Origin of the sequence: Kitasatospora sp. NPDC004799 (genome assembly GCF_040609095.1) — a bacterium.
Lineage (GTDB): Bacteria > Actinomycetota > Actinomycetes > Streptomycetales > Streptomycetaceae > Kitasatospora.
On sequence record NZ_JBEXJK010000021.1, the window covers coordinates 1 to 44,058 of the forward strand.

Genomic DNA, 44,058 nt, shown 5'->3' on the forward strand with positions numbered 1-44,058 from the left:
GCGTCGATTCTGCCCCATGCCCCTCACCCGGAGGTCTCGGTCCGGCCACGAATGGCAGGCGCCCTAGCGGCCCACTACGCGCGTAGATATGCTGGGGCAGCGGCTGTTCGCAGCACGGACGGACGGCGCCGTCCTCGCCGGGCGCGACTACGATCCGGAGGCATGACCGCTTCCCGTTCCTCGAAGGCGTCCCGTATCGCGTCCGGTATCGCGTCCCGTACCGCTTCCCGCTCCTTCCTCCACTCGATCGCCTCCGTCCACTCGGTGCTGTCGATCGGTTCGGTCGGCTCCGTGCTCTCCATCGGGTCGGCGGGCTCGGTGCTCTCCATCGGCTCGGCCGGTTCCGTGCTCTCCATCGGCTCGGCCGGCAGCCTGCTGTCCGTCGGCTCGGCCGGGTCGGTCTGCTCCGTGCTCAGCGCCCTGTCGGCGGGCTCCCGACTGAGCGTCGGCTCGCTGCTGTCGGACCGTTCCCGCTGGTCGGTGCGGTCCCGGCGGCGCGGGCGCGGGCCGTCCGTGGCCGCGCGGTGAAGTCCGGATCACGCACCGCCACCCGATCCGTACCATTTCGATACCGAAGCCTGGATGAGCTGCGAGGATCCTCGCCGCCCGGGCCCGTCCCCGGGTAGGCTCCGCATGTCCTCCGGCCCTCGCGCAGGCGGCCCCGCCGCCGTGCCGCGTTCTCCGGGGGTGCACCCCCGCGGGCCATTCGGTGGGCACCGCGCACTCGACACCGCGCGCCAGGGCAGTCGCGCGAACGGCGAAGGGCATCGCATTGGCGGATCGGCTCACCGGAGGAGACTCCTCGCTGCTGCGGCGGATCAACGCGGCGGTCACGCTCCGGGCGCTGCGCAACGGCCACTCCGTGACCCTCACCCAGCTCGTCGGCGAGACCGGGCTCTCCCGGCCGACGGTCGAGGGCGTGATCGAGGGCCTGGTCGAGACCGGGCTGGTCGCCGAGGTCGAGCAGCCCCGGGAGGACGGCCAGCCGGGCCCCGGCCGCCGCGGCCGCCCGGCCCGCTGGTTCCGCTTCCGCGCCGAGGCCGGGCACATCCTCGGCATCGAGATCGGCGTGCACGACATCCGGGTCATCCTGGCCGACCTCACCGGCGAGGTGGTGGGCAGTCACTTCAAGCCGGTGGACGAGACCCTCGACGCCGAGGACCGGCTCGCCGCCGTCCGCACCGCCGTCGCCGAGGTGCTGCGCAAGGCCGGGATCTCCCGGGACAACCTGTGGGCGGTCGGCATCGGCACGCCCGGCATCGTGGACCGCGAGGGCACCGTCCAGCTGGGCACCGCGATGCCCGGCTGGACCGGGCTCGACCTCGGCGCCCGGCTGCGGCGCTCCTTCCGCTGCCCCGTCCTGATCGAGAACGACGCCAACCTGGCCGCCATCGCCGAGCACTGGCAGGGGTCGGCGGTCGGCGCCGACGACGTGGTCTTCGTGATGGCCGGCCTCAGCCCGGGTGCCGGCTCCCTGATCGGCGGCAAGCTGCACCGCGGCTTCGGCGGCGCGGCCGGCGAGATCGGCGCGCTGCACCTGCTCGGCCAGGAGGTCACCCCCGAGCGCCTGCTGTCCACCACCGGAAAGCCCCTCAACCCGCTGGACGAGGCCGCCGTGGCCCGGGTGCTGCGGCTGGCCCGGGAGGGCGACGAGGTCGCCAAGGTCGCCATGGACCGCTTCCTCACCCGCCTCGTCCAGGGCGTCGCCGCGCTCGTCCTGGCCATCGACCCGCAGCTGGTGGTGATCGGCGGCTGGGCGGCCGGCCTCGACGGCGTCCTGGACCCGCTGCGCGAACGCCTCGCCCAGTTCACCCTGCGCGCGCCCGAGGTCGCCCTGGCGGCGCTCGGCTCGGAGGTGGTGGCGATGGGCGCGCTGCGCGTCGCCCTCGACCACGTCGAGGAGCAGCTCTTCGCGGTGGACCCGCCGCGGGCCTGAGTCCGGGGCGGGGGCGGGGCCAGGCGCGGGCCGGGGGTGGGCCGGGCGCGGGGCCGGGGGTGGGCCCGGGGCGGCTCGCAGCCGTCGCTACCCCCGCAGGCGGCGCTCCGCGAGGTCGAGCGCCCAGCGGACGAAGTCGACCGGCAGCACGTCGACGTCCGGAGGGACGCTCAGCACCGCCTCCTCCCAGGGCCCGCCCTCGGGCACGACGACCGCGAGCACCGTCCCACGGGGGTCGAGGTGACGGTCACGGAACTCCCACACCCAGGTGTCCGGGTCGGACCCCTCCGACTCGATCACCTCGACCGGCCGGCCGCGGAACCGCTCCGCCGTCACGGCGCGTAGTCCGGGTCGGTCAGATCGAGGGTGAGGACGGTGCCCCAGTCGTTGACGAAGTGCGCCGACGGCCAGTCGACGGACACCCGGAGGAACGGGTTGCCCTCCGTCGACGTCAGCACCCAGAGCAGCCGGCGCTCCCGGTCGAGCCGGGCGAAGAAGCCCTCGTCGCCCAGGGCCCCGCTGCCGCAGCAGACGTAGCCCCGCCCGTCCGGCAGTTCGGCGTCGCCGTCCACCGTGATCCCGTGGGCGTACTCGGGCTCCTCGACCTCGAACGGCTCGCCCAGCTCCACGCGCAGCGAGTCGGGTCCGTCGATGAACACCTTCCGCGCCGTTCCGTCCGCCCTGTACAACGCGCCGTAGTCCGGTATCTCCGACTTCGCCCACAGTTCCACGACCAGGCTCATCGGCTTCTCCTCCCCCTCACGCCGTCGGAGCCTCCGATGCTACGCCGCCAACGGCAAAGGCCCGGACGCCAGTTGGCATCCGGGCCTCGGCCTGAGGGTGTTCGGAGAGTGGTTCAGGAGGCGGTACGGACCTCGGCCGTCGCGCCGACCGGGGCGACCGGGGCGACCGGGGTGACCTCGACGAGTCCGGCCTCGCCGAAGGTCAGCTTGCAGGTGTCCGCGCGGTAGGTGGAGACCGCCAGCGCCACCAGCCGCCCGGCCGAGGCGTACTGGGTGGTCATCACCAGCACCGGCGAGCCGGGCGGGCGCTCCAGCAGGGCGGCCTGCTCGGCCTCGGCGACGCCCAGCTCGACCGAGCGGGACTCGCCGTCCACCTCCAGGCGCTCCAGCTGGCGCAGCACCGAACGGGCGCGGTCGCTCTCGGCGCGGAAGCCCGGCAGGTGCGGCAGGGCGGCGGCCGGGACGTGCAGCGACTCGGTGGCCACTGCGCGGCCCTCCAGCAGCCGGACCCGGCGCACGGTGTGCACGGTGGCGCCCTCGGCGATGCCCAGGGCCTTCGCCAGCTGCGCGGGGGCGGGGCCGGTGGCGCAGTCGACCGTCCGCCAGGCCTGGCTGCGCGCGGCGCCGGGCCAGCCCTCCTCCTGCCGGTTGACCGGGACGCCGACCCGCGGGGCGGCGATCAGGGTGCCGATCCCCCGGCGGCGCACCAGGCGGCCCTCCAGCTCCAGCTGGTCGAGCGCCTGCCGCAGCGTGGCCCGGGCGACGCCGAAGCGGGCCGAGAGCTCGCGCTCGTTGGGCAGCACCTGCCCGGTGGAGAACTCCGAGTCGATGGCCCGCAGCAGCACGGTGCGCAGGTGCCAGTACTTCGGCTCCGGCACCGCAGAGAGCTGCCCTGTCGTTCCCACCGTGCCTGTCGTTCCCACCGTGTCCTCCACCCTGCTGTTGTCCGCCCTGCGACAAGGAGGGCGGATCCCGGGCCCGCTGCCCGCTGTTGCGGCAGGTGGGAGAGCGGGCCTTTATCCGTCCTTCTTTATTAAAGGTCCTTGCAGTAAGCGACCCTAGGTGTTCCGTCCGGAGATGGTCAAGACCAATGGCGCGGCTTGATGGGACTGTCGCACATCTTCATGCCGCGTTCACGACAGGTCCTGTCAGCCACTGTCACGATCAGGCGATTCGCGGCCTGTCCCGCCCCGCGCACCCCACTCCCGCGCGTCACGGTCCGGGTCGGGTACGAGCAGTCGGTAGGCTGCCCGAGTGATCGTGGTGACGAGTGTGAACGTGAACGGAATCCGGGCAGCGGCCAAGAAGGGCTTCGTCGAATGGCTGGCCGGCACCGAGGCGGACGTGGTCTGCCTGCAGGAGGTGCGCTCCGAACCCGAGCAACTGCCCGTCGAACTGCGGGACCTGGACGGCTGGCACGCGGTCTGGGCGCCCTCCTCCGCCAAGGGCCGGGCCGGCGTCGCCGTCCTCTCCCGTCAGGAGCCGCAGCGGACGGTGATCGGATTCGGCTCGGAGGAGTTCGACCGTTCCGGCCGGTACGTCGAGATCGACCTGCCCGGCCTGACCGTCGCCAGCCTCTACCTCCCCTCCGGCGAGGTCGGCACCGAACGCCAGGACGAGAAGGAACGCTTCATGGCGGAGTTCCTCGTCCACCTCACCGCCCTGCGCGCCCGCGCCGCCGCCGACGGCCGCGAGGTCGTCGTCTGCGGCGACTGGAACATCGCCCACCGCCCCGAGGACCTCAAGAACTGGAAGGCCAACCAGAAGTCCGCCGGCTTCCTCCCCGAGGAACGCGCCTGGCTCTCCCGCGTCTACGACGAGGCCGGCTACGTCGACGTCGTCCGCGCCCTCCACCCCGACCGCACCGGCCCCTACACCTGGTGGTCCTACCGCGGCCGCGCCTTCGACAACGACTCCGGCTGGCGCATCGACCTCCAGGTCACCACCCCCGGCCTGGCCGCCAAGGCCGTCGAGGCCTACGTCGAGCGCGCCGCCACCCATGCCGAACGGTGGAGCGACCACGCCCCCGTCACCGTCGCGTACGACCATGACTTCTGACAGCACCCCAGGACGACGTCCCCAACTTGCCGACACTTACCACGTCGCATCACTGGTGCTGGATGGCACTCCAGTGCGTGTAGGCAGTGACTGGAAGCTAAGCCTGCTGGCCCTAGCGTGAGAACGTTCTCGGCTGGCGGAGCAGCACTTTGGGCGACGGACTGCCCCGTCACCGTCCTCCGCGGGGTTGCGATCCTCGGGCCGCCCCGGAGGCTACCGCGACGGCTGGCGGTATCGCCTCGGGCCACCTCAAGCTGAAGTTGCGATCCTCGGCCCCCCCGGGGGGCGACCGCCACCACCACGGTGGAGATCACCTGGCCGAGCGCTCCGGAGTTGCGATCCTCGGCCGCCCGAGAGGCGACCGCCACCGGCCGCCACGCGTGGTGGGAAGACTTGAAGTTGGCGTTGCGATCCTCGGCCGTTCCGGGGGGCGACGCCACGCCAGAACAGCGACTCCTCCGCGACGCCGGCACCGGAGTTGCGATCCTCGGCCGCCCGGGGGCGACCGCCACGGCCCGCTCCGCCGGGGCTATCGCCCCGCGCACACCGTTGCGATCCTCGGCCGCCCCGGGGGGGCGACCGCCACCCTGCTTCGACAGGCCCGGCTCGTCGCCATTCAGGTTGCGATCCTCGGCCGCCCCGGGGGCGACCGCCACAAGACGATGCGGTCGATGGCCTCGTCCACCTCCACGTTGCGATCCTCGGCCGCCCCGGGGGGCGACCGCCACTTCCACTTCGCCGGTCTTGACGGCGCCGGCGGTGCTGTTGCGATCCTCGGCCGCCCGGGGGGCGACCGCCACGGTCAGGACGCGGTCCCAGCAGTCGGCAAGTTCGAGGTTGCGATCCTCGGCCACCCCGGGGGGGGCGACCGCCACCAGCGGGGTGATGTCCCGCAGGCCGATGAAGACGAGGTTGCGATCCTCGGCCGCCCCGGGGGGCGACCGCCACGATGTCGGCGATGTCCTGGGGCGGGTCGATGATGCTGTTGCGATCCTCGGCCGCCCCGGGGGGGCGACCGCCACCGGTCAGCATCTGGTCGGCGTTCAGCCCGAGGGACTTGTTGCGATCCTCGGCCGCCCCGGGGGGCGACCGCCACACCGTGCAGCCCAGCGCGAGCGCTAGGCGGAAGTAGTTGCGATCCTCGGCCGCCCCGGGGGGGGCGACCGCCACTCTCACTGCCGGACGCCTCGACCGAGCGCGAGGACTGGTTGCGATCCTCGGCCGCCCCGGGGGGCGACCGCCACGGCCGGCGGCGGCGGTGGATTCGGCGACGTCAACATCGTTGCGATCCTCGGCCGCCCCGGGGGGCGACCGCCACCGGCAAGCCGCTCGGCCTCAGCGCGCAGGAAGCGGAGGTTGCGATCCTCGGTCGCCCCGGGGGCGACCGCCACCTCGGCGGACTGCCGCTGGCCCCGCCACAGATCCACGTTGCGATCCTCGGCCGCCCCGGGGGCGACCGCCACGCGCAGGTTGGCGAGACGGGCGTCACGGTCTATGGCGTTGCGATCCTCGGCCGCCCCCGGCTGGTAGGCGTAGACGGTGGCGGTGGCCAGGGTGTTGCGATCCTCGGCCGCCCCGGGGGGCGACCGCCACGTCGCCGGTCGCCTTGAGGTTCGCCATGGCGTCCAGGTTGCGATCCTCGGCCGCCCCGGGGGGCGACCGCCACGGTGGACGGTGTCCCAGTAGCGGCGCAGCGCGATGTCGTTGCGATCCTCGGCCGCCCCGGGGGGCGACCGCCACGCGTCAAGGCGCGCGGCCTGGACGCCTCCCGGATGGGTTGCGATCCTCGGCCGCCCCGGGGGGCGACCGCCACCGGCGTCGGCGCGCAGGTAGCGGGCCTGGTCGTTGAGGTTGCGATCCTCGGCCGCCCCAGGGGGCGACCGCCACAGCAAGGTGCTCGGCATCCCGCTCAAGTACGACGGGTTGCGATCCTCGGCCGCCCCGGGGGGCGACCGCCACATCGTCGCAGGTGGCGGGACTGATGGTGCCCACCGGGTTGCGATCCTCGGCCGCCCCGGGGGGCGACCGCCACCCGCCCGGCCGGACCCCAACCCCGGAGGTACCCGTGTTGCGATCCTCGGCCGCCCCGGGGGGCGACCGCCACCCCTCAAGGGGAACGTCGCAGGTCAGGCGGGTGGAGGTTGCGATCCTCGGCCGCCCCGGGGGGCGACCGCCACGCCGTTGATCTCATGGTTCCACCCGTCCTACTGCTGTTGCGATCCTCGGCCGCCCCGGGGGGCGACCGCCACGGTACTTGATCAGGGTGAGTACCTGATTTCGTACCGGCTGCTTGATTGTTGTCTACCGACAGATCCGCCCGATTCGGACATGGTGCTTCGGTGCGGTCCGCGTGGCGTGTGTGTGCTTGGGGTTCCGAAGGAGGTCCTGTCCCGCTGTCACAGGACCAGGTCTTCTCGGTGAGGCTGGATCTGGGCGACTCCCAGGGTCTGGACCTCGTTGAAGCCGTTGTGTGGGAGCCGGTAGATCCTGATGCTGTCGGTGTCCATGTCGATGATCTTGTTGATGTCGTCCAAGAGGTGCAGGAGGTCGATGTCGGTGGCGACGATCTCGAAAACCGATTTCTGGACTCGCAGGCCGTGTCCTTCGCAGAGTTTGGCGACCTTTCGGAGTCTGCGGCGTCCTTCCGGTGTGGTGGTGTCCACGTCGTAGGTGAGCAGGAGGTCCATCAGGCGGCCGTCCAGGGCAGGTAGCCGGGGAGGTCGCCTCGGATGTGGCGGGCGAGGATGCGGCACTGCACGACGGGAAGGAGTGCCGCGGGGACCGCTCGTCCTGCGATCGGGTGTTCCCAGGTCTGGGTCTTCCATTCCTGCCAGGCGGAGAGCACGGTCTTGCGGCCGTCCTCGGTGAGGTTGACGGCTCCGCCAGCGAGATTGTCGAAGTCGTGGGCTTTGAGCTCACGACGGTTGAGGAGGGTCAGTGCGAAGCGGTCCGCCAGGACGGGCCGGAACTCCTCCATGAGGTCGAGCGCCAGGGCCGGCTTCGCGGGGCGCAGGCCGTGGAGGAAGCCGACGTACGGGTCGAGTCCGATCTGCTCGATCGCGCCGTGGACGAGGTTGCGCAGAAGTCCGTAGGTGAAGGACAGGAGGGCGTTGACCGGGTCCGTGGGTGGGCGACGGTTTCGGTGTGTGAAGGCGGGGATGCCGTCGGCCGGTCGGTGGACGTCGCGGAGCGCGCCGAAGTAGGTCCGGGCGGCGTTTCCTTCGATGCCCATCAGGGTGTCCAGCGAGTCTGCGTGTTGGGTCTCGGGCAGTCCTTCGGCGAGTTTGGCGGCTGCCTCGCGGATTCGGCGCTGTGCGGCCGGTTGGGCGTCGCGGGCGGCGCGCAGCAGGATCCAGCGGCTGTTGCGGATCTTGCCGGCGACGGTGTTGCGTGCGATGTCGAGGCGTTTGTCGGGGTCGGTGTGGGTGCGGTGCTGTTGGTGGCGCAGGAGGACGTTGCCGCGTACGGGTCCTTCGAGGCGTGCTTGGAAGCGGCCGCCTTGGGTCATCCAGGTGACGGGGCGTCCGTCCTGTGCGCAGCGGGTGAGGAGTTCGGTGGAGAGGTTGATGTGGCCGTAGAGGACGATGGCGTCGAGGCGGCGTAGGGGGAGGGTCTTGCGGCCTGGTGTGTCGGGGAGGTGGATGCGCAGGGAGTCTTGGTCGAGGCGTAGGTCGGTGCCTTGTGTTTGGACGTAGAGGGTGTTGAGGAGTTCGGTGGTCATGGGTGTGTGGGTTCTTCGTCGGGGGTGGTGTAGAGGGCGGTGAGGGCGGCCTGGTAGCGGTGGGTGTTGGCGAGGATGGTGGGCATGCAGTTGGTGGCCATGGAGCAGCGTCGGCATCGGTTGTCGGTTGTGGGGGGCGGTAGTTGGCCGGTCGTGAGGAGGGTGCGGATGGCGTGGGTGGTGGTGATGACGCGTTGGTGGAGTTCCGGGGTGATGGCGATGGTGTGGCGTCGGCGGTCGGTGGCGGAGTAGATGGCGGCGTGGGGTACGGGTCGTTCGAACATCTGTTGGAGGCAGATGGCTTGGGCTGCTGCTTGGACGTCTGCGGGGCCGTCGGGGTGGTAGCGGCCTGATTTGTGTTCGATGGGCAGGATGGTGCCGTCGCTGTGGAGTTCGACGGTGTCGCAGGTTCCGGTGAGGCCGTGTTCGTCGTGCCAGACGGGTAGCGCGTGGATGGTGCGGATGGTGCCGCGTCCTCGGTTGCCTGGGGTGTCGACGCGTTGGTGGAGGAGGGTTCCTCGGGTAGTGGCGGCGTCGTCGGTGAAGGCGTCTTCGAGGACGATGAGGGCGCATTGGCGGGGGCAGTAGGTGTAGTGCTCGAGCCAGGAGAGGGCGACTTGGGGTTGGTCGCCGTCTCCTGGCTGGGGTTGGGGGTGGTTCATCCGATGAGGCGGGTGAGGGTGATGCCGGCGTCGGTGAGGCCGGTGTCGTCGATGTCGATGGGGCCGTAGTCGGTGATGTTGCGGGCGGTGGCGTCGTGGAGTTGCTTGATGCGGATGCGGTCGAAGAGGGTGTGGGAGGGCTGGCGGCCGAAGGCGTCGTCGTGGGTGAAGACGTAGAGGCCGCGCAGGGCGAGGCTTCCGCGTGCGGCGGCGCGGTCGTGTTCGAACATGATCTGGAAGGCGCGCCAGAACATGTCGAGGTCGTTGCTGGTGACGCCGGTGCGGGCGGCGAGCGGGGCGCTGAAGTGGCCGCTTCCTCGGTAGAGGGCGTAGGGGACGATGTGCTTGGTGCCCATCTCGGTCTCCTTGCCCTTCTTGTCGTCGGTGGGGTTGTTGAAGGCGTCGACGTCTTCCTGCTTCGTGGGGGTGACGCGGGTGATGCCGATCTCCAGGGGGGTGATCGGGTCGATGGAGCGGGAGAAGGTGAGTTGCAGGGGGCCTTGGACGCGGCCGGCGGGCTTCTTGCCGGTGCTCATGACGGCGCCGAACATGCGGACGTCGTAGAAGGTCTGGCACATCCAGGTGCGTGCGTCGGCTTGCTGGGTTTTGGCGCCGAGGGCGGTGTAGGCGCGTTCGTGCTGGCTGTTGAGGGCGACGCCGGCTTCGACGTAGATGTCGTAGCCGGGCTTGGGGTTGTGCTGGTTGAGCAGGGCGACGGTGTTGCGGATCTTGCGCTTGATGGCGACGTCGGTGATGAGGCCCTGGCCGGAGACGGGGTCGGTGCGGGGGCTTCCGCCGGCGTCGGGGTCGCCGTTGGGGTTGCTGTCGGTGGCCTCGATCAGGAACACGAAGTCGTGCTTGCGGGCGGGGTCGAGGTGGGCGTCGGCCATCGCGGGGTACTCCTGGGGGTGTCGGCGGGGTGTCGGGTTCGGGGGTGTTGTCACGGCGTCTGGTCGACGCCGCCGCCGGTCGTCTGAGCGGCTTTCGCGGCCTTGGCTGCCGCGCGGGCGTGGTTGTCGGCCGTGCGCTGCTGTTCGTAGCCGATGACGAAGCGGGCCTGCTCGCGGGGTGACAGGTGGGTGGGCAGGTCATCGGTGAACGCGGCGAATGCCTGCGACAGCCGTGCGTCCAGCGCGAGGTATGCGGCCTTCTTGTCACGGCGAAGCCGCTTGAGGTGGGCGTTGGCGCCTCGGCGCAGGTTTGCCAGGACCGCGGACGGGGCCGTCATCGCGGTGCCGAAGAACTTGTCGCCGATGGTGGCCTTCACGTCCGGCAGGGCTGCCTGCTGGATGGCTTCGAGGACGGCGAACGCGCGCCCGCACAGGTAGGCGGGGTCGGTGCTGTCGGGGTCGAGGCGTGGCATCGGGCGGTCCGTTCGGTCGTGGGAGCGGGCGAGGGCCAGGCGCAGCAGGGCGGTGCGCGGGGCGTCGAGGTGGTGGTCGGCGCGGATGCGTTGGAGGAGGTGTGGGAGGAGGCGTGCGGGGGGTGGGGTGCGGCGCAGGGCGGCATGGAGGAGTTCGCGTTCGATGCCGTGGGGTGCGGTGCCCTTGACGTACTGGGTGCCGTTGTGGCGGCCGGCGGCGAGTGCGAGGTGCCACAGGGGGAGGTAGCGGGTGGTGGCACGCCAGCCGTCGAAGACGCCGTGGTCTTCGAACCAGGCTCCGAGGTTGGCTTTGACGGTGTCGAGGGGGACGTCGAGCCATTCCCGTACGACGGTGCGGGCGTTGTTGAGGCCCAGGGTGAGGGCGTAGAAGTCGTTGGTGTCGAGGCGGGTGGCGGTGGCGGGGTCGGGGTTGCGGTGGAGGGTGTCGATGAGGTGGGCGATGGCGGCGGGGTCGGGGCTGCTGTCGTCGATGAGTTCGATGAGGGGCTGCTCCAGGGGTTCGCGTGTCCACCACAGGAGGACGCCGTCGGGGAGTGATCGGCGGTGGCTGTCGGTGGTCAGCAGGCGGTTGAGCGTGGCCATGGCGCGGCTTCCGCACCGGTCGCACACGGGGGTGTTGACGAGCTTGGTGATGCCGCCGCGGCCCTGTGCCGGTGAGTTGATGCTGACCAGCTGGGCCTCGTTGGTGCCGCCGGTCGAGGGGACGGCGCCCTTCTTCACCGGTTCGGGGATCGTCGACAGCAGGTCACCCGGCTGACCGCAGACCAGGCACAGTTCCTGCTCGGCGTCCCCGGATCCCTTGCGCTCGCGGACGATGCGCGCCCACAACTCGCGCACCGAGGCCCGTTCGTGCAGCCACTGGCCGTCCACCACGACGGCGACCGTGTGCCGGGCGTCCAGTTCCGGCGGAATGTCGATCGCGGCGATGCTGTGGGTGAGGACGTCGAGCAGTCGGCGTGCCGCGGCGTCGTCGGGTGCTTCGGCGGCCCAGCGGCGCAGCAGGCCGAGGTACTCGGCGTGCCGGCGCGCGGCCTCGGCCACGTCCTTGTCGCTGGGGCCGTCCGGTTCGGTGGTGCCCCGCGCGCGTGCGAGGACGAACTCCGCGGTGTCCACCAGGAGGAACGGCGGCACCTTCGTGCCGGAGCGCTGCACGTAGGGCACCGGCTCGATCACCGCCCGGCCGCGCGACTTGGCCGGTGGCCGCCGGGCGGACAGTGACGGGCCGGCGCCGTCCGAGGTGATCACCAGCGCCCAGTCGATCTGTCGGCGCCGGTAGAACTCGGGTGGCAGGTCCGCCATCCGCGCGGCTTGTTCGGTCAAACGCTGCAACAGCACCGGCTCACTCCTCGCCGTCGGCGCGCCAGGGCGCAGACGGCATCGCGACCGACCCGGCGGACAGCGGCTTGTCCGGCACGTCCATCACTCCGCGCTCCAGCCTCGCCCGGAACCACCGGTAGCGCTCGCCCTTCGGCGTGTAGGCGATCGAGTGCAACATCACACCGAGTTCCTCGCTCCGCTCGACCAGTACCGGCGCCTGCGAGGCCGGGCCGAAGGACGCGCTGAACTCCCTGCACCCCAGGAACGGCTGGGAGAAGCAGGCACCACGGTCCACCCGGCGGCGCAGCTGCTCCCGGAACTTCTGCTCCGGCGCGCCGGCGTGTCCGGCCACGACGATCTGCGCGCGGATCCGGTACGCCACATCCGTCAGCGCCATCGTGTTCCGCTGGTCCCGGTCCTCCTCGACGTCATAGCGGGCCCCGGGGGTCGTCTGAAGTTCCTGCACCTTCTTCGCGGTGACAATCGACTTCACCTCGTTGCGGCGCACCTGCATCCACCGGATCGGCTTCAACACCTCGATCGCCCGGACCACGTAGCGAAACTCGGGTTTCCAGTAGATCGCCTCCAGAACACCCGCTGCGGCGGACGGCGTCATCACCGGATAGCTGACACGTTCCGACTTCAACTCCGGCCTGGTGAAACACGCAAGAGGCCCCCACACCTCCACCACCAGGTCCGGAAACACCCATCCCTGGTTTCCGCGTCGCCGCGCAAGGCTTCGTCCCTCGTCCATCACGCTCCCCGTCCGAGCCACCTCGATCATCCCTTCAAGCACCAGATGTGATGCAACGTCAGTGCCCGCAGCATCACGGCGACCATAGACGGCACCTCCGACATTCATCGGGATCACTCATCGGCCAACAGGATTGCGACTGAACGAACTTGCGCAACTTCGGCCACACAATCGCCAACACGATGACGCGACACACGGCCAGCCCCAGGGCAAAGTCAAGAAAAGATCGAACTTGACCGAAACACTGCGCGAATTGATCATTCCGCATCGGCGGGCGCCACCTGACAGCCCCAGGTGGACCACTACCCCAGGGTGCCTTTCACGTGAACGGTGGCACCGCTTTCCCTGCCGCCTCTGATTGTGCTCCTCCACCCTCGCCGGACAGCACCTTTCACCACCGCCGCAAAGGACTGTCTTGTGAACAGAACGGTTACGGCCCTGCCACCCCGAAGAACAACCGTCACTGGCACGAGAAGCAGAATCGCCGCGCTCGGCCGGAGCGTTGTAGTCCTCGGCCGCCCTGGGGCGACCGCCACCTCGCCGGGGTCCAGTCGATGCCCGGGCCTTCGGTGTTGCGATCCTCGGCCGCCCCGGGGGGCGACCGCCACGCCGACGTCGAGCACCACGTCGCCGTCGCAGACCTGTTGCGATCCTCGGCCGCCCCGGGGGGCGACCGCCACCGCCACCCCTTGGCGCTCACGTGGTACAGGTTGCTGTTGCGATCCTCGGCTGCCCAAGGGGGCGACCGCCACATCGAGACCGAGGGCCAGCTGCCCCCGCTCGGCCAGTTGCGATCCTCGGCCGCCCCGGGGGGCGACCGCCACGCGTCGGTGGGGTCGAGGTCGGCGACCGCGGCGGCGTTGCGATCCTCGGCCGCCCCGGGGGGCGACCGCCACCACGAAATCGGGCACAGGGCAGCGGTGTTGGAGCCGGTTGCGATCCTCGGCCGCCCCGGAGGGCGACCGCCACGCCGAGACCGCCCGGGCCGACGAGGAGGCCTTCACGTTGCGATCCTCGGCCGCCCCGGAGGGCGACCGCCACCACCTCGCGCTGGATGGAGCACCTCGTCACCCGGGTGTTGCGATCCTCGGCCGCCCCGAAGGGCGACCGCCACACGGGCGCCGGCTGTCCGCCGCGCTGTCTGCGATCGTTGCGATCCTCGGCCGCCCCGGAGGGCGACCGCCACTACCGCATCAAGCCGAGCACGATTCAGGGTCTGATGTTGCGATCCTCGGCCGCCCCGGAGGGCGACCGCCACGGCCGTTGTAGGCCGACCATATCCAGCGGCTGACACGTTGCGATCCTCGGCCGCCCCGGAGGGCGACCGCCACGCTGGCTGACCAGCCAAACTAGCGGACCAATGGTGAATCACCATGCATTCCAAAGACACACATACACCTAAACCAGACATTTCACTTCGGAGTGAAACGCGCGTCGCCTGCACACTTCAGGTTCCGAACCACCCACCGTCCGGCTGCCGACGGCAGTAGGGTCCGGTCATGGGAGATCTGATCGGTATGGAGGACTCAAGCAGCGATGTGACGCCGCTGTGGGCGCACAGCCGGAACCTATCAGGCCGGCGCCACACCCTTGAGGATCACCTACGCGGATCCGCTCTCCTGGCACGACAGTTCGGATCCGCATTCAACGCGGGCGAGCTCGCCGGGTACCTGGCGTTGGTACACGACGTCGGCAAAGGCTCCTGCGCCTGGCAGCACGGCTTGCACGCCGCCGAAGCCGGTGGCCGGAGGGTGGGTGTTCCACACAAGGAGGCAGGCGCGTGGCTGGCGGCGTCACACGCCGGGCGTCCGTTCGCCGCTGTCGTGCAAGGACATCACGGTGGGCTCCCCGGGTACCAGGACCTGCAGACCCTCCTCACCGCTGTGAAGTCTCGAACTCACAAGGATCAGAGGCTGATTGAGGAAGCGATCGCCGCCGTGGCCGCCGTCCTTCCGGAGATCACCCCTACCGGTAGGGTACCGCTGCCCCAGTGGCTCACGGGCCCGTCGACCCCGGACGCCGCGCTCGCACGGGACCTCCTGCTGCGGATGCTGTTCAGCTGCGTGGTCGACGCCGACTTCCTCGATACCGCCGCGCACTTCGCCGACCTACCTCCTCAACTCCGCCCGGACACCGACATGGCCGCCCTGGCCGATCTGTTCGAGGAACGCCGTAGGCAGACCCTCGCCGCACGCCCTCCGTCGCCGGTCGACGACATCCGCCAGCACATCTACCAACAAGCGGTGACCTCCGCCACCGGCACGCCCGGCATGTACGTGCTGCACGTACCGACCGGTGGCGGAAAGACCCTCGCCTCGGCCGGATTCGCTCTGCGCCATGCAGCCGCGCACGGCCTTCGGCGGGTCGTGGTCGCCGTTCCCTACGTGAGCATCACCCAGCAGAACGCCCAGATCTACCGGGACCTCCTCGACCCCGACGACCCCGCTCTCCCCCCGGCCGTGCTGGAGCACCACAGCTCCGTGGACCTGGACGCCCCGGACACCGGCCGAGCGCGCACAGCCGCCGAGAACTGGGACGCCCCCTTCATCGTGACCACCACCGTCCAGCTCTTCGAATCGCTCTTCTCCCACAAGCCCGCCGCCATGCGCAAGCTCCACCGCCTGGCGAAATCGGTCATCGTCCTGGACGAGGTCCAGGCCCTCCCGGACCACCTCCTGGTCCCGATCCTCAGTGCCCTGCGCGGACTCGTCGAGCGCTTCGGCGCCACCGTCGTCCTCGTCTCCGCGACCCAGCCGGACTTCTGGTCCCTCAGCCAGCTCCACGGCCTCCCCCGCCACCAACTCGTCGACGACCCCGCCGACCTGTTCACCGCACTGCGCCGCGTCACCTACGACTGGCGCCACGGCCCGCACGTCACCTGGGAATCAATGGCTGAGGAAATCGCCCACGACAGCGGCCACCAGACACTCACCGTGGTGAACACCACCAAGGACGCGGCACGCCTTCACAGCCTCCTGGCGGAGCAGGCTCCCACCCCGGTGCTCCACCTCTCGACGCGGATGACCGCCGGACACCGGCGCTCGACCATCGAGCGAATCCGGGACATGCTCAAGGACGGCGGCGACGTCCACGTGGTGTCGACCCAGCTCATCGAGGCCGGCGTCGACCTCGACTTCCCCCGCGTCTTCCGCGCCTGGGCCCCCGCTGAATCCCTTCAGCAGGCCGCCGGCCGCTGCAACCGCGACGGCCGGCTACCGGAGGGCACCGTCGTCGTCTTCCAGGTCCACGACGCCGGCCAGCCCCGCGACAACATCTACGAGGCCGCTCTCAAGGCCACCGCCACGCACATCGGCCCCGGCCTCGCGGACCCCGACGACCTCGACGCGCTCAACCGCTACTACCAGCTCCGCTACAGCCTCCACGGCAGCAGCCCCGCCACCATGGGCGGCGACATCGACGACCTGCGCACGCAGCTGGAGTTCCCCGACGTCGACAAGGCCTTTCGGATGATCAACGACGAGTACAGCCAACCCGTCGTCGTCATCCGAGACGAAGCTGACAGGGACGTCATCGAGGCCGATGTCGCCGCCCTGCGGTCCCCCTACCCGACCGGCCCCGAACCCTTGCGCCGGCTGCAACCCCACACCGCCTCGCTCCCCCGCCACGAAGCCAAGGCAGCGCTCGCCGCCGGACTCGCCGAACCGGTGATCGGCGACCTCCTGCTCTGGCACGGCGCCTACCACCCAGACCGAGGACTCGACCCGACCGAGAAGGAGGACCGCGCAACGTTCGTCGTATAGGAACCAGCGAAGCCCCGGGCGCCTGGGAGCGAAGGGTCGACACTCTCTGGGCCGACTGGGACGGCCGATCGCCGCCGGCTTCGGCACTGAGCTGCTCGGCTGGAACATCGCCCCCAACCAGGACTGCCTCGACCTCGGCATCGCGTACACCGAACTGCCCGAACTCCGCTCCTACGCCGACCTGGTGAGCCTGCTCCAGGTGCACCAGGCGGACAGTGCTCATGCCGAGCCAGCTCACGTTCTCCCCGAGCTTCGCGGCTCGCGTCCTGAGCGGAACGGCTTCCTCATGGACGCCCGGAATGGTCGAGGTCGTCTCCCCCATCACCGCGAGCATCCGTGCGAAGTCGCACAGCAGGTCCTCGCGCCGGTTCAAGTACTCCGCCAGGTTCCGGCGCTCGGCCCAGCGCGGCCTCCCGCCGACCCGTCCGATGACGTGCACATCATCGCGGTGCTTCGACGCCACCCAGGAGGGCTGGTACACCGGCGCCTCGACCGCATCCACGTTGTGGCCGGCCGTGATGGCCACCCACTTGCCGTCCCGGATGACGGTCGTTTGCAGGGCGCCCGGCCCAGGACAACCCGGCCGATCAGCAGGACGGACGGGAGAGGTCTCACGCTGGTCTCCGGGCTGACCAAGCCCACCGGGAGGCTCGGACTTCCGGAGGAGCAGGGGGCAGCTGCCGAGGACGACGTCGCGGCACCGGAGGCCGAGGCCGCGACGGGAACCCGACCAGGGCCGCGTCAGCACGAGCCTGCAGCACGGGGGCTCGGTGGTCCAAAGCGTGGCGACGAACCCGATGGCTCAAAACATGCTCCCCGCTGGTATCGGAGCAGCTGCCGGGGCGGGTGTAGCTGTAGACGCCGGAGACGGGGGCGGTCTCCCGTTGCCACGTCTCGTCGGCGGCTTCCAGATCGGCCACGATGGTGTTGTCCAGTGACTGGCGCCCCCACAGCAGGTCGTCGCATACCGCCTCGGAGGTCGCGGTCAGGGCATGGGACAGGCGCTCGGCCATTGCAGTCACGACCTCGATCAGGTACAGAAGGTGGCGCTCCAGGCCCGCTCGCCGACGGGCGAGGCGTACGCGGCGATGGTCCAGCGGGGCCCGGTGGTGGCGTGGTCGAGTTCGATCGCGGCAAGGAAGGACTCGTGCAGGGCGACGGTGATGTCCTGCCCCGGGCTGTAGCGGCCCCAGGTGGGGGCGTTTCGAGGAACTGGGCGAGGACTGCCTCGGCGTCGCCCGGTCCGGCCAAGTGGCCTGCTGTAACCACCACTTCGAGGTCGGAGGCGGGGGTGCCCAGGAGGTCTCCTTCGGGCTGGGGCCGGCCGGGCCGCCCCGGTGGGAGCGGCCCGGCTGCCGGTGATCAGGCTCCGGCCTGTTCCTCGTCCGCGGACTCGGGGTCGGTCGCGCCCTCGGCGATCTGCCGCTCGGTCTCCGCGAGGCGCAGCTCGGCGATGCCGGCGTAGTGCGGGGTGACCTCCACGCCGATGCGGTTTCGGCCCTCCAGCAGGGCGGCGACTCCGGTGCTGCCGCTGCCCGCGCACACGTCGAGCACCGAGCTGGGGGCCCTGTCCAAGCCTGCCGTGCTCATCCCGCTGCCAGCCTCCGTCAGCCGCGGCGACCAGCTCGAGAACGCGAAGGCGTACGCGGGGCGAGCCACCTGCGTCGTCGTCGACGACGAGGAGATGGCCGACGGAACGCCCCTCCTGCGCGCCTGCGAGCAGCTGCTGCCCGCACTCGGCGGCGCCCGCCGCTGTCCCGACCCCGAGGCCGTCCGCCGCACGGCGCGGGACATCGCAACCAGGACGATCGCTCTCGCCCGCCCGCGCGGCCGGCACGCCCGCTGAGCCGCCCGAGCTCAGGCCAGGCCCTCCGGGAGGCTGCCGCGGAAGAGGACGTGCACGTGCAGGTGCTTCGACTCCTGGTACGCGCCTTCGTTCGTCACCACGCACGCCCTGGAACCAGCCGATCACCTTCTCCGCTCTCAGCAGCCGCGCGGCGTCCCGGTGCGGCTCGGCTGTGCGCCGCACCTGGTACCGGCCGACGGGGATACGGCTCAGCGCCGAGCGGATGGTCCCCTCGTCGTAGGCCGGGCCGAGGAAGGCATGCCGAAGCGGGTGCCGGGCCGGGCCGGCCGCTGCGGCCAGCGCCGCGCCGACGGAGGTGCCGGCGTCGCCTGCGGCGGGCTGGATGAAGATCCGGTCGAACCGGCCCGAGGCGATCACGGTGGCGTTGGCGACGCAGTTGAGTGCGACGCCGCCGGCCAGGCAGAGCGATCGTTTCGGTGCGAGGCGCTGGGCGAAGGCGAGGTAGGAGCCGACCAGCTGCTCCAGGAGGTGCTGGAGGGCGCGGGCGATGTCGCGGTGCCGATCGGTGATCTCGTCCTCGGCGCGCCGGGACGGGCCGAGGAGTTCGACCAGGGCCGGGCTGAACAGGCTGCGGCGAGCGCTGGGCCGCCGCCGAGGCGGTGCGCTCGGACCCCGTGCCGTGGGTGTGCCTGCTCGCCCTGGCAGTGCTGGACCGTGCCAAGAGCCGCCCTGAGCACCGGCATCGCTCGTCGGACCCGATGCTGCCGCTCGGCCCGTGGGGGCTGCTCGGCGAGGCGCTCATGCGCGATCCGGGCACCCGGGAGGCTCATCACCGCATGCTCCGCTACTGGCTCCGGGTCTACCGGCCGGCGGCTTCCGACTTCGTTCCCCTCGCCGTGTCGAAGGCTCCGGCCGGCTCGCCGCTTGCCGCTCTGCCGCTGTACTTGTCGGTCGAGCACTACCGCAACGAGCCCAGGCGGAACGCGGTGGTGCTCCGGCAGTGGCTGCGGGAGCCGCACTTCTCCCGTGCTCTGCGCGCCTACGAGAGCTGGTCCGCCTCGGTGCCCGGATCATGGCCGGTCGCCGATCTCAACTACCTCGCCCACGCCCTGTGGGCGTCGGCCCAGATGGACGCTGCCGCTGAGCTCTTCGCCGCGCTCGGACAGTTCGCTTCCAGGGCCCCGTGGAGCCTGGTCGCCGACTCGCCGGACAAGGCGGAGGACCTGCTGCTGACCGCGCGCCAGCAGGCCTTCGCCGGCCGGGCGACCGCCCTGGTCTGACGACCCCGCCCCTGCCCATCATCTCCCCACGGAGGTCGACCTCGATGTCCCCCGTCCACGCCCCTGAGCTGTCCGACGAGGAACGGCTGCGCCAGCTCGGGTACGAGCCCAAACTGAGCAGGCGAATGGGCGAGTTCGGCAATTTCGCCAGCTCGTTCTCCGTCATCAGCATCCTGTCCGGCTGCATGACGATGTTCGCGTTCGGCCTGACCACCGGCGGTCCGGCGGTGATGTTCTGGGGCTGGATCGGCGTCGGGGCGATGGTCCTCTTCGTCGGCCTGGCGCTCGCCGAGGTGACCTCGGCCTACCCGACGAGCGGAGGCCTGTACTTCATGGCGCACCAGCTCGGTGGCCCGCGGTGGGGCTGGCTGGTCGGCTGGCTCAACCTGCTCGGTCTGATCGGCGGCGTCTGCGGAATCGACTACGGCGCCGCGAGCTTCGCCCGGACCTTCTCACCACTCGACCAGCGCGAATCCCGCCGACATACCGCCGCCGAAGCCGGCCAGGAGGATCAGGTCGCCGGGGGTGAAGGCGCCGGCGCGGGCGGCCGCGTCCAGGGTGATCGGGATGGAAGCGGCCCCCGTGTTGGCGTAGTGCGTCAGGGTGCGGTGCATGGTCGCGCGAGGCAGTGCCAGGTCGGCGAAGACGCTGTCCAGCATGGTGCCGTTGGCCTGGTGCGGTACGAAGTGGTCGATGTCGTCGGGCGCGACACCGCATTCGTGCAGGAATCCCTTGACCAGCTGCGGCAGGTGGTCACCGACGAAGTTCCGCACGCCTCGCCCGTCCATCGCGAAGTACTGGAGCCCTGCGTCGAGGACCGTCCGGTCCACCGGCATGCGGCTGCCGCCGGCGGGCACCTCGATGAGCCCCGACAGTTCGCCGAACGAGTGCAGTGAGAGGTGCCGGACACGTGGTCCGTGGTCGACCGGCGCCCCCAGGACCACGGCTCCGGCGCCGTCCCCGAACAGGATCACGGTCCTGCGGTCGGCCCGGTTCAGGATGCGGGAGTACAGGTCCGCACCGATGACCAGCGCATGGCCGCCGGTGCGGGCGAGTACGCCCTCGGCCGCGGAGAGCGCGAACACCGCGCCGGAGCAGACCGCGTTGACGTCGAACGCGGCCGCGCCGCTCGCGCCGAGCCGCTGCTGGACGTAGGCGGCGGTGGGCGGTTGCGGCCGGTCGGGTGTGGACGTGGCGACCACGATCACGGACAGCTCCTCGGCGGAGATGCCGGCCGACCTCAGCGCGGCACGCCCCGCGGCGGTGGCCAGGTCCGAGGTGGCCTGGCCGTCGGCAGCCCATCGCCGTTCCCGGATGCCGGTCCTGTCGGTGATCCACGCGTCGTCGACCCCCGCCGCCGCCGCGGCCTCGTCATTGGACACGATTCGCTCCGGCACATAGGCACCCGTACCGAGAATCCTGACGTCGGTCATGCGGCTGCCCTCCCCTCAAATGGATGGAGAACGGTGTGTGTAGAACTGGCCTGCGGCCGTGGCGGGCGCGTGCGGGAGCAGCCGCGGAGGCTGCCCCCGCACGCATGGGACCGCAGGTGTTCGGGATCGCAGGTGTGCTAGCGCGCCTGGTAGATGCGCTTGTGACCGCTGACGCCGGCCAGCCGGAAGGGCCCGGTGGTCTGCTGCGGGGTGGGGTGGTCCCCTCCGTCGGCCGGGAAGGACCACTCGTGCAGCTCGCGGTAGCGGGCGTGGTCGACCGGCTCGCGCCTGGCCACCGCCGCCAGGTTCGCTGCGGTCCGCAGGTGTTCGCGGTAGCCGGGGACGGCCGTGCCCGCGAAGAACTCCGCGACGCTGCCGGAACCGTAGCTGAGGAAGCCGATGGGCCGGTCGGTCAGGTCGTCCGCCTGGTCGAGCAGCGCGGCGAGAGCGAGGTACACCGAGGCGGTGTAGCTGTTGCCGATGGAGGTGTTGTAGGCCACGGTCCGCCCGATGGCGTGCTCGATGTCGGCCTGGTCGGCGCTGCGGCCCGCGTGGTTGAGCAGGTGGCGGTGCGCCTTGTAGGCCATCTTCGTGAACGGCTGGTGGTAGCAGAACGCGGCGAACTCGTCGAGTGTGCGCCCGCCCTGCTCGCCGTAGTCCTTCCAGCTGCCCGCGACCGCCTGCAGGTACGCTTCGACGGATTCCTGCCCGTCGACGAGGGCGGTGGTGCGGTAGTTCGGCCGCCAGAAGTCCATCACGTCGGCGGTGAACAGGCCCGAGGCGTTCTCGATGCGGACCAGGGCGGGGTCGGCGCTGACCAGCATCGCCACCGCGGCGGCACCCTGGGTCGCCTCGCCGGGGCTGTCCAGTTCGTACTTGGAGACGTCGCTCGCGATCACCAGGACCTGCTGGTCGGGGTCGCGTCGTACGAGTCCGATGGCGAACTGCAGGGCGGCCGTGGCTCCGTAGCAGGCCTGCTTCAGTTCGACGACGCGGCAGGCCGATCGCAGGCCGAGCAGTGAATGCACGTAGATGCCGGCGGACTTCGCCTGGTCGATCGAGGATTCCGTCGCGAAGACCACCGTCCGGATCCGTTCGGAACCGTGCCGGGCGATGATCGGGGCCGCGGCGGCGGCCCCCAGGGTCACGATGTCCTCGTCCGCGGCGCACACGCTCATCGACCGCTGGCCGATGCCTATGTGGTACTTGCCGATCTCCGTGCCGTTGTACTCGGCGAGTGCCGCGTGCGACAGGACGTATTCGGTCGTCGCGAAGGACAGGTCGTGGATTCCGAAGGAAGCGGCGTTGGACATGTTCAGGCACCGACCTTTGCCGTCTTGTCGTCGCGCTCCAGTTCGACGTGTGCGCGCATGAGTTCACCCGGGTTGGTCTGCGCCGCGAGCAGCGAGAGCTCGCCGCAGAGGACCGTCGCCGCCGCGATGACGGCGAGCCGGCGCGCGTTCTCGCCGGGGGCGCGGTCCACGCGGCAGCCGAGGCGGGTCAGGTTCGTCTCCACGAACTCCAGGCCCTTGCCGTTGCCCACGGTGCCGACGATCAGGTTGGGCAGATTGCAGGAGAAGTAGAGGTCACCGTCGCGGTCCTCGGCCAGGGTGACGCCCTGGGAGCCCTCGACGATGTTGGCCGCGTCCTGGCCGGTGGCCAGGTAGAAGCCGAGCAGCATGTTGGCGTAGTGGGCGTTGGCCGAGCGGATGCCGCCGGCCAGCAGGGTCCCGAGCAGGTTCTTGCGGATGTTCAGCTGGACGATCCTGGCGGCAGTGGTGTGCAGGACGCCTTCCACCACGTCGCGCGGGACGAGCAGTTCCGTGACCACGTTCTTCCCGCGGCCGAGGATGCCGTTGATCGCGGTCGCCTTCTTGTCCGTGCAGTAGTTCCCGGAGATCGATCCGTAGGAGATTCCCGGAACGGTCCGCAGCAGGTGCGTCAGCAGGTTGTCGGAGGCGAGCGTGGCCATGTTGTGGCCGGAGGCGTCGCCGGTGCTGAACTCGAACCGGATGAACAGCAGGTTGCCCGCGATCTCGTGCCGGACGGTGAGCAGCTCGGCGAACCGGCTGCAGCCGCGGACCACGGCGCGCAGTTCCTCGATCCGCGCCTCGATGGCGCGGGCGGCCGTGTACGCGGTCTGGGCGTCGGTCGCCTCGACGAGCACCGAGCGGGTCATGCGCTCGTCGACGAGGGTGGCGACGATGCCCTGCTCGGTGAGCATGGACACCTTCGCGCCGCGGCCCACGGAGGGCCACAGCGGTGTCTCGTAGGTGGCGAGGGGAACGTGGGTCTCGGTGGTGGCGACGTTCCCGGAGACTCGAAGGGGTCCGACCCACTTCATGGGGACCCTGGCAATGGCGTGTGTGTCGGTCACTGTGCTTTTCCTGTCGCGTTGTGAAGGGTGTCGGCCGATCGGGAACGCCGGGCGAGTCGCCCCGTGTCGATGCCCCGGTCGGCGCAGAAGGAACGGAGGGTGCCGTGGATGATCAGGTCGTTGCTCGCGAGGTCCGCGGGAGTGCGCGCGCCGAGCATGGTCTGGAGGGCCGCGAGCTGGTCCAGCCAGTTCGTGAGCTGCTCGATCAGCGCCTCGGGACCGCCGTCGAGCAGGGTGCGCAGGAACACTCCGGACGCCCCGACGCCGGAGGCGCCCAGGGCCAGGGCGCGGGCGACGTCGAGGGGATGGCGGACGCCGCCGGAGGCGAGCACGGGAAGACCGGCGCTCTGAGCGTCCAGGAGACAGGCGGCGGTGGACTGGCCCCAGTCGTGGAGGAACGCGTAGTCGCCGAGCGGTCGCCGGCCGTTCTCGATCCGGGCGAAGTCGGTGCCGCCCCGGCCGCCGACGTCCGCCGCGCGGACCCCCAGTCGTCGCAGCAGCAGGACAGTTTCCCGGCTCAGGCCGTTGCCGACCTCCTTGACGACCACGGGTACGTCAACGGCCGCCGCGATCTTCTCGATCTGCGGGACCCAGGACCCGAAGGACCGGTCGCCTTCCGGCATGGCCGTTTCCTGCGCCGTGTTGACGTGGATCTGCAGGGCGTCGGCCTCCAGCAGATCGAGGGCACGCCGGGTGTCGTCGACCGTTGCCGTCGCGTTGACGTTCGCCATGACGAAACCGTGGGGGTTCTCCTGGCGCAGGACGCGGAAGGTGTCGGCGCACGTCGGGTCCTTCAAGTAGGCGTGCACCGAGCCCGACGCGATGGGTACCCCGGTCTCGCGGGCCGCTATCGCCAGGCCTCGGTTGATGGCGCCGGTCCTGGCGGTCCCGCCGGTCATCGCGTTGATGTAGAGCGGCACCTGCCAGGAGATCCCGGCGAAGGTCGTGTCCAGGGACACCTGCGGCCGGTCGATGCCGGCCAGGGCGTGATGGACGAAGGACACCTCGTCGAACTGGTTGATCCCGCTGCGGGTGTCCTGCTGCTCGATGGCGAGCCGGACGTGGTCGTCCTTGCGCTGAGCGCTCATTTCTCGGTCCCTTCCGGGGCGGGCCGGACGGGCAGGGGCAGCACCCCGGCCGCGGCCCACCGCTGCCGTACATGTGAGATGTCGTGCACGGCCTCGGCATCGAGCAGCGCGATGCCGCAGTCGCCGCCGCCAGCGCCCGACGGCTTGGCGGCACCGCCGACGGTTTCGGCGACCGTGCACAGGGCCGTCAGCTCGGGTGTGAAGATGCCGAGCCCGACTTCGTCGTCGAGGCGGGCCAACTCCCGCCGGGCACGGCGGATCTGGTACAGCAGGCTTCGGTCGTCGCCGGCCTCGAGGGCGGTGATCGAGGCGCGTACGAAGTCGGTGGAGGTCTCCACGAACGCGCGGTGCGACGCGGTGCCGCGCCAGATCCGGCGGTGCAGACCGGACACGAGCGAGGCGGTGGAGGCCGGGTTGCCGGTCCAGCCGACTTCGAGGGCGAGGCCGCGCGGGGCCGGAAGCCTCCGGACCGAGTGGCCCGGCCAGGGCGTGCGCAACGCCTCCTCGACGCCGTACCGGCGGGTGAGGTCGAGCACGAAGGCCCGGTCGGGTGCCTGGTACGCGATCCAGCCGCCCCAGGTACTGGCGGCGAGGTCACCGCCGGAGCCCACGGGGTCGATCCCGACCGAGGAGATCACGGCCAGGCGGTACCGGGCGTCGGGTGAGAGGTCCAGTCCGCACAGGGACGTGACGGCGTCGATCGTGGCCACGGTCACCGCGCCGCTCGACCCCAGGCCGTACTTGCGGCCGTTGTCATGCAGCCGGCTGCCGATCGAGAGGTCCAGCCCGGGCATGGGCAGGCCGCGTTCGGCCAGCAGTCGTCCCACGGTCTCGACCGCGGCCACCACGTGCGTCAGTGCGCCCCGCGCGCCGGGTCCGTCGGCTTCCCCGTTCTCCGTGCCGGGAGCGTGGAGCCGGCCGTCGAGCCATCGCCAGTTCACCGCCCGGGGGACGAGATCGGAGGAGATCACGACGTCGGCCGTTTCGGAGAGGGTCACCGTGGCGGTGATCTCCCGGTCCACGGCCACCAGGACGGCCGGGGTACCGGGCTCCACCACCGCGTACTCGCCCGTGACGAACAGCTTGCCGGGCGCACTGCGGACGACCGTTCGCGCGGAGGTCATCGTCCGCCCGCGTCCACCAGGCGGGCGCCCCGTCCGGGCCCGGCGATGTGCACGGTGCCGCCCGCGGCAGCGTCGCGCACGGCCTCGGCGACCCGGTCGGCGTCCGTACGACGGCAGAGCACCTTGACGTTCGGTCCGGCGTCCATGGTCGCGTAGGCCGGTATGCCGTCGCGCCGCAGCCCCAGCACGCCGTCGAGGACGGTGAGCGAGGCGGGCGCGAGGTAGCGCACCGCGGGGCGCGCGCCCAGCATGGTCGCGTGCATGCCGAGCGAGTTGCGCTCAGCGATCTCACCCACCGCGTCGAGGTCGCCGCGCAGGAGCGCCGCCCTCATCTCGGTCAAGTCGTCCCGGCTCGACGCGGCCCACGGCTCGAACAGGGGCGAGGTCTCGACGGTGCGGCGCATCGCCGCGCGGCTGGACACCTCCTTGGGGCCGGCGTTGACCACCGCGATGACCAGTGCGGGGTCGAGGTCGCCCGTCCGTACCGGCTCGGCGTAGGAGCTGAGGTCGGCCTCCGCGGGCGGCGCCGTGGGGTTGCCGGCGTTCCAGACGGCGAAGCCGCCGAAGATCGACCGCGAGGCCGAGCCGGAACCGCGGCGGGCCAGGCGGGAGAGACCGGTTCCGTCGAGGTCCAGTCCGTACGCGGCGGCGGCGGCGACGGCGAGCGCGGCGAAGCCGCTGGCGGAGGACGCCAGGCCCGCCCCGGTGGGTACGGTGTTGCGGGTGTCGACGACGGCCCGGTGCGTGAGCCCGGCCCGCCGGCGCACCAGGTCGAGGAACCCGGCGATGCGCCGCCGCTCCTCGCCCGCCGCGGGTACGCCGTTGAAGGTCACCTCGTCGTCCGAAGCCTCGGCGTCGAGGTGGACCCGGGTGGTCGTGGGGAAGACGTCAAGAGTCATCGACAGACTGCTGGTCCACGGCAGGAAGAGGCGCTCGTCGCGCTTCCCCCAGTACTTGATCAGCGCGATGTTCGGGTGCGCGACGGCGGCGGCCCCGTTCGCGCCCTGCCGGTCCTGCCGGCGGCGCACGGTGATCTGTTGCTCAGACATGCGTGACGAGCCTCCTCAGTGGGACGATCCACGTCTGCACGGCCCCCGCTTCGTGCAGCCGCCGGGTGACCTCTCTCGCCTGCTCGGGCTGGGTCAGAGCGAGGACGCAGCCGCCCAGTCCACCCCCGGTGATCTTGGCGCCGAGGCTTCCTGCGGCGAGCGCGGCACTCACCATCCCCTCGATCCGGTCAGTGCTCAGCCCGGCCTCGCGGAGCATTCCGTGGTACTCCGTCAGCAGGAAGCCGAGCTCCTCCGGCCGGCCGGCGGCGAGGGTGGTCACGGCTTCGCCGGTCAGTTCCGACGCCCGGCGGACGAACCGCTCCTGTGCTCCGGCGTGGAGTCGGAACCTCTCCCGCAGCTTGTCGACCGCTTCCTTGGTGCTGCCGACGGTGCCGCTGTCCGCGATGACGAACAGCGCGTCGCAGCCCACCAGCAGCGTGCGGGCCTCGCCCGCGTGGAACAGCAACGGCGCGCTCGCGCCGACGGTGATGGCGTCGACGCCGCTGGCCTTGCCGTGCACCACGTTCTCGGCGGTCTGCACCAGGTCGAACACCGTCCGCTGCGAGACCTCGCGGCCGCAGAGGTCGGCCAGGGCGAGGACGACGGCACGGGCGCAGGCCGCGCTGGAGCCGAGCCCCCTGCCGAGCGGGATCGAACCGTCGATGATCACATCGAGATGCCGGCCGTCGTCGATGCCCGTGGATGCCCTGAAGTCGGTGGTCAGCCGGCGCAGCCCCTCGGATGCCTGCGTTCCGACCTCCTTCCAGGCGGATCCGGTCATCGTGAAGGACACACCTGCCGGTTCTTCACCGCGGGTGGAGAACCCGACGCTGGCGGTGATCGACAGCTGCGGAACGGGCAGGGCGAGCGCCGGGGCTCCGTAGACGACCGCGTGCTCCCCCAGTAGGATGGCCTTGGCATGGGCGTGGCCGGTGCCGACCGAGCGAGCACGGCGGCTGTCCGCTGTCCCTGCCGCCGAGGCCGGTGGAGTCGACGTGCTCAGCTCCCCTTGTCGAAATTCCATTGAGATCGCGTCATCCAGATTTCTAGGAAGGAATGAAGTAAGCCCGTTCGACCGCGCGCCGCGTCATGCCCGGGCCACCCCGGACCACCGTGGCCGGCGGTCGCGGCCGGCGGCGCGAGCGATGTCATCGCGTAGGACGGGCCAGGGCGCAGGGCGGGCCAGGGCGCAGGGCGGGCCAGGGCGTCGAGCCGCACCCGACGGTGCGTGCTCAGGTGGTCCGGAGCGTCGTGGTGGTGACGAAGGTTTCGAGGGTCTTCCTGACCTCGTCCGGGAACGGGGTCTCGTCCAGGACCCGCCGGGCACGCTGCACACGATCGGTGATCATCTGCTCCACCTTGTCGGCGGCGCCCGTGGCCCGCAGGATCCCGCGAACCGTCTCGGCGCCTGCCTCGTCCAGGTCCGGGTCGCCGACCAGGGACCTCAGCACCCGCGCCTGCTCGGCGCCGGCGGTGTGGAGGGCGTGTGCCATCAGAGCGGTCGCCTTGCCCTCCCGCAGGTCGTCCAGGACCGACTTGCCGGTCTTGGACGGGTCGCCGAAGACGCCGAGGAGGTCGTCGCGCAATTGGAAGGCCTCGCCGATCGGAAGGGCGTAGGCGGTGAAGACGTCCAGCAGGGCCTGGTCCGCTCCGGCAAGGACCGCGCCGATGTGCAGCGGCCGCTCCACGGTGTACTTCGCCGTCTTGTAGCGGATCACGGCCAGCGACCGTTCGACGTCCTCGTCGGGCTTCCCGGTGGCCTGCAGGTCCAGGTACTGACCGATCATCACCTCGGTGCGCATGGCGTCCAGCAGCGGTCGGACGGCGACCAATCGCTCGTGGTCGATGCCGCTGGAGTACAGCAGCTCGTCCGACCACACCATGACCAGGTCGCCGAGCAGGATCGCGCTGTTGGTGCCGAACCGCTCCGCGGTCGTGGCGTCCGCACCCGTCTCCAGCGTCCGGTGGAGGGTCGGACGGCCGCGCCGGGTGTCCGAGGCGTCCATCACGTCGTCGTGGATGAGGGTGAAGGCGTGGAAGAGTTCGAGCGAGGCCGCCGCGCCGATGACGGGCCCCGTGTCGCCGTATCCGCCCGCCGCGTGCCAGCCCACCATGCACAAGAGCGGCCGGATGCGCTTGCCGCCGGCGGTCAGGAAGCCACGCAGGTGCTCGATGAGCGAGACCAGGTGGGGTTGCCTGTCGCAGTTGGCGTCGAGGAAGGCGTTCAATCGCTCGTCGATCAGGCCGCGCAGATGAACCGGGTCCAGGGCGTCGGCTCCCGGCTCGCGAAGGCTGGTGGTCGAATTCATGTCGTTACTCCTGTTCGTCAAGACCATGTGGCCGCGTCCGCGAGGACGTGGCATGGGAGGGAAAGCGCCGAGAGGCAGCACTTTCCGGCCGGGCGAAGGAGGGTCCCGGCAGTCGCCGGGCCGCACCGCAGGTGCGGGTCGCCGAGGGAGGGGCGAGTGGTGGGTGTTCGGGCCGCGCCGGATGGCATGCCCTCCGTACATGCGGGTTCAGTTGGTGGAGGGCATGCCGGGCAGGGGTGGGCCCGGTGCGGCGCCCGCCGGGCCCCTGTCGGTCGAACGGAACGGGTTCAGCTCGCGGCGGACTGCGGCTCGCGTGCCGGCTGCCGACGGGTCGGCACCACCGTGAGCTGGTCGGGACGCAGGCTCATCCGCACGAGGGCGCGCGTGGGGCGGGTGCCCGGGGCGCGGTCCAGCTTCCAGTACTGGGCCACGGTGGCCACGATGACCTGGGCCTCGGTGAGGGCGAACGCGTCACCGATGCACTTGCGGTTCCCGGCCCCGAAGGGCAGGTAGGCGCCCTTGCGCGGAGTGGTCGACATGGTGAGCCACCGGTCCGGCTCGAAGCTGTCGGGGGCGTCGAAGTAGCGGGCGTCCCGGTTCAGCAGGAAGGGGCTGTACGACAGCTCGGTGCCGGCCGGCACGGGCAGCCCGCCGAGCGTGGTGTCGACAGCGGCACGACGGCTGAGCAGCCAGGCCGGCGGGTAGAGGCGCAGACCCTCGGCGACGACGTTGCGGGTGTACGGCAGCTTCTTCAGGTCCTCGGCCGTCACCGGGCGGCCGGCCAGCACCTCGTCGAGCTCCGCGTGCAACGTGGCGGCGACCCGCGGGTTCTCGTGCAGCAGGTGGAAGATCCACGACATCAGGACGGCGGTGGTCTCCGCGCCTCCGAGGAGCAGGGTGATGGACTGGTCGTGCAGCTCCTGGTCGGTGAAGCGGTGCCCCTCCTCGTCGACCTCCGTCATCATCGTGCGCAACAGACCGCCGCCCTCGCCCGAGCGGCGGTAGCGGTCGATGGTCTCGTTCACCACCTGGTGCAGCTGCGCCTCCGCCCGCTTGTAGCGCTGGTTGCCGGGAGTGGGCAGGAAGGACAGCGCCGGCAGCGGGTTGAGCATGCGGAAGAACATGCCGTCGATCACGGTGTTCAGGGCCGTCGGGAGACCGTGGTGACCGCCCCGGCGCACCTCGCCCTCACCGGGCTCGGAGAAGAGGCAGCTCAGCGCCACGTCGGCGCTGAGGTTGCCCATCTGCATCAGGAGGTCGACGTTCTTGCCTTCCGGCCATTCATGAGCCGACGCGGCTGCCTGCTTCTGCATGATGCCGACGTACTCGGCGATGCGCGCAGGGTGGAAGGACGGCTGGATCAGGCGTCGCTGCTTGCGATGGACGAGGCCGTCGACCGTGACCAGCCCGTCTCCGAGGACCGTGCGCACGCGGTCCATCACGGGACCGCCCTTGACGAAGTCCTTGACCTTGTCGGTCAGCATCTCGTGGACCAGATCAGGGTGGCACGCGATGTACATGGGGGTCGGCCCCACCATGATCTTCACGAGATCGCCCTGCTCGGGCAGTGATCGGAGGAAGGTGAGCGGGTCGCTGCGCAGCTGATTCGCGTGCCCGAGCACGGGCCGGGCATTCGGTGCGCTGCCCTTCGTGTAGCTGCGGGTTTCCTGGCCTGTCACGGAACAAACCTCCATGGTGCTATTGGCGAACTTGTGGACCTGTCGGACTGTGCGTCGCCGCTCTCACTCCTCCAACTGGTCCCACCACCAGGCGATCTGTGGAATCGGCAGGGGCGCGGGGTTGGCGTCAGCCGGCTCGTCGGCCCAGACCAGGCCGTAGCCGCCGAAATCCTGTTCTTCGCCGGTCTCCGGGTCGACAGGCGCGCAGTAGCGGGTGGTGAAGTCCGCCCAGATGATGTGCCCGCGAATCCAGTAGCCGATCTCGTGGACGTATCGCCGCAGTTCCGGGCGGGCGGTCGCGGAGACCTGGTCACGCAGATTCAGATAGAGGGACATGATTCGGTCGCGCAGCGCGCGGACCTCGGCGACCGCTTCCTCGGGCGTGCACTGCCGGTCGCGCACCATGATGCTGATGGCGTTCTGGTCGAACAGGCCCTGGAGATTCTCCCGGTGAATGGAGATCAGGTCGTTGTCGAGGCCGACGATGACGGATACGGCTTCGGAGGCGGCGCGCACCCGGGGATCGAGGCGTTCGGCTGCGGTCAGTTCGTAACCGCCGCCGATCGGAGTGAGTGCGGTCAGCCAGGGGCCGGCCACATCGTTGCCCCGCATGATCAGGTAGTCGCCCAGTTCGGGGAGTTCACCGAGGCTCTGGTTCGCACATTTCCACAGCACGCCGTCGAAGTAGCTGCAGAAACCCTGGCGCAGGTGCTCGAGCTGGCCCGGGGTCGACACGGTGGAGATGTGGTTCCAGAAGTCCTGGAAGGAGGAGAGGTACGCGTCTCCGGGCGGCACGACGGACTTGGGCGAGGCGAGGATGTGCTTGAGACGGCTGACGTGGACCGTCAGCGGTGCGGGCTGGTCCAGCCCCGGGATCACGTCGAGGTCGTCGTCCCAGGCGCCGCCCCAGTACATGACACAGGTGATGATCTCGGCGCACCGGTCGAGGACGTACGGCATGCAGTGTGCGGTGTACGAACCCGCGTTCATGCGCGGCAGCCAGTCACCCTCCTTGCGGAACCCTTGCCGGAACATCCAGGCGACGGCGCCGGCATCTATCTCCTCCGGCTTGTCGTACACGGCGTCGGGCAAAGGGCAGAAAAACGGCGGAACGCCGAGTGTGCGGCGCACGGTTGTCATGCCAAGAATCCCTTCGGGCAGGACTGAGCGGCAGGAATGTCGCAGTAATGCTGGGGTGGCCCTCGGAATGAACCCGGAGCATTGGACGGCCTTGGGCGGTGGGGCTGTATGCCCGTCCGCCCACTCGGCGACACCTGATATACGGTCAGGGATGCTGGTAGACAGACGATCAACGACCTCGTCGGCATACGGTCAACGCCCTGGTCGACACGGTCGCGGCACCCCGGGCAGCACCGAGCCCGGCGTCCCGGCAGACAATCGATGGACAACCGGCCGGCAACAAGGTCAAGGACGCCCGACTGCGGGTGCCGCACCCGGCTTCCGCCATCCGTTGCTCAAGGGCGGCCCGACAAAGCGGCCCCCGGGGCGGCGACCGGCCCCCGAGGGGCGCGGCACGGCCCCGGGGGCTGCGTGCGATTCAAGGATGGAGGGACTTCGTGGAGCAGGTGTCACATGGCGACGGCCTTCACCGCGTCGGGGGACTTCTCCCGAACACCGGGACGGTACAGCGCGAAGGTCACGACGAGCCCGACGGCTGCGAGGCCGGCCGCCCACCAGTACGCGGTGGAGTAGCCGTGCAACGCCGCCCCGGCGATCACCTCGGGCGCGGCCTGCCGGCTGCTGAGATAGCTGCCCGCGGCGGTCGCCGCGAGCGTGTTGAGAACGGCGATCCCCAACGAACCACCGATCTGCTGCGAGGTGTTGACCGCCGCGGAGGCCACCCCGGCGTCGTCCTCGTGAACCCGGTAGGTGGCCAGGTCGATCGCCGGCGCGTAGACCAGGCCGAGACCGAGGCCCAGGACGAGCAGCGGCGGCAGAATGCCTCCCGTGTAGGTGCTGTCCAGATCCAGGCGGGTGAACCAGACCATGCCCACGCCCAGCAGCGCCATCCCGAGGGGAATCACGATCTTCGGCCCCACCCGGGGCATCAGGACCCCCACGGCCAGGGCGGAGGCAAGGACCAGTGCGGCGGGGATGGGCAGGAAGGCGAGCCCCGCCTCGACCGGGGTGTACCTGAGCGTCTGCTGCATGTAGTAGGCGAGGAACAACGCGACCGCGTACATGCCTCCGGTGGCGACCAGAATGGCGATCTGGGAGGCGCCTCGATCCCTGTCGAGGAGGATGCGCAGGGGCAGCAGCGGCCCGGCCGTCGTCGACTGCCAGTACGCGAAGAGGGCGATCAGGGCGAGGCCGCCGACCAGCAGACCCCAGCTGGCGGGAGAACTCCACCCGCGCGACTCGGCGTTGGAGAACCCGTAGACCAGGCCGAAGAGCCCCAGGGTGACGAGTACCGCACCGGGGACGTCGAGCTTGGGGCGCTGCTCCACCCGCGACTGACGCTCGATCAGCAGCAGACCGCCCAGGAGCGCCACCGCCGCGAACGCCAGGTTGATGTAGAGGGTCCAACGCCAGTTGAGGTACTCGGTCAGCAGGCCGCCGAGCAGGTTGCCGAGCGCGCCGCCGGCGCCCGCGATGGCACCGAAGATCGCGAAGGCCCGGCCCCGCTCCTTGACGTCGGTGAAGATGGTCGTCAGCAGGGAGAGGGCCGCCGGGGCCAGCAGGGCACCCGAGATGCCCTGGATCGCCCTGGCCAGCACCAGGAGTTCGAAGCTGCCGGCGGCTCCGCCGAGCGCCGAGGCGGCGGCGAATCCGATGACACCCGCGAGAAAGGCCTGCTTGCGGCCGAAGAGGTCGGCGACACGCCCGCCGATCAGCAGCAAGCTGCCGAAGGTGAGTGCGTAGGCGGTGACGACCCACTGCCTGTCGTTGTCGGAGAAGCCCAGGTCGGCCTGGGCGGACGGCAACGCGATGTTCACGATGGTGGCGTCCAGCATGATCATCAACTGGGCCAGGCCGATCACGGCCAGCGCCCACCACCGCAGCGAGGACCGCGGGGACGGGGGTCCTGATTCGGGCGGGATGCCGGTGAGCTCAGTGGTGGATGCCGACATGGCGGTGCCACTCCGTTCGAAATAGATTGACTAACTGGATGGTTAATATTCCGAGGCAAGGCTGCCCGAGATCCGATGGTCCGTCAACACGCCTTCTGGCGAGGAGAGATGGCCGGATGCGACGGAGGTCCGCGAGGGTCACTCCGCGAGTCGGATCCGGATGCCCACCGCGCGGTACCCGGACCCCTTCAGTCGGCTGCCCAGCAGGCCGACCCGCGCGACGAGGCCGTACTTGCGCTTCATCAGGTCGAGGTAGTGGACGGTGTCCCGGTCGGCGGGCAACTCGGCGACACCGGGCACGGATTCCCCCTTCGGGACTCCCCGCCAGTTGCAGGGGGCGACGGTCACCCGGCCGCTGTTGCGGATCCGTTTGACCTTGCCGGCGTCGGCCGCGCTCCACACGGCCAGGCAGTCCCCGTCCCCCATCACCCACACCGGAGTGGGCACGGCCCGCCCATCCCGGCGGAACGTCGTGAGAAGTACGTACCTGGATGCCGCCAGTCGTTCAACCGGACTGCCCGGCAAGGATGCTGAGGCGGATGGTGAGGTGGTCACCGCGATAGGGTAACTGGTTAGTTAACTCACTGTCGCCGCGCACCGACGTGGCGCCCGCCCCCGAGACGAGGAGTGCTGCGTGCTGAACTTCGCCTTGGCCGTGCTCGCCGGATTCGCCCTGGGCACCCCGGCCGTACCCCTCGGCCTCTCCTCCCTCCCCCCGCCCGTCGCGCTCGTCGCCGTACTCCTCGGCGCGGCCGGATGCCTGCTGTCCGCCGTCTTCGCGGCCGGGTGGCTGCGTACCCGCTGGCTGCTCCGGCGCTCGAAGCGGCGGCCCGTCACCGCCGGGCCGCCGCCCGAGAACCGCCGCGACCGCCGCAACCGCCTTGACGGCCCCACCGGCCGACGGGCCCGGCGCCTGGTGAACCGGTACGGCGTGATCGGCTTCGGCATCATCGGGCCCGCGCTCTTCGGCACCTGGGGATCGGCCATGCTCGGCACGGCGCTGGGCCTGCCCCGGTGGCGGCTGATCGGCTGGCTGATGGCCGGTGTCACCCTGTGGTGCACCGTCATGCTGCTCGCCTCCGAGGCAGTGATCGACGCCTTCGGACTGCGGTGACGACACACGCCGCGTACCGGTCCCTGATCGCGAGGACACGTCGCCGCGGCCCCCCGGGCCTGCCTCGTCGTGGGTCTGCGCATCGCGCCGACCGTCGGCCCGGTCATCGTCGGGCGGTGGGAACCCACCGTTCCGGCGCGGCACTTCTCCCCCTCATCGGTTCACCCGGAGCAGGACACCGACGGGACTCCCGAACGAATCGCCTCATGTCTCGAACGAATCCACCGTGGTTCCGGCGGCGAACGCGCTCACCTGGCGAGAGCACCGGGTCCTACGCCCCGGCAAGATCCAGTAGGCGCTGTTAGCATGACTCCCATGTCCCGAGCCGAGGCCACGAAGGCGCGCATCCTCCACGCAGCGACCCAGGAGTTCGCGGCGTACGGGATCGCGGGAGCCCGCGTCGACCGGATCGCCAAGATCGCCTCGGCGAACAAGAACCTCATCTACGTCTACTTCTGCAACAAGGACGGGCTCTTCGACGCCGTCTTCGACGCACACCTCGGGCGCGGCCTCGACATGGTGCCCTTCACGCCTGACGACCTGCCGGGCTACGCCGGGCGGCTGTTCGACTTCTACCAGAAGCACCCCGAGGTACTCCGCCTGGCGACCTGGCACCGGCTGGAACGCGGCACTGCCGTGGAACGGGACCCTGCCGTCGCCAAGCAGACCCACGACGACAAGCTCGCCTCCTTGGAAGCGGCTCGGAAGGGCGGAGTGGGCACACCGGGCTTCACCCCGGCCACACTTCTCACCCTCGTCCTGGCCATCGCCTCGGCCTGGAGCCCGACGAATGCCGCGAGCATGCCGGCGACGACTGTCCTGACGTCGGACCTGGAGGACTGCCGGAACGCGATCATGGAGGCCGTGCGGCGCCTCCTGTGAGGGGCGGCGTGCATCACTCGCCTCCGCCGCGTGGACCGTCGCCCGCTTCGCCGCACGGCACGGCATCGAGGAACGGCCCGCCGAGCTGCTGCTCACCGCGTGCACCGCGCTCGGCCTGCTGCGGCGCGACGACGCGGGAAGGTACCGCAACTCGGACCTGTCCGAGGAGTTCCCGGTACGCGGCAAGCCGTACTACTTCGGGGGCTGGGTGACGGTCGTGGACCAGCACGAGTACCGGGGAGCGGGGTGGTGAAGAAGTCGCCGCCGACGAGGTCGATCCGCTTCTCCAGACTGATCATCTGCGAGTCGTTCGTCGACGACGACAAGCGCGGCCCCGTCCCGGCCGCCCTGATGAGCCTGAACACGCTGGTGGAGACCTGGGGCCGCAACTACACCGTGGCCGCCGTCATCGGCCTGCACCACGGGCGCCACGCCATCACCCACGGCCTCCGCTTCACCTACGAACCGCGCCACCTGCGCTTCTTCCAGGCCGGCTACGAACTCGTCCCCGTCCGCTGACCGCACGTCGGACCGGACAGCGCCTGCGATGAAGCCCGGTCCTCCGGAGGTGAACCCGATGGGGGGCCGGCTCCGTGGAGACGTCTGTAGGGCGACTGCACAGTGGCCTTACGTCCACCCAGCCAGCTGGTAACGAAAGGGAGACCCAAATGATGAAGATCCTGTTCGCCATCCGTGACGCGTCCTTCGCCAAGAAGAGCCTGAAGGCCAGCGCCTGGTACGTCTGGTACTAAGCCGGCTGACCGGTACCTCCGGTACCTGAACAGCTGACCCGCCCCCGCCCCTGCCCCCTCCCGGCCTCCGCCGGGCGACCGGGCCCGGGGCGGGGGCGGCGACCGGCCCCGGCAAAGTCTCGGAGACATCACATGGCCCTCTCACCCGCCTCCGCCCGTTCGCGGACCACCGTGCTCTCCCCCCGGCTCGAGGCCCTGCTCAGGGACCACCTGGGCAAGGACGCCGTCCGGCTCGAGCCCGACACGATCGGGGTCGCCGGGCCCGAGCTCACCGACCGGATCCTCGCCGCCCGGCGCGCCACCGAGATCGAACGGCCCACGTTCAAACCGCTGCACGGACGGTCGATCACCCGCACCGAGGCGTCCTCGGTGACCCGGACGATCGGCAGCGACGTGCGCGAGGCGCTGAAGGCCCCGCTGCCGCAGAACCTCGACCTGTCCGGTCCGTGGCCGCTCACCGGACACCTCTTCCTGCGCGACCTCATCCTCGGCCGGGACCCGCGCCGGCTGCGGATCCTGATGAGCCGCAACCTCGAACTGACGCCGCTGCTCACCTGGTTGGTGATCGCGGCCGGCGCCGCCCTGCCCGGTCGGCCCAAGCCCGGCGACGACCTCACCGAGCTCGGCAAGTTCACCGCGAAGGCGGCCACCTACCAGGACCGGCGGTACGCGCTGGGCATGTACCGCCGAGCCGCCGCGCCCGTCTGCTTCACCATCTCCACCCTGGTCGCGAACGCGCTCTGGCTCGGCTCGCCGTTCGACGACAGCACGCCGAACCGGAACATCATCCTCGAGTCGCTGCGCCTGCTGCCGCCGTCCTGGAACATCCTGCGCCGCGCGTCGCCCGAGTACCCCGCGATCGATCCGCGGATCGGCGCGGGCGACGACGTCCTCGTCCTGCCGCTGCTCTCCCACCGCGACCCGGCGCTGTGGGAGGACCCGGACGAGTTCCGCCCGGAGCGCTGGGACCACCTCGACCCGGACAGCACGCCCGGCTACCTGCCGTTCGGGCACTCCTCCGAACGCTGCTGGGGCCGGCACATGGTGATGCCGCTCGCCGAACTGCTGCTGGACCGGATCCGGGAAGCCGGCCTGGTCGTCGACCCCGCGCAGCGGACCGCCAAGGTGCCGCTGCTCGGTCTGCTCGGCGTCAGCGAGGTCCGCGTCCTGAAGGCGCGCGATGCACGCTGATCACAGGCACACCGACGATGGGGATGCGGACGCGGAGTTCGCCGACGGCCGGTTCTACGCCGACCCGCACGCCGCCTACCGCCGCTGGCGCAGCGAGGGCGGCGCCCGCAAGGTCCGGTTCGGCGGCGCGGCCGGACTCGAGGGCTGGGTCGTCACGGGCCACGCCGAGTGCCGGGCCGCCCTCGCCGACCCCCGGCTGAGCAAGCAGGCCGTCACCGAGGCGTTCGCCCGGCACGTCGGGAACTCCGGGGACGGCCCGGGCCGCGACCTGATGACGCACATGCTCAACTCCGACCCCCCGGAGCACACCCGGCTTCGCAAGCTGGTCCAACAGGCGTACACCGGGCGGCAGGTGGCGTCCCTGCGACCGATGGTCGAGCGCCACGTCGGCGCGCTGCTGGACCGGCTGGACGGGCTCGAATCGGCCGAGCTGATCAGCGAGTTCGCGCTGCCGCTGCCCCTCGCGGTGGTCTTCGAGCTGTTCGGCGCGCCGCAGGCCGAACGGGAGAACCTCCAGGTCCGGGGCAACGCGGTCGACGCCGGCCCGGAGGACGACGGCGCGGCGGACGGCGAGGTCTCGGTGGAGACGGCCGAAGGCATGGCGGACTACCTGCGCGCCCTGGTCGCCCACAAGCGCACCCACCCGGGCGACGACCTGATCTCCGACCTGCTCGCCGCCCAGGCGGACGGCGACCGGCTGACCGAGGCCGAGATCACCTCGATGGCGTTCCTGCTCGCGATCGCCGGCCACCAGACCACCGTCAACCTGATCGCGAACGGCGTCCACGCGCTGCTCGGCCACCCCGAGCAACTCGCGGCGCTGCGTGCGGATCCGGGGCTGCTTCCCGGCGCGATCGAGGAAGTCCTGCGCTACGAGAGCCCGTTCGGCCTCGCCTCGCTCCGCCGTACGACCGAGCCGGTGACCGTCGCGGGCACCGTGATCCCGGCCGGCGAGTTCGTCCAGATCGCGCTGCTCGCCGCCAACCGCGACCCGGCCGTCTTCGCCGACCCCGACCGCTTCGACATCACCCGCCCGGACGCCACCCGGCACCTCGCCTTCGGCCACGGCATCCACCACTGCCTCGGCGCACAGCTGGGCCGGCTCCAGGCCGAGGTCGCGTTCGGCGAACTGCTGCGCCGCTTCCCGGCCCTGCGCCTGGCCGAGCCGGCCGCGGCCGCGCAGTGGCAGGAGAACCCGCGGCACCGGGGACTGCTCGGCCTGCGGGTGCTGCTGCGCTGACGCCGACGGGTGGGTGAATGGCTGGTTCCGTGCGCCGGGGGTGGTCTTCGCGGGGGTGCCGGGGCGGCGGGGACGGGGGCCGGGGGCCGCCCGTCGGCACAGGTCACGGCGGGGGTGGTGGGGGGCGGGGCGGCCGTCGGGGACGAGGTCCGGAAGATCGCTCTTCAAATTTCGAGCACGCGTTTTACACATCCCTCTCTTTGGGCCCCTCCGATGCTCTAGATTGATTTTCACTTCGCGCGGTTGAGCGCGAGGGCGGCAATTGATGATCTACGGGTCCGGCACTGCGGACGGCCATTGGTCGCGTCCCCGGGCGGGCCCGGGATGATCGATTCCCGGTGCCCGAGAGCGAACCTGCCGACGCCCGGGCGGAAGTTCACGTAACGCTGCGACAGCCGGTTTTGCCATGCGCCGGGAGCGGGGCCTCCCGGGGGGAGGAACAGCGCGGAACGGGAGGCAGGGCCTCCCGAGGGGAGGATCAGTGCGGGAGGCTCCGGCCTCCCGGGGGGAGGAACCGTGTGGAGCGAACACGTCGAACCCACTGGTGACCTTGAGGCCGCTGTGGAGCAGGGGGAAGGAGAATTAGTCCGCCCGTTTCGGCCGGCGCGAAAGCGTCCGGGGAACGGGGGAATCGGCCGGCCCGAGGTCGACTGGGAGCAGCAGTACCGCCGTACGGTGATCATCAGCGACACCGTGGCCACCGCCTTCGTGGCGGCGGCGATCGGCGGTTTCTTCGGAGTTCGGGACGCGGCCAACTGGCACGAGAAATGGGGAATTCTCGCCTTCGGCACCGAACTGCTGGTGCTGGGGGCGCTGGCGACGACCCGGTCGTGGGCCCCGGCCGTGCTCGGCCAGGGCGCCGAGGAGTTCCGGCGGCTCGGCCGCTCGCTGTTCACGGCGGCCGTCGTCCTGGCGCTCGGCGGAATCGCCCTCAGTTCGCACAACATCAAACTGTGGATCTTCGTCGCGATCCCGGCGATCACCCTCGTCACCATGACCGAGCGGTACCTGCTGCGCCTGTGGCTGCACAAGCAGCGCAAGCACGGGCGGTGCCTGCGCCCGGTGCTCGCCGCCGGGAGCCCGGCCACCGTGCGCGACCTGATCGCCCGGACCCGCAAGTTCCCGCACCTCGGCTGGCGGGTGGAGGCGGTGTGCACGCCGTACGTCCTCGGGCCGGGCGGCGACCGGCTGGACGGCGTGCCGGTCGTCGGCCGCCTGACGGACGTCGCCAACCACGTCCGCCGCGACGGCTACCGGGTCGTCGCGGTCACCCCGGACCCGTACTGGACGCCGGACCGGCTGCAGCGGCTGGCCTGGAACCTCGAGGGCGGCGACGCCGAGATGGTCGTCGCCCCCGTGCTGATGGAGGTGGCCGGCCCGCGGCTGCACGTCGACGCGGTGCTCGGGATCCCGATGCTGCGGGTCAGCATGCCGGCCTTCACCGGCGCCCCGCGGGCGGTCAAGGAGGTCGTCGACCGGCTGGGCGCCGCGGTGCTGCTGGTCCTGTTCGCGCCGCTGATGGTGCTCGTCGGACTGCTCGTGATGGTGGACAGCCGGGGCGGGCCGTTCTACCGCCAGCACCGGGTCGGCAAGGGCGGCCGCGAGTTCACCCTGGTCAAGTTCCGCACCATGGTGGCCGGGGCCGACCGGGCCCGGGCCGAGCTGGCCGACCGCAACGAGGGCGCCGGCCTGCTGTTCAAGCTCCGCCGGGACCCGCGGGTGACCCGGGTGGGCGGGGTGCTGCGCCGGTACTCGATCGACGAACTCCCGCAGCTCCTCAACGTGTTGGCCGGCTCGATGTCGCTCGTCGGGCCGCGGCCGCCGTTGCCCGAGGAGTCCGCGGCGTACGGCCCGGACATCCGGCGGCGGCTGCTGGTCAAGCCGGGGCTCACCGGCCTGTGGCAGATCAGCGGGCGCAGCGACCTGCCGTGGGAGGAGGCGGTCCGGCTGGACCTGCGGTACGTGGAGGACTGGTCGCTCGCCCTGGACACGGTGATCCTCTGGAAGACGCTGCGGGCGGTGCTCCAGGGGCAGGGGGCCTACTGATGACAGCGGCACCCGGAGAGCGAGTGGCACGCGGGGTGCGTGGGGGGCGCCGTCCGATCGGCGCGCGGATGGCCGGCCGCGAGGGCCGGCCCGAGGGGAGGAACGGGTCATGAGGGTCAGCGTCCTGGGGCTCGGCTACGTGGGCTGCGTGTCGGCCGCGTGCCTGGCCAGCCTGGGGCACGAGGTCATCGGGGTGGACGTCAGCCAGGTGAAGGTCGACCTGGTCAACGACGGCAAGGCCCCGGTGGTCGAGGAGCGGATCGGCGAGCTCATCGCCGAGGTCGTCCGGACCGGGGCGCTGCGCGCCACCACCGACGTCCGCGAGGCGATCGCGGGCAGCGAGGTGTCGCTGGTCTGCGTGGGCACGCCGTCGGAGCCCAACGGCAGCCTGTGCACCACGTACCTGGAGCGGGTCACCGAGCAGATCGGCGCCGCGGTGGCCGAGCGGGGCGGGCGGCAGACCGTGGTGTTCCGCAGCACCATGCTGCCGGGCACCTGCCTGAACCTGCTGGTGCCGATCCTGGAGAAGCACGCCGGCGGCACGGCCGGGGTGGACTTCGGGGTCGCGGTCAACCCGGAGTTCCTGCGCGAGGGCACCAGCGTGCGGGACTTCTTCGACCCGCCCAAGACCGTCATCGGCGAGCTCGACCCGGCCAGCGGCGACGTGGTCGCGGCGCTGTACGAGGGGCTGCCCGGCGAGGTGTTCCGGGTGCCCGTCCCGACGGCCGAGGCGATCAAGTACGCGGACAACGCGTTCCACGGACTCAAGATCGGCTTCGCCAACGAGCTGGGCGCGGTGTGCCGGGCGCTCGGGGTGGACTCGCACCAGGTGATCGACGTGTTCCTGGCCGACCGCAAGCTGAACATCAGCCCCGCCTACCTGCGGCCCGGCTTCGCCTTCGGCGGCTCCTGCCTGCCCAAGGACCTGCGCAGCCTGGTCCACGCGGCGCAGCGGGCCGACGTCGCGGTGCCCATCCTCTCCCACGTGCTGCCCTCCAACGCCGAACACCTGCGGCGCGCGGTGGAGTTGGTCGAGCGCACCGGCCGGCGCCGGGTGGGCCTGTTCGGCCTGTCCTTCAAGCCCGGCACCGACGACCTCCGCGAGAGCCCGCTCGTCGAGCTGGCCGAGACGCTCTTCGGCAAGGGCTACGACCTGCGGATCTACGACCCCAACGTGAACCTCTCCCGGCTGCTCGGCGCGAACCGCGAGTACATCGAGAACCGGCTGCCGCACCTCGCGCAGCTGCTCGCGGAGTCCGTCGAGGAGGTGCTCGACCACGCCGAGGTGTGCGTGGTGGGGACCAGGGACCCGGCCGTGCTGTCGGCGCTGCCGCACGGCGGCGGACCGGTGATCGTCGACCTCATCCACCTTCCCGACGCCGAGGCGCGCCGGGCCGAACCGGGGTACGTGGGCCTTGCTTGGTGACACGGCGTCCAGTGACGCACCGTTCGAGGACACGTCCTCCGGAGACCCGGCAGGCACCGACGGGCGGGGCCGGCGCGCGCTGATCCTGGTGGAGAACCTGTCGGTGCCCTTCGACCGGCGGGTCTGGCAGGAGTGCACGACGCTGCGCGACGCCGGCTGGACGGTGCACGTGATCTGCCCGCGGGGCAGCAAGCGGGACACCGAGCCGGAGGCGGTGATCGACGGGGTGCGGATCCACCGGTACCCCCTGGAGGCGGCCACCGGGGGGCCGGCCGGCTACCTGCGGGAGTACGGCTCGGCGCTGTGGCACACCGCCCGGCTGGCCCGCGAGGTCGGCCCGGTCGACGTGGTCCACGCCTGTAACCCGCCCGACCTGCTGTTCCTGCCGGCGCTGTGGCTGAAGCGGCACGGCGCCCGGTTCGTCTTCGACCAGCACGACCTGGTCCCCGAGCTGTACCTCTCCCGGTTCGACCGCGGCGAGGACCTGCTCTACCGCGGCGTGTGCGCGCTGGAACGGCGGACCTACCGGGCCGCGGACGTCGTGCTCGCGACGAACGAGAGCTACCGGGACGTCGCCCTGCGGCGGGGCGGCAAGCGGCCGGAGGACGTCTTCGTGGTGCGCAGCGCGCCCGACACCGACCGGTTCCGGCCGGTGCCTCCCGAGCCGGAGCTGAAGCGCGGCAAGCCCCACCTGCTGTGCTACCTCGGCGTCATGGGCCCCCAGGACGGCGTCGACTACGCCCTGCGGGCGCTGGCGAAGCTGCGCGACGAGCTCGGGCGGACGGACTGGCACGCGGTGTTCGTCGGCGCCGGGGACACCTTCGACGCGATGGTGGAGCTGTCCCGGCGGCTCGGGCTCGCGGAGCAGGTGGAGTTCACCGGCCGCGTTCCGGACGCGGACCTGGTGCGCTACCTGTCCACCGCGGACGTCTGCCTCTCCCCCGACCCGCGCAACCCGCTCAACGACGTGTCGACCATGAACAAGGTCCTGGAGTACATGGTGATGGGCCGGCCGATCGTCTCCTTCGACCTCCGGGAGGCGCGGGTCTCCGCCGGTGACGCCGCCGTCTACGCGCCCGCCAACGACGAGGGGCGGTTCGCCGAGCTGATCGCGCTGCTGATGGACGATCCGGAGAAGCGGGCCCTGATGGGCAAGATCGGCCAGGAGCGGATCAACGGGCCGCTCGCCTGGCGGAACTCCCAGCGGGCGCTGCTCGCCGCCTACGCCGCCGCCTGCCGGGGCCGGGCGCCGGTGTCGGCGGGCGGCCGGGGCCGGGTCGGGAGAAGGCCGCGCCGTTGAGCGACGAAACGATACGCCTGGCCACGATCGGCCGGATCCTGCGTCGGCGGTGGCGGCTGCTCGCCGTCCTCGCCCTGCTGGGTGCGCTCCTCGGCTACGGCGCCTCCCTGCTGTTCCCGCCGCAGTACACGACCTCGGCCTCGGTCCTGCTGCCGGGGGCGTGGCAGGAGCGCGAGCTGCTGACCCAGGCGGAGATCGCGACCAGTTCGGTGGTGCTCGACCGCACGGCCGCCGCGCTCGACTGGCCCGGGGCGGACGGCCGCGAGCTGCGCGAGCGGGTGGCCGCCGCGGCCTCGGACGGGAACATCGTCAAGGTCTCGGGGACGGCCGACACCCCGGAGCGCGCCCAGCAGCTCGCCGATCAACTGGCCCGGCAGTTCGTCACCTTCGCCGCCCGGCTCTCCGGCGACGGCAGCGACCCGGAGGCGGCACAGCCCGAGGCGCTGCACCCAGGTGTGGTCCTGGGTGATCTGCACCAGGGAGCCGTCGCGCAGCAGGTAGGCGCGGGAGTCGCCGACGTGCACCAGGCCCAT

Annotated in this window: 37 protein-coding genes, 4 pseudogenes and 2 CRISPR repeat arrays; of the genes and pseudogenes, 18 read left to right on the forward strand and 23 right to left on the reverse strand. The window is 71.0% G+C overall.

Going from position 1 to position 44,058, the window contains the following annotated elements; all coding sequences use genetic code 11:
- The first annotated feature begins 291 nt into the window (after positions 1-291).
- Positions 292-528, forward strand: a complete 237-nt coding sequence (locus ABZW03_RS05035) for a hypothetical protein (protein ID WP_355252474.1) — start codon at positions 292-294, stop codon at positions 526-528.
- Positions 529-772: 244 nt separating this feature from the next.
- The gene (locus ABZW03_RS05040; RefSeq protein ID WP_355252379.1) at positions 773-1,936 is read left to right on the forward strand and encodes an ROK family protein; all 1,164 of its coding nucleotides are present in this window, start codon (positions 773-775) and stop codon (positions 1,934-1,936) included.
- Between the two features lie 87 nt (positions 1,937-2,023).
- Here ABZW03_RS05040 and ABZW03_RS05045 read toward each other — a convergent pair whose 3' ends face one another.
- The 3 genes from ABZW03_RS05045 to ABZW03_RS05055 all read right to left on the reverse strand — a co-directional run bounded on the left by ABZW03_RS05045 (position 2,024) and on the right by ABZW03_RS05055 (position 3,584).
- Positions 2,024-2,272 (reverse strand): hypothetical protein, encoded by a 249-nt coding sequence (locus ABZW03_RS05045; protein WP_355252382.1) that lies wholly within the window; start codon positions 2,270-2,272, stop codon positions 2,024-2,026.
- Complete coding sequence (locus ABZW03_RS05050) at positions 2,269-2,679, reverse strand: hypothetical protein (protein WP_355252385.1); 411 nt, start codon at positions 2,677-2,679, stop codon at positions 2,269-2,271. The genes ABZW03_RS05045 and ABZW03_RS05050 overlap by 4 nt, the downstream gene beginning before the upstream one ends.
- Before the next feature lie 113 nt (positions 2,680-2,792).
- Positions 2,793-3,584: a GntR family transcriptional regulator gene (locus ABZW03_RS05055; RefSeq protein WP_355252388.1), complete on the reverse strand. Its 792-nt coding sequence runs from the start codon at positions 3,582-3,584 to the stop codon at positions 2,793-2,795.
- A 349-nt stretch (positions 3,585-3,933) separates the two neighbouring features.
- Between ABZW03_RS05055 and ABZW03_RS05060 the strand changes: the two genes are divergently transcribed.
- A complete protein-coding gene (locus tag ABZW03_RS05060) occupies positions 3,934-4,737 on the forward strand; it encodes an exodeoxyribonuclease III (RefSeq protein WP_355252391.1) in 804 nt (267 codons plus the stop codon).
- A 186-nt stretch (positions 4,738-4,923) separates the two neighbouring features.
- Positions 4,924-6,986: a CRISPR direct-repeat array (repeat unit 27 nt; unit sequence GTTGCGATCCTCGGCCGCCCCGGGGGG).
- Positions 6,987-7,133: 147 nt separating this feature from the next.
- On the opposite strand, the gene cas2 is transcribed toward ABZW03_RS05060, so the two are convergent.
- Genes cas2 through cas5c form a run of 6 tightly spaced genes read right to left on the reverse strand, consistent with a single transcriptional unit; the run spans position 7,134 to position 12,605 of the window.
- A complete protein-coding gene (cas2, locus tag ABZW03_RS05065; RefSeq protein WP_355252394.1) occupies positions 7,134-7,424 on the reverse strand; it encodes a CRISPR-associated endonuclease Cas2 in 291 nt (96 codons plus the stop codon).
- The gene (gene cas1c / locus ABZW03_RS05070; protein WP_355252397.1) at positions 7,424-8,458 is read right to left on the reverse strand and encodes a type I-C CRISPR-associated endonuclease Cas1c; all 1,035 of its coding nucleotides are present in this window, start codon (positions 8,456-8,458) and stop codon (positions 7,424-7,426) included. The genes cas2 and cas1c overlap by 1 nt, the downstream gene beginning before the upstream one ends.
- Positions 8,455-9,120 carry a CRISPR-associated protein Cas4 gene (gene cas4 / locus ABZW03_RS05075; RefSeq protein WP_355252400.1) on the reverse strand — a complete coding sequence of 222 codons (666 nt, stop codon included), beginning with the start codon at positions 9,118-9,120 and terminating at the stop codon, positions 8,455-8,457. The genes cas1c and cas4 overlap by 4 nt, the downstream gene beginning before the upstream one ends.
- Complete coding sequence (gene cas7c, locus ABZW03_RS05080) at positions 9,117-10,010, reverse strand: type I-C CRISPR-associated protein Cas7/Csd2 (RefSeq protein ID WP_355252403.1); 894 nt, start codon at positions 10,008-10,010, stop codon at positions 9,117-9,119. Before cas7c ends, cas4 begins: the two co-directional genes overlap by 4 nt.
- A gap of 50 nt (positions 10,011-10,060) precedes the next feature.
- A complete protein-coding gene (gene cas8c / locus ABZW03_RS05085; RefSeq protein ID WP_355252406.1) occupies positions 10,061-11,839 on the reverse strand; it encodes a type I-C CRISPR-associated protein Cas8c/Csd1 in 1,779 nt (592 codons plus the stop codon).
- A 4-nt stretch (positions 11,840-11,843) separates the two neighbouring features.
- Positions 11,844-12,605: a type I-C CRISPR-associated protein Cas5c gene (cas5c, locus tag ABZW03_RS05090; RefSeq protein WP_355252409.1), complete on the reverse strand. Its 762-nt coding sequence runs from the start codon at positions 12,603-12,605 to the stop codon at positions 11,844-11,846.
- 471 nt (positions 12,606-13,076) lie between these two features.
- A CRISPR array of direct repeats spans positions 13,077-13,906; the repeat unit is 37 nt; unit sequence GTTGCGATCCTCGGCCGCCCCGGAGGGCGACCGCCAC.
- 186 nt (positions 13,907-14,092) lie between these two features.
- Here cas5c and cas3 point away from each other — a divergent pair.
- Entirely contained in the window at positions 14,093-16,336 is a 2,244-nt protein-coding gene (gene cas3, locus ABZW03_RS05095) for a CRISPR-associated helicase Cas3' (protein ID WP_355252477.1), read from the forward strand.
- Between the two features lie 1,362 nt (positions 16,337-17,698).
- Here cas3 and ABZW03_RS05100 read toward each other — a convergent pair.
- Positions 17,699-17,893 (reverse strand): annotated as a pseudogene (locus tag ABZW03_RS05100) (DNA methyltransferase); the annotation flags it as partial.
- A gap of 25 nt (positions 17,894-17,918) precedes the next feature.
- Here ABZW03_RS05100 and ABZW03_RS05105 point away from each other — a divergent pair.
- Positions 17,919-18,182, forward strand: a complete 264-nt coding sequence (locus tag ABZW03_RS05105) for a hypothetical protein (RefSeq protein ID WP_355252412.1) — start codon at positions 17,919-17,921, stop codon at positions 18,180-18,182.
- 309 nt (positions 18,183-18,491) lie between these two features.
- Here the strand turns inward: ABZW03_RS05105 and ABZW03_RS05110 are convergent.
- Positions 18,492-18,848 (reverse strand): annotated as a pseudogene (locus tag ABZW03_RS05110) (carbamoyltransferase N-terminal domain-containing protein); the annotation flags it as partial.
- Here ABZW03_RS05110 and ABZW03_RS05115 point away from each other — a divergent pair.
- Both ABZW03_RS05115 and ABZW03_RS05120 read left to right on the forward strand, forming a co-directional pair.
- Positions 18,818-19,423 (forward strand): hypothetical protein, encoded by a 606-nt coding sequence (locus ABZW03_RS05115; protein WP_355252415.1) that lies wholly within the window; start codon positions 18,818-18,820, stop codon positions 19,421-19,423. The pseudogene ABZW03_RS05110 and the gene ABZW03_RS05115 overlap by 31 nt on opposite strands.
- Positions 19,424-19,467: 44 nt before the next feature.
- A pseudogene (locus ABZW03_RS05120) lies at positions 19,468-19,863 on the forward strand (amino acid permease); the annotation flags it as partial.
- Positions 19,864-19,875: 12 nt separating this feature from the next.
- On the opposite strand, the gene ABZW03_RS05125 reads toward ABZW03_RS05120, so the two are convergent.
- The 12 genes from ABZW03_RS05125 to ABZW03_RS05180 form a co-directional block, all read right to left on the reverse strand.
- Entirely contained in the window at positions 19,876-20,856 is a 981-nt protein-coding gene (locus ABZW03_RS05125) for a ketoacyl-ACP synthase III (RefSeq protein ID WP_355252418.1), read from the reverse strand.
- A 137-nt stretch (positions 20,857-20,993) separates the two neighbouring features.
- Complete coding sequence (locus ABZW03_RS05130) at positions 20,994-22,169, reverse strand: hydroxymethylglutaryl-CoA synthase (RefSeq protein ID WP_355252421.1); 1,176 nt, start codon at positions 22,167-22,169, stop codon at positions 20,994-20,996.
- 2 nt (positions 22,170-22,171) lie between these two features.
- On the reverse strand, positions 22,172-23,200 hold the full coding sequence (locus ABZW03_RS05135) for a hydroxymethylglutaryl-CoA reductase (RefSeq protein WP_355252424.1): 1,029 nt from the start codon (positions 23,198-23,200) through the stop codon (positions 22,172-22,174).
- A 29-nt stretch (positions 23,201-23,229) separates the two neighbouring features.
- Positions 23,230-24,321 carry a type 2 isopentenyl-diphosphate Delta-isomerase gene (gene fni, locus ABZW03_RS05140; RefSeq protein WP_355252427.1) on the reverse strand — a complete coding sequence of 364 codons (1,092 nt, stop codon included), beginning with the start codon at positions 24,319-24,321 and terminating at the stop codon, positions 23,230-23,232.
- Positions 24,318-25,445 carry a phosphomevalonate kinase gene (locus ABZW03_RS05145; RefSeq protein WP_355252430.1) on the reverse strand — a complete coding sequence of 376 codons (1,128 nt, stop codon included), beginning with the start codon at positions 25,443-25,445 and terminating at the stop codon, positions 24,318-24,320. Before ABZW03_RS05145 ends, fni begins: the two co-directional genes overlap by 4 nt.
- A complete protein-coding gene (gene mvaD / locus ABZW03_RS05150) occupies positions 25,442-26,494 on the reverse strand; it encodes a diphosphomevalonate decarboxylase (RefSeq protein WP_355252433.1) in 1,053 nt (350 codons plus the stop codon). The genes ABZW03_RS05145 and mvaD overlap by 4 nt, the downstream gene beginning before the upstream one ends.
- A complete protein-coding gene (mvk, locus tag ABZW03_RS05155) occupies positions 26,487-27,518 on the reverse strand; it encodes a mevalonate kinase (RefSeq protein WP_355252436.1) in 1,032 nt (343 codons plus the stop codon). Before mvk ends, mvaD begins: the two co-directional genes overlap by 8 nt.
- Positions 27,519-27,726: 208 nt before the next feature.
- Positions 27,727-28,803 carry a polyprenyl synthetase family protein gene (locus tag ABZW03_RS05160; RefSeq protein WP_355252439.1) on the reverse strand — a complete coding sequence of 359 codons (1,077 nt, stop codon included), beginning with the start codon at positions 28,801-28,803 and terminating at the stop codon, positions 27,727-27,729.
- 287 nt (positions 28,804-29,090) lie between these two features.
- A complete protein-coding gene (locus tag ABZW03_RS05165; protein WP_355252442.1) occupies positions 29,091-30,482 on the reverse strand; it encodes a cytochrome P450 in 1,392 nt (463 codons plus the stop codon).
- A 63-nt stretch (positions 30,483-30,545) separates the two neighbouring features.
- Positions 30,546-31,622 carry a terpene synthase family protein gene (locus ABZW03_RS05170; protein ID WP_355252445.1) on the reverse strand — a complete coding sequence of 359 codons (1,077 nt, stop codon included), beginning with the start codon at positions 31,620-31,622 and terminating at the stop codon, positions 30,546-30,548.
- 449 nt (positions 31,623-32,071) lie between these two features.
- Positions 32,072-33,574: an MFS transporter gene (locus ABZW03_RS05175; RefSeq protein ID WP_355252448.1), complete on the reverse strand. Its 1,503-nt coding sequence runs from the start codon at positions 33,572-33,574 to the stop codon at positions 32,072-32,074.
- A 138-nt stretch (positions 33,575-33,712) separates the two neighbouring features.
- A complete protein-coding gene (locus ABZW03_RS05180) occupies positions 33,713-34,129 on the reverse strand; it encodes a PPOX class F420-dependent oxidoreductase (protein ID WP_355252451.1) in 417 nt (138 codons plus the stop codon).
- 79 nt (positions 34,130-34,208) lie between these two features.
- Between ABZW03_RS05180 and ABZW03_RS05185 the strand changes: the two genes are divergently transcribed.
- The 11 genes and pseudogenes from ABZW03_RS05185 to ABZW03_RS05235 all read left to right on the forward strand — a co-directional run.
- Complete coding sequence (locus ABZW03_RS05185; protein ID WP_355252454.1) at positions 34,209-34,688, forward strand: hypothetical protein; 480 nt, start codon at positions 34,209-34,211, stop codon at positions 34,686-34,688.
- Positions 34,689-35,003: 315 nt separating this feature from the next.
- Positions 35,004-35,570: a TetR family transcriptional regulator gene (locus ABZW03_RS05190; RefSeq protein ID WP_355252456.1), complete on the forward strand. Its 567-nt coding sequence runs from the start codon at positions 35,004-35,006 to the stop codon at positions 35,568-35,570.
- Positions 35,571-35,658: 88 nt separating this feature from the next.
- Positions 35,659-35,823, forward strand: a complete 165-nt coding sequence (locus ABZW03_RS05195; protein WP_355252479.1) for a hypothetical protein — start codon at positions 35,659-35,661, stop codon at positions 35,821-35,823.
- Positions 35,820-36,089: a hypothetical protein gene (locus ABZW03_RS05200; protein ID WP_355252459.1), complete on the forward strand. Its 270-nt coding sequence runs from the start codon at positions 35,820-35,822 to the stop codon at positions 36,087-36,089. Before ABZW03_RS05195 ends, ABZW03_RS05200 begins: the two co-directional genes overlap by 4 nt.
- A 152-nt stretch (positions 36,090-36,241) precedes the next feature.
- Entirely contained in the window at positions 36,242-36,322 is an 81-nt protein-coding gene (locus ABZW03_RS05205) for a tryptorubin family RiPP precursor (RefSeq protein WP_355252482.1), read from the forward strand.
- 132 nt (positions 36,323-36,454) lie between these two features.
- Entirely contained in the window at positions 36,455-37,513 is a 1,059-nt protein-coding gene (locus ABZW03_RS05210) for a cytochrome P450 (RefSeq protein WP_355252462.1), read from the forward strand.
- Positions 37,503-38,753, forward strand: coding sequence for a cytochrome P450 (locus ABZW03_RS05215; RefSeq protein WP_355252465.1), 1,251 nt, complete (start codon positions 37,503-37,505; stop codon positions 38,751-38,753). The genes ABZW03_RS05210 and ABZW03_RS05215 overlap by 11 nt, the downstream gene beginning before the upstream one ends.
- A gap of 630 nt (positions 38,754-39,383) precedes the next feature.
- Positions 39,384-40,799, forward strand: a complete 1,416-nt coding sequence (locus tag ABZW03_RS05220; RefSeq protein ID WP_355252485.1) for a sugar transferase — start codon at positions 39,384-39,386, stop codon at positions 40,797-40,799.
- Between the two features lie 109 nt (positions 40,800-40,908).
- Positions 40,909-42,225: a nucleotide sugar dehydrogenase gene (locus tag ABZW03_RS05225; protein ID WP_355252468.1), complete on the forward strand. Its 1,317-nt coding sequence runs from the start codon at positions 40,909-40,911 to the stop codon at positions 42,223-42,225.
- Positions 42,226-42,313: 88 nt separating this feature from the next.
- Positions 42,314-43,525, forward strand: a complete 1,212-nt coding sequence (locus ABZW03_RS05230; protein ID WP_355252471.1) for a glycosyltransferase family 4 protein — start codon at positions 42,314-42,316, stop codon at positions 43,523-43,525.
- A pseudogene (locus ABZW03_RS05235) lies at positions 43,522-43,971 on the forward strand (Wzz/FepE/Etk N-terminal domain-containing protein); the annotation flags it as partial. The gene ABZW03_RS05230 and the pseudogene ABZW03_RS05235, both read left to right, overlap by 4 nt.
- Positions 43,972-44,058: the final 87 nt, after the last annotated feature.

Excerpts from the sequence above, each read along its gene's own strand:
- ABZW03_RS05205 (WP_355252482.1), top strand. The coding sequence starts at position 36,242 with ATGAAGATCCTGTTCGCCATCCGTGACGCGTCCTTCGCCAAGAAGAGC.
- cas5c (WP_355252409.1), bottom strand. The coding sequence starts at position 12,605 with ATGATCGAGGTGGCTCGGACGGGGAGCGTGATGGACGAGGGACGAAGC.
- cas3 (WP_355252477.1), top strand. The coding sequence starts at position 14,093 with ATGGAGGACTCAAGCAGCGATGTGACGCCGCTGTGGGCGCACAGCCGG.
- ABZW03_RS05170 (WP_355252445.1), bottom strand. The coding sequence starts at position 31,622 with ATGACAACCGTGCGCCGCACACTCGGCGTTCCGCCGTTTTTCTGCCCT.
- ABZW03_RS05125 (WP_355252418.1), bottom strand. The coding sequence starts at position 20,856 with ATGACCGACGTCAGGATTCTCGGTACGGGTGCCTATGTGCCGGAGCGA.
- ABZW03_RS05130 (WP_355252421.1), bottom strand. The coding sequence starts at position 22,169 with ATGTCCAACGCCGCTTCCTTCGGAATCCACGACCTGTCCTTCGCGACG.
- cas4 (WP_355252400.1), bottom strand. The coding sequence starts at position 9,120 with ATGAACCACCCCCAACCCCAGCCAGGAGACGGCGACCAACCCCAAGTC.
- mvaD (WP_355252433.1), bottom strand. The coding sequence starts at position 26,494 with ATGTCTGAGCAACAGATCACCGTGCGCCGCCGGCAGGACCGGCAGGGC.
- cas2 (WP_355252394.1), bottom strand. The coding sequence starts at position 7,424 with ATGGACCTCCTGCTCACCTACGACGTGGACACCACCACACCGGAAGGA.
- cas1c (WP_355252397.1), bottom strand. The coding sequence starts at position 8,458 with ATGACCACCGAACTCCTCAACACCCTCTACGTCCAAACACAAGGCACC.
- ABZW03_RS05160 (WP_355252439.1), bottom strand. The coding sequence starts at position 28,803 with ATGAATTCGACCACCAGCCTTCGCGAGCCGGGAGCCGACGCCCTGGAC.
- ABZW03_RS05135 (WP_355252424.1), bottom strand. The coding sequence starts at position 23,200 with ATGAAGTGGGTCGGACCCCTTCGAGTCTCCGGGAACGTCGCCACCACC.
- ABZW03_RS05210 (WP_355252462.1), top strand. The coding sequence starts at position 36,455 with ATGGCCCTCTCACCCGCCTCCGCCCGTTCGCGGACCACCGTGCTCTCC.
- ABZW03_RS05190 (WP_355252456.1), top strand. The coding sequence starts at position 35,004 with ATGTCCCGAGCCGAGGCCACGAAGGCGCGCATCCTCCACGCAGCGACC.
- ABZW03_RS05175 (WP_355252448.1), bottom strand. The coding sequence starts at position 33,574 with ATGTCGGCATCCACCACTGAGCTCACCGGCATCCCGCCCGAATCAGGA.
- ABZW03_RS05225 (WP_355252468.1), top strand. The coding sequence starts at position 40,909 with ATGAGGGTCAGCGTCCTGGGGCTCGGCTACGTGGGCTGCGTGTCGGCC.
- cas7c (WP_355252403.1), bottom strand. The coding sequence starts at position 10,010 with ATGGCCGACGCCCACCTCGACCCCGCCCGCAAGCACGACTTCGTGTTC.
- ABZW03_RS05050 (WP_355252385.1), bottom strand. The coding sequence starts at position 2,679 with ATGAGCCTGGTCGTGGAACTGTGGGCGAAGTCGGAGATACCGGACTAC.
- fni (WP_355252427.1), bottom strand. The coding sequence starts at position 24,321 with ATGAGCGCTCAGCGCAAGGACGACCACGTCCGGCTCGCCATCGAGCAG.
- ABZW03_RS05145 (WP_355252430.1), bottom strand. The coding sequence starts at position 25,445 with ATGACCTCCGCGCGAACGGTCGTCCGCAGTGCGCCCGGCAAGCTGTTC.
- mvk (WP_355252436.1), bottom strand. The coding sequence starts at position 27,518 with ATGGAATTTCGACAAGGGGAGCTGAGCACGTCGACTCCACCGGCCTCG.
- ABZW03_RS05215 (WP_355252465.1), top strand. The coding sequence starts at position 37,503 with ATGCACGCTGATCACAGGCACACCGACGATGGGGATGCGGACGCGGAG.